Raw genomic sequence first — 57,671 nt, 5'->3', positions numbered from 1 at the left:
TGCAGAATTTAAAAATATGTTTAATAGTCATTGAATAACTTCTGTTTAGTTAACAAATATTGTTGGTGCTTTTGTTAAATTTGCACACAGGTTAAAGATAAATGTTTTTAAAGGCTTTTAAAGAAAAATCGAATCGAAAATACGTTAACAAATTGTTAGACGCTCCTAAGGTAGCAGTTAATAACAATAAGGTTAAGACGGTTGCTGTTTTGTTAAATGCTGAAGAATATGATGATTTTGAGATGTTTAGGCAGTATTTTAGGCAGTTAGAGTTAACATCTCCAAAGCATAAAATTATTGCTTTTACCAGTGATGATAAATATGAGTCTAGCCAATGGGAAACTTATTTTAGTCCAAAGGACTTTGGCTGGAAAGGTAAAATCAACAACATTGACTTGCAGGCTTTTATTGATGAGGATTATGACGTTTTGGTAAGTTATTATAAGAAGCAAAACTTATTTCTAAATTTAATTACAGCTGCATCCAAAGCAAATTTTAAAGTAGGTCTTTGTAGAGATGATGAACGTTTATATGATCTTATAATAGATGTAAAGCCAAAAGAAATTAAAACATTTAAAACTGAATTAAAAAAATATTTAAACATTCTAAATAAATTATAATGACCAAATTTATAGGCACAGGAGTTGCACTAATAACACCATTTACGGCAGATTTGAAGATTGATTTTGATGCGCTTCAGAAATTAGTGGAATACAATATTGAAAACGGCATCGAATATTTAGTAATAAGCGGTACAACTGGCGAAAGCGTAACTGTTACGGCAGAGGAGAAGAAGGAATTGGTGAAATTCATAGCTAAGGTCAATAATGGTAGATTGCCTTTGGTTTTAGGCATCGGAGGGAACAATACAGCTGCTGTAGTTAATGAAATAAAAACAACAGACTTCTCTGGTATTGATGCTATTTTGTCAGTATCACCATATTATAGTAAGCCAACACAAGAAGGCATTTATCAGCATTTCAAAGCAGTTTCAGAAGCTTCTCCAATACCAATTATATTATATAATGTACCAGGTAGAACATCATCTAACATGTTGCCTGAAACAACCTTAAGACTAGCTAAAGATTTTAAAAACATTATAGCAGTAAAGGAAGCTGGTAACAATGTGCATCAATATTTAGAATTATTGAGAACAAAGCCAAAGGATTTTCTGGTACTATCTGGTGATGATGACTTAGCTTTAGGAGTTGCATTAGCAGGTGGCTCAGGTGTAATTTCGGTAATAGGTCAGGCATTACCAAAAGAGTTTTCTGAAATGATTAGATTAGGTATTGCAGGTAAAGCAAAAGAAGCTTATGATTTACATTTTAAGTTAATGCCAATAACCGGATTGATTTTTTCTGAAAACAATCCAGCAGGTATAAAAGCAGTTTTAGAGGCTTTGGATATTTCCAAATCCCACGTGCGATTGCCTTTAGTTGAAGCAACGGATAAGCTTAAAGAAAACATCAAAAATGCTTTAACTGTTCTGGGTAAAAGTTAAATTTAAACTAAACTATATTCAACACTAAAAACAAGGTTTATTTTAGCATATAATTTTTGTTTTCAAAATCCGTTAAAAATGCGTACTTTTGCATCTTGTTTAAAATTTATGAAGCGAGGACTTTACATACTATTTACTGCTGTTTTATTGATTTCGTGTAGCGATTTTCAAAAAACATTAAAATCTGATGATGTTGGAGCGAAATTCAATATGGGTACAGAATTGTTTGAAGCTGGTAAATATAACAAAGCTAAGAGACTTTTCGATCAAATACTTCAACAGTATAGAGGAAAACCTCAAGCAGAGAAACTAACCTTCATGCATGCCATGTGTTCGTATAAAATGGGAGATTACTATATTTCTAGCTTTCATTTTGATAAATTCACAGATGTGTATCCACAAAGTGAAAAAGCAGAAGAAGCATCTTTTTTAGCTGCAAAAGGCTATTATTTCAACTCTCCGATTTATACAAAAGAGCAGAAGGAAACTGTAGAAGCTATTGAGAAATTGCAATTATTTGTTAATGCTTATCCAAATTCACAATACCTTTCTGAGGCTAATACACTAGTAAAGGAATTGGATTATAAGCTAGAAAAGAAAGCTTTTGAAATTGCCAAGCAATACAATTTAATTAGAGATTATAAAGCATCCGTTAAATCGTTCAGTAACTTTTTGTTGGAATTTCCGGGTACGACACTTAGAGATGAAGCAATGTACTACAGATTTGATTCAGCATATAATTTAGCGATGCTGAGTGTTGACTACTTAAAAGAACAACGTCTTAAAGATGCTATAGGCTATTATAATTCGTTAAAAAAAGCGTATCCAAATTCTGAGTTTTTGGATGATGCAACTATAATGAGTGAAGAATTACAAAAAGAATTAAATACATTTACTAAAAGTTAATCTAATGATGGATTTAAAAAAAACAGATGCACCTGTAACAACTGTTACTTATAACAGAAATGAAGTTGATGCTCCAACAGATAACATTTACGAAGCTATTTCTGTAATAGCAAAACGTGCAGAACAAATAAACACAGACATAAGACGTGAGTTAATTGACAAGCTTGAAGAGTTTGCAACCTACAACGACAGTCTTGAAGAGATTTTTGAAAACAAAGAACAAATTGAAGTTTCTAAGTTTTACGAAAAATTACCAAAACCACATGCTTTAGCAGTTAAAGAGTGGTTAGATGATAAGATCTATCACAGAAATACTGAGGATACTCAGGAATAAATTTTCATGTCTATTCTAAAGGACAAAAACATTTTATTGGGCATTACTGCTGGTATTGCCGCATATAAGTCTGCCAATTTAGTCAGATTATTCATTAAAGCAGGTGCTAACGTTAAAGTCGTTATGACACCTGCTTCTAAGGATTTTATAACTCCACTTACACTTTCCACATTATCTAAAAACCCTGTATATTCTTCTTTTGTAGACGAAGAAGATGATAACCAAGTTTGGAACAATCATGTTGACTTAGGCTTGTGGGCAGACTATTTTGTTATTGCGCCTGCAACAGCAAATACTATGGCAAAAATGGCTAATGGTGTTTGTGATAACATTTTATTGGCTACATATCTTTCTGCAAAATGTCCTGTGTATTTTGCTCCAGCTATGGATTTGGATATGTACAAGCATCAATCTACAAAAACCTCGTTTGAAAAGTTAACATCTTATGGTAACAAGATGATTCCTGCGGGAACAGGTGAACTTGCAAGTGGTCTAGTTGGTGAAGGTCGCATGGCAGAGCCAGAAGATATCGTGGATTTTATTGAAAAGGATGTTTTAAATCAATTGCCATTAAATGGGCGGCAGGTTTTGATTACTGCTGGTCCAACTTATGAAGCATTAGATCCTGTACGTTTTATAGGAAATCACTCAAGTGGAAAAATGGGGTTTGAAATCGCCAATGCAGCAGCCAATCTTGGTGCTCATGTAACTTTGGTTACAGGACCAACACATCAGAAAATAGTGCATAACTTAGTGCAGATAAAACCAGTAGTTAGTGCAGAAGAAATGTATAATGAGGTTCATAAGCATTTTAAAGCCTCAGACATAGCCATACTATCTGCAGCAGTAGCTGATTATAAACCAAAAACTGTAGCAGACAAGAAAATAAAAAAGAAGGATACGACGTTTAGTATTGAGTTAGAAAAAACAAAAGACATTCTAAAATCCTTAGGAGAGATTAAAGCTAAGCAATTTTTAGTTGGTTTTGCGTTAGAGACCAATAACGAACTAGAACACGCCAAAGGCAAACTAAAATCTAAGAATTTAGATTTGATAGTTCTTAATTCTTTGCAAGACAAAGGTGCTGGTTTTGGCGTGTCAACAAATAAAGTTACATTTATAACGTCGTCTAACGATATCATAGAACATAAACTTAAATCTAAGGCAGAAGTTGCTACAGATTTAATGCAACAGATATTAAAACAGTTACATGCGTAAGATATTAGTATTATTAGTATTAGCAGTTTCGGCCATTGGCTTTTCACAAGAGTTGAATTGTACAGTTGCGGTCATTGCACAACAAACAGGTAATGATAACAATGTTGTTTTTAAAACTTTGGAAAAGCAACTAAACGAATTTATTAATAATACCCAATGGACAGAAAAGTCCTTTGCTCCTCAAGAACGCATTAATTGTAATATGGTAATTAATATTAGGGAGTATGAGAATGACAGATTTAAGGCTTCATTGCAAGTATCGTCTTCTCGTCCAATATATAATTCTAGTTACAGTTCACCAGTGTACAACTATAATGATAAGGAATTTAACTTTCAGTACTTAGAATTTCAGAATTTAGTATATAATCCAGTTCAGTTTGAATCTAATTTAGTGTCCGTATTATCTTTTCATGTGTTTATGATTTTAGGTATGGATGCAGATACTTTTGCGCTCAATGGAGGATCTGATTATTTTGAACAAGCGCAAACCATAGCTAATTATTCACAACAACTTAATGGGCAAGGATGGAAATTAGAAGATGGCTTACAATCACGTTTTGCCTTAATCGATAATTTGGTTTCGCCTACATTTAAAGAAATTAGGTCAACCATGTACAGTTACCATATTGAAGGTTTAGACAAAATGGCTGAAGATGTTAAAGGAGGTAAGGCATTGATTATTTCAACCTTAACAGAATTAGATAAGATACATAGAAGACGACCAAACTCTTACCTGTTACGTGTTTTTTTCGATGCTAAATCAGATGAGCTAATGGATATACTTTCTGGTGGTCCAAGCGTTAATATTACAGATGCTGTTGATATCTTAAACAGAATTGCTCCTATGCATTCCCAAAAATGGAGGAATATTAAGTTCTAAATTTTCAAAATTATTCTGCTGTCATGCTTTGCAGAACCAAAGTGTGTTTAAGTTGAATATTTCAAGTTCAAACTATTAATTTGAAGTTGTAAATCTTTACTTTTGTAATAACAAATTACAAATTTTTGCTCACCTCGTTATACATAAAAAATTACGCTCTCATTGATGAGTTAAATGTTAAGTTTAACAATGGGTTGACGATCATCACTGGTGAAACTGGTGCTGGTAAGTCTATTCTATTGGGAGGTTTGTCTTTAGTTTTAGGTAAGCGTGCTGATTTAAGTCAAATTAAAAACACAGATGAAAAATGTATCATCGAAGCTGTTTTTGATGTGGCTAACTATAATTTAAAATCACTTTTTAAATCATTGGATTTAGATTATGATGTGCAAACCATTATAAGACGAGAAATTTTGCCTTCAGGAAAATCCAGAGCATTTATTAATGATACTCCAGCTACACTAGATAGTTTATCTACTTTAAGCAATTACCTTATAGACATACACTCGCAGCACCAAACGCAGCAATTAACTCAAGATGATTATCAGTTTAAGGTTATAGATGCCTTAGCCGACAATGCTTCAACTATAGATTTATATAAAATACAGTTACAGGAATTCAAATCACTTCAAAAAGCATTGGAAGCATTGAAATCTTCTAAAGCTGAAATGATTAAGGAGTATGATTATAATCTATTCTTAACCAAAGAGCTCAATGAAATTAATCTAGAGCATGTAAATCTTGAAGATTTAGAATCAAAATATGAAGAACTCAACAATGTTGAGGTCATAGGAGAGAAACTCAATAATACCAAAGCAATTTTAAGTACAGAAGATTTAGGCGCTATCGACCAATTACATAGTGCTAAACAAGAATTGTCTAAAATTATTGGGTTTGGACAAGCCTATGAAGCTTTATCTCAACGTATTGTTAGTGTAGGAATAGAGCTCGATGATATTTTAACCGAAGTAGATAATTTACAGGAAAACTTATCCGCAGATCCACAAGAGTTAGAGCGTGTTAATGCTAAGCTTCAAATACTTAACAATCTGTTTCAAAAGCATGCTGTATCAGATGTAGCAGAACTTATTGATATTAAGAACCAGTTAGAAGCTAAAATTTCTAATACCGAAGGTTTAGATGATGCTATTGCTAAAAAAGAACAAGAGATTGAAAGCCTGCTTAAAAATCTTAATAAAGAAGCTTTAGAAATACACAATAGAAGAAAAAAGGTAATTCCTATTTTAATTTCAAAATTAGAAGCAATATTGGCAGATTTAGGCATGCCAAATGCCAAATTTAAAATAGAACTAGAGCATAAAGAACAATATACGGCAAACGGAAAGGATAGCTTGCAGTTTTTGTTTACGGCAAATAAAGGTTCTAACTTTAGTGAATTAAAAAAAGCGGCATCAGGAGGAGAATTATCTCGTATCATGCTAGCAATAAAATCTGTTTTGGCAGAGTATATTCAATTACCATCTATTATGTTCGATGAAATTGATACAGGTGTTTCTGGAGAAATATCCAATAAAATGGGAAGCATCATGAAACAGATGAGTGCTAAGATGCAAGTATTTACAATAACTCATTTGCCACAAATTGCAGCAAAAGGGAACACACATTTTAAGGTTTATAAAACCGATAGTGAAGATGAAACGCACACACAATTGAAAAAATTAAATGAAGCTGATCGTATTGTGGAAATTGCCCAAATGCTTGGAGGACTCAATGTAACTGAATCGGCAATGGCACATGCAAAACAATTACTCAATTAATATTATATTTACATATTAAATAACTAACAAACAACATAACAACTATGGCATATAACTTACTTAAAGGAAAAAAAGGAATCATTTTTGGAGCATTAGACGAAAATTCAATCGCATGGAAAACTGCAGAACGTGTACACGAAGAAGGTGGAACATTTGTATTAACCAATGCACCTGTAGCAATGCGTATGGGACAAATTAACGCTTTAGCAGAGAAAACAGGATCACAGATTATTCCTGCAGATGCAACATCTGAAGAAGATTTACAAAATCTTATAGAGCAATCTATGGAAATATTAGGAGGAAAATTAGATTTTGTACTGCACTCCATAGGTATGTCTATAAATGTTAGAAAAGGAAGAGCTTACACTGACCAAAAATACGATTGGACCCAAAAAGGAACTGATGTTTCTGCAATGTCTTTCCATAAAGTTATGCAAACCTTATATAAAGCTGATGCCATGAATGAATGGGGAAGTATTGTAGCCTTAACTTATATGGCTGCACAACGTGTATTCCCAGACTACAACGATATGGCAGATAACAAAGCCTATTTAGAAAGTATAGCGCGCAGTTTTGGCTATTTCTTTGGAAGAGATAAAAACGTAAGGGTAAATACCATTTCACAATCACCAACACCAACGACTGCTGGTAGTGGAGTAAAAGGTTTTGATGGCTTTATTGCTTATGCCGAAAAAATGTCACCATTAGGTAATGCCACAGCAATGGATTGCGCCAACTATACCGTAACCTTATTCAGTGATTTAACTAAGCGCGTAACTTTGCAAAACCTCTATAACGATGGTGGTTTTAGCAATATGGGAGTTAGTGATGCTGTTATGGAAGCTTTTGTGGATAGTCAGTAAACTGCATAAAACATACACTTTACAGCCATTATACAATTAGTGTAATGGCTTTTTTTTATATTGCTTAAAAATATTAGTCATGAAATTAGTCTTTTCTATAACGTTGTTAAGCTTTATGTTGCAGATAAATGCTCAGATAGCTTTTCAAAATCAAGCTTCCATTAGAGGTATTAATGAAGATACTGGAATTGTAAGCATGGGTGGTGGTATCAGTTTTGCTGATTTTGATGGAGATGGATTAGATGATATATCTTTGGGTACTGGACCAGGAGAATCTATTCAATTTTATAAAAATTTTGATGGTTTTTTTGTTCAACAAGACCTTTTGCCAATTGATTTAAATTTTCAAAATAAATCCATAACATGGGTGGATTTTGACAATGATGGTGATAAGGATTTATTTGTGGCTAGCCAAACCAATGGCAATAAATTATTTGAACGACAAGATGATAATTCTTTAGTGGATATAACGAGTTCAGCTGGGTTTGTTACAGATAATATGTTCACTTATGGAGTTTCTTGGGGAGATGTAAATAATGATGGCTGTTTAGATGTTTATATATCTAATTATACGCTTCAAGTTATTACAAATTATTTTTATTTAAATAATTGTGATGGCACATTTTCCGAGGTGACAGATGCTGTAGGGCTCAGTAATTCACCAGCACTAACTTTTTGTTCAGGTTTTTTTGATTTTAATAATGATGGTTGGGTAGACCTATATATCGCTAATGATAAAACAAAACAAAACTTTTTGTACAAAAATAATGGTGACGGGACATTTATGGATGTTAGCACATCTTCAGGTACGGATTTAGTTGTAGATGCCATGTCTGTTACCATAGATGATTATAACAATGACGGCTACTTTGATATTTTTATGACCAATACTCCAAATAACGAAGCAACAACGATAGGCAGTACTATTTTATTAAAGAACAATGGCGATGAAACTTTTACTAATGTTTCTGCAAGTAGTGGGGCACAACTTAATAGTTGGTCTTGGGGAGCTAGTTTCTTTGATGCAGAAAATGATATGGATTTAGATCTTTACGTCAGTTGTTCCTACGATGGAAGTCAAGGTTATCCATCTTATGCATTTTACGAAAATAATGGAAACGAAACTTTTATGAACTCTACTACTGTAGGGTTAGATAATACTGGGGAAAGTTTTGCGTCCGCCATAGGAGATATAGATAATGATGGGTTAGAAGATATTATTGTAATTAACAATGATTCTTCACCATTTCTATGGAAAAACTTAACAATAACAGGTAATGATTATTTAAAGATAAAATTGATAGGTACTATTTCTAATGCAGATGGTATTGGTGCTAAAATCGAAGTATTGTCAAATGGAGTTACCCAATACCGCTATACAATGTGTGGTGAAGGTTATCTAAGTCAAAACTCGTCAATAGAAACTTTTGGTGTAGGAGATAATACAACTGTAGAAAATGTAAAAGTAACTTGGCCTAGTGGAGTAGTAGATGTATTTAATAATGTAACATCGAATCAATTATTTACAATAACAGAAGGTATTACTTTATCATCAAACGATTTTGAAAATGATAGTAAATTAAAGGTGTTAAATCCAGTTAACGACTTTGTTTACATAGGAACAGACAAGACCATTAGCAAGTTGATAATATACGATTTGCAAGGGAAAATTATTTTAGATACAGAAATACTTGGTAGCGATACCAAAATAAATGTTAGTAATCTTACTTCGGGTATATATATAGGTAAGTTGGAATTTATTGATGGGATACTTGAAGTTTTTAAATTTTTTAAAATTTAAAAACACTAAATAAAGCTCTTAATTTGCTTGGTCTAAGCCAAAACTTTCAGCTCTTCACCAAAACATTTAAGTTTCACTTTATCGATTAAAATTGCAGATTGTCGGTTTGTCTCTTTTCGTTGCTAATTTTGTATATAATTAACATATTTTTATAGTATTACTAACTTAAAACATATTTTTTATGAAGAAAATTACTTATTTAGTATTGTGCATGTTTATTGGTGGTTTAATGACTGCTAATGCTCAATACTCATTTCCTGCTGTTGCAGGTCCAGTGGTTGTTGCAGCGGGCTCACCAGTAACACTAAATATTAATGATGCGGCTAATGCGGCTGGCGTACCTGCAGGTATGTATTCTACATTTTCTGTCTCTGTAGATTGGGCAGAGGATGCAGGAAATCCTTTCAGCAGTGAAGCGGATTTAACAATGACCACTACTGCAGGTTCAGTTTTAATTGACCCAGCGACAACAGGTTCTGCTGGTAGTGCGAATCCTACCACGATGACTTTTGATGGTACTTTCACAGCAGATTACGATCCTACAACAGATGGATTTATGGACATTGTCCTTAACCAATCTTGGAGTGGGAGTTCTGCAAATTGGTCTAATATTGTTGTAACAATTGTTCCAGCATTAACATGTACTCCACCTGCTGGAACAGTTGTTCTTGGTGCAGTAGATTGTTCTGCTGGTACTTTTGAAGTTGATGTAGATATTACTGACTTGGGTGATGGAAGTCCTTCGTTGTTTGATGGAACAAACACTTTTCCAATTGCTGCTACTGGACCTTTTTCAGTCGCAGGATACCCAATAGGAACACCTATTACTTTTACTTTATTGCATGGTAGCGACGCTCTTTGTGATCAAGATTTAGGAACTATTGAAGATGGCTGTCCTATATTTAGTGCTGTGGATTGTGCTGCAGGTACACCTGTAAATACTACTTTTTGTTATGGTGATGACGCAGATATTCAATATAGTTTTACATCGTCAGATGGATCTCCTTTAAGAGTAGATTTTGTTGAAGGTTATTTTGAAGATTGTTGTGATGATATTATCATTTACGATGGATTAACAACGTCTGATCCGGTATTATTTCAAAGTGATACTAATGCAGGGGATGATGCAACAGGCATTTCGGCGATATCTACTGGAGATTCTGTTTTAGTTAGATTAGTTTCAGATGGTTCTGTGAGTTGCGATGCTGGTTCTGGTTCTGGTATATCTTTAAATTTTGATGTATCATGTAGTTCTTGTACTCCTGCAACGGCTACTGCAAGTGTCGTTGATGATTGCGATATCTCAGGTGGATTTAATATTGTTGTTGATATAACAGATTTAGGATCTGCTACAGATATTACCTTGTCTGATGACCAAGGTAGTGCTGATCAAAATGTAACGGTAATAGGTATGTATACTTTTGGGCCTTATGTTAACGGTACTGATGTTTCTATAACTTTAGCGGACGATGCTGATGCGCAATGTACTGAAACTTTTGCTAGTTTAACTCAAACTGTATGCCCTCCTGCAAATGATGACTGTGCAAATGCCATAGCGTTAACACCTGGAGGGGTTTTTACAGATAACCCTGTTACTGGACAAACAAATGCTGGTGCTACAGATTCTGGTGAGATGCCTTTACCAGGTTGTGCTACTTATGACCCTGCGGACGTCACTGGTAATGGAGGAGATGTTTGGTATGCTGTTACAGTACCTTCTGATGGTAACTTAACTATTGAAACTGATTCTGACCCAACAGGAAATGGAGGAGATGGCGGAATGGCAGTATACTCAGGTACATGTGGCTCGTTGGCTCTTTTTGAATGTAATGATGATGGTGGAAATGGACTTTATAGTCAAGTTGTTATCGAACCAGCCGATGGTTTAGCAGACCAAACTGTTTATATTAGAGTTTGGGAGTTAGGTGGTAATGCTGTAATTAATTTCCAAGTGTCTGCATTTAGTGCTACACTCGGTATTGATGATGTCGAAAACAGCTCGGCTTTTACATTCTATCCTAACCCAGTTAAAAATACATTAACATTAAATGCTCAAAACACTATTGAGAATGTTACCATGTATAATATGCTAGGTCAAGAAGTATTAAGAGCTACACCTAATAATGTAGATAGTGATTTAGATATGTCTGGCTTACAAAATGGTACTTACTTTATTAAAGTAACTATTGCCAATACTACTAAAACTATAAGAGTTATTAAGCAGTAAGCTTTAGAATTTAATAATTGCATTTAAAAGCCACCCATTGGGTGGCTTTTTTATTCCTTAATTATAAGTATGGTCTTCATAAGGAATCAATAGAGAAGCTATAGCTAACTTATTTTCAATGTTAGATTTATTGAGCTTATAAAGTAGTATGTTTATGTAAATCCTAATATGATAGTAGCACCAGAGGTATATGAGTTAGCGATTTAGTAAGAATGTTTTTAGTTATAATAATACATCCATAATAATTAACCAGATAAAAAAAGAGGTTTTTTACGAACATTTCTAATAGATAAACTACAATAAATTGCGATGATATTATGTGGTATTTGTTTGAAAAAAATCTTCTAATTAACAGTAAAATTGAAAAAATCATAAAAATTTAACCAATTAAGTATTAAGTTATTAGATAATGTAGGTTGCTTGTCGTCATTTTCTTGGTGTTTATCGAATTGTTAATATGTTGCTGTAGTTTTTTTCTTGATAAAGGTTTTATTATGAATAATTTACAAGTCTATTAATCAATTCATTAACTAAAACATTAAACATGAAGAAAATTACTTATTTCGTGTTGTGCTTATTTATTGGTGGTTTAATGACCGCTAACGCACAATACTCGTTTCCCGCAGAACCTGGACCGGTGGTTGTTGCCCAAGGTTCACCTGTGACGCTAAATATTAATGATGCTGTTAACACAGCTGGTGTACCAGCAGGTATGTATTCTACATTTTCTGTATCTGTAGATTGGGTGGCCAACAGCGGAAACCCATTCGCTAGTGAAGCGGATTTAACAATGATTACGGCAGCAGGATCCGTATTAATTGACCCTGCAACTACTGGTGGTAATTCTAGTGCAGCTCCTACCACGATGACTTTTGATGGTACATTTACTGCAGATTATGATCCTGCTACAGATGGTACTATGGATATAGTACTCAACCAATCTTGGTCTGGGTCAGTGGCAGACTGGTCTAATATTGTCGTTACACTTTATCCTGCTCTTGCATGTACAACAGCTAATGTAGAACCTGGTGATGTCTTTGATGATTGTGCTAATGATCAATTTTTTGTCGATTTTGCTTATATCGACATAGGAGATTCTATAGGTATTAGTGATGGTACTACTACATACCCTATTGTAGATATGGATGTGAATACAGGTCCTTATAGCCTAGGTACTTCAGTAACATTCACTGTTGTTCATTCTGACCCTGCATGTGATTTCTCAATAGGTACTTTTAGTGATACTTGTGTTTCAGCAAATGACGATTGTGCTAATGCTATGCCTGTTGCATGTTTAGATAATCTAACTTTTAATACAGGCGGAGATACAGATACAGATGGAAACGGTAGAGTAGATACTTGGTTTTCGTTCTTAGGAACAGTTGCCGGTGATGAAGTTACTTTAGCAACTTGTGGTTCTGATTTTGATACAACACTTACTGTTTATGATGCTTGTGCAGGAACTGAAGTAGCATTTAATGATGACTCTTGTGGTTTGCAATCTGAAGTGTCATTTACTTCTGATGCAGCGACTACATATTTAATTAGAGTAGAAGGGTATAATACGGCTACAGGAAATGCAGTTTTAGATGTATCGTGTGCATCTACAACACCACCCTCTAATGATACTTGTGATACTGCAATCGCTTTAGATTGTGATGATAATACCGATTCTGGAAATTCTGATTTAGCAACTGATGATGATTTAAATGGATATCCTGAAGTATGGTATTCATTTACAGGTGATGTAGTTGGTGATGAAGTAACTATTAGTTTATGTGGATCTAGTTTTGATACTTTTATGACAGTATATACGGCTTGTATCGATGGAGCTATAGTTACTGGTAATGATGATTCATGTGGCTTACAGTCTGAAGTTACATTTACTTCTGATGGTGTTTCAACATACCTTATAGCCGTAGAAGGCTTTAATGGTGCAACTGGTAATTATGAGATAAATGTTTCTTGTGCATCTTCCTCAATACCTGATAATGATGATTGTCTTTCTGCAGAGGCTATATTATGTAATGAAACAGTTTTAGGGAATTCAGATTCTGCAACTGATTCAGATGGCAATGGTAGTGCAGATGTATGGTACTCATACGTAGGTTCAGTTGTTGATGATACTGTTACTGCTAGCCTTTGTGGTTCTGGTTTCGATACGATTATCACAGTATTTGATGCTTGTGATGGAACGGAAGTTACTGCTAACGATGATTTTTGTGGTTTACAATCTGAAGTATCATGGTTATCTGATGGTGTAACTACCTATTTGATTAGAGTAGAGGGCTTTGATGGCGAAACAGGTGATTATGAGTTATCTTTCTTATGTGATTCTGAGACACCACCAGCTAATGACGAAGCAGCAGGAGCTATTGATTTACCAGTAGGTGATACAGTATGCGAAAGCCCAGTTTTAGCAAATAACCTTTATGCAACTACTTCTGTAGAAAATGTTAATACTGCAGATTGCACCTTTGCTGGAGGTATTCCTCAAGGTGATGTTTGGTATAAAGTAACAGTACCTTTTACAGGAGAGATTACAGTAGAAACAAGTACCACAGGTGAAATTACAGATACTGTAATGACAATTTATCGTGGAACATCTGGAAATTTAGTAGAAGTAGGTTGTAGTGATGATGAAGGAACTGGTGCGTTCTCTATTATTGAGTTAACGGCTGCAGATGGAATTTCTCCAGAAGACGTTCTTCTAGTAAGAGTTTGGGAGTATGGTGATAATGAAAAAGGAACATTTAATGTTTGTGCGTGGTCACCAACTACTTTAGGTATTGATGATAACACTTTTGAAGGATTTAGTTACTATCCAAATCCAGTTAAAAATACATTAACATTAAATGCTCAAAATACTATTGAGGATGTTACTATGTATAATATGCTTGGTCAAGTAGTATTAAAAGCTACTCCTAATGCAATTAATACAGATGTAGATATGTCTGCATTGTCTAATGGTGCATATTTTGTACAAGTGACTATTGCTAACACTACTAAAACTGTAAGAGTTATTAAACAGTAGGTTTGTTAACTTATAAATTTTTAAAAGCCGCTAGTAATAGCGGCTTTTTTTATTATATTGATGTATCTAATGTTTTTTATATGATTGCACGTTATCAAATAACATTGTTTTATGTGTTTTTAATATGCAATGGTTTGATGGCTCAGGTTACGTTTTCAAATGAAGCCTCAAATATTGGTATAGAAGCTATCTGTGGAAATTCACTTTACGGCAGTGGCATTACTTTTTTTGACTATGACAACGATGGTTGGGATGATATTACCATTGCTTCAGCTCAAGGTGATCCTGTACGTTTCTTTAAAAATATTAATGGCAATTTTGTAGAGCAAACCCTAAATATTGCAAATAATAACTGGCGTAACAAACAAGTAAATTGGGTAGATATTGATAATGATGGTGATAACGATTTGTTTATTACCAGTGATACCAGCGGCAATAAACTCTATAAAAATCTCGGCAATATGATAATGGAAGACATTACCGCGTCCTCTGGTATGTTAACAGAAGTATTGGTAAGTTATGGAGCATCTTGGGGAGATTATAACAATGATGGCTTTTTAGATGTATTTGTTAGTAATAGACACACAAACATACCCAACGTATTATATAAAAACAATGGAGACCTTACGTTTACTATAGTAAATACAGAAGCTGGTATTATTAATGAAGGCATGTTGTCATTCTGCTCAGCTTTTTTTGACTTTAATAATGATGGTTATCAAGACATCTATGTTTCAAATGATAAAATTGAAAACACCAATATACTTTACAAAAATAATGGAGATGGTACGTTTACAGATGTAAGCGATGTATCTGGAACTGGTATAGCCATTGATGCTATGTCTGTAACCATAGATGATTTTAATGCAGATGGTTGGATGGATATTTACGTTACCAATGATGTTGTCGGTAATGTGTTCTTAAAAAATAACGGTGATGGTACGTTTACAGATATTGCAGAGATAACAAATACCACATTTAATAGTGTGGGTTGGGGCGCTGTTTTTTTAGATGCCGATAATGATAGTGATTTAGACTTATACGTTAGCGGTGAGCATTATGGGTCAGTTCCTGGATATTTATCTTCTGCCTTTTATAAAAATAATAATAACGGTACATTTAGTATAAATAATGCCGCAGTACCTGGTGATTTGGCTATAAGCTACTCTAATGCTATAGGTGATACTGATAATGACGGTTACCCGGAAATTGTTGTAAACAATATTAACCATGATAATATTTTTCTTTGGAAGAATAACACAGCACCAACAAACAACTGGCTAAAAGTTAAGCTAGAAGGTACTCAAAGTAATAAAAACGGAATAGGTTCATTAATTGAAATATTTGCAAATGGAAATAAACAATACCGTTATACACTTTGCGGAGAAGGCTATTTGTCGCAGAATTCTGCTACTGAGATTTTTGGACTCGGTGCAACATCTAATATAGATTATATAAAGGTAAAGTGGTTAAGCGGCATAGAAGACATTATTTATGATATTAATGCCAATCAATATTTGCATATTGTGGAAGGAACTACACTTTCGGTAGATGATGCTGTATTGCACGCTTTTAAAGTCTACCCTAATCCGGTAAAAAACATACTTTATATCAATGGAAATAAAACCATTTCAGATGTCGCAATCTATAACATACTTGGGCAGAATATTTTAAGTAGTAATCCTAATACAACTGAAGTACAAGTTGATGTTTCATCTTTAGAAAAAGGAGTTTATTTTGTGAACATTTCTGATGCAACGTCGAGTGAAATTGTTAAAATAATCAAGCAGTAATGTTGTAATAATTTGTGTTTGGTTTACTTACCTTTGCTTTATATGAAGGATATTGCATTTTCATTTATTATTCCTGTGTATAATCGTCCTGAAGAGATTAAGGAACTGTTAGAAAGTTTTTTAAAATTTCAAGCTAATCTTGACTTTGAAATAGTCATAGTAGAAGATGGCTCCACACAAACTTCAGAAGCTATAGTCCATAGCTATAAAGAGCGATTAAACATTTCATATTATTACAAATCCAATTCCGGACCTGGAGATTCAAGAAACTTTGGAATGCAAAAAGCAAAAGGTAATTACTTTATCATATTAGATTCGGATGTTTTATTACCACCTAACTATTTGGTTGAAGTTAATAGCTTTTTAAGCAACACTTATTACGATTGTTTTGGCGGTCCTGATGCTGCTCATCATTCATTTTCTAATTTACAGAAGGCTATTAATTTTGCTATGACATCATTTATAACTACTGGTGGTATAAGGGGAGGAGATAAGCAGGTTGAGAATTTTCAGCCGAGAAGTTTTAATATGGGTTTATCTAAAAAAGCGTTCTTGGATTCTGGAGGATTTGGTAAAATCCATCCAGGTGAAGATCCAGATTTGTCTTTAAGATTACTTAATCTAGGTTACAAAACTACATTGATAAAGAAGGCTTACGTCTATCATAAACGTCGTATTTCTTGGTCTAAATTCTACAATCAGGTGCATAAATTTGGTTTGGTAAGACCTATTCTCAATCAATGGCATCCAAATTCTAAAAGTTTGGTGTATTGGTTTCCAACACTGTTCTGTGTGGGATTAATAGGTTCAGTTATACTGTTGGCATTCAATATAACATTGCCGTTTTATTTGTACTGTTTTTATTTTGCATTGGCTTTTATCTTAGCATTGTTTTCTACAAAAAGTATTATTGTGGCATTTCAATCTATTATAGCTATACTGGTGCAATTTTTTGGTTATGGTTATGGGTTTTTAAAATCTACATTCAGTTTATTGGTATTAAGGAAGCAGCCAAAGGAGGCGTTTCCAAATTTATTTTTTTGATAAAAGATGAATTCTAAGCGAAAATTAAATATAACAGAGTATCTAAAGAGACGTAACGTTAAGCGTTTTAGTTTGTTTATGGTTATAGCTTTTGTATTCTTAATTTTCTCAAAGTTGTCTAACGACTATAAGCAAAACATAAAACTAAATATCGCTATTGCAAATACCGAAGATGAAATAATGCTTCATCATGATTCTTTAAATAATATTGAGGTCTATATTGAAGCCAAAGGTTTTGCTTTGGTACCTTTTATTTTTAAGACATCAAAAACTATAGTTCTCGATGCCAAAACAGATGTTATAACAAGACCAAAGCATTACATTTTTGATGTACAAAAACATAGATTTCTTATTGAAGGTCAACTTGGTTCGTCGTACAAAGTGCTGTCAGTATTGCCAGATACTTTGTTTTTGCCATATTCTAAAAGAGCTTTAAAATACGTTCCTGTGGTTTTAAAAACAGATGTTAATTTTGCGTCAGGATATGATATTTTTAACGACTACACGTTAAGCATTGACAGTGTAAAAGTTGTTGGGTCTTCAGAAATCGTTAATGAAATACAGTCTGTTGAAACAAATACATTGCGCTTACAAGAGGTTAACACAGACATTGACAAAAATTTAAGCATTAATGTACCACAAGGTATAGAAGTGTATCCTAATAATGTAAATGTAAAAGCAGAAGTAAAACGTTTCACGGAAGGAAAAACTGAGGTTCCAATAACAATAAAAAATAAGCCAGCAAATATAGTGTTGAACTATTTCCCTAAGACAGTTACAGTATCGTATTACGTGGATTTAGATAATTATAACAAAATAGAAACTTCGGATTTTAGAGTAGAATGTGATTACGAAGCGATTGAAAATAATCAATCCTATTTTGTTCCTAAAATCGCAGCGCAACCAGAGTTTGTAAAGCGGGTAGGTATGAAGCAAAAACGTATTGATTTTATAAAACTATAATATGATAGTAGTTGGGCTTACTGGTGGAATAGGTAGTGGAAAAACCACAATTAGCAAGTGTTTTGCATCTTATGGAATTCCTGTTTATATAGCTGATGAAGAGGCTAAAGCACTTATGAACCGCTCTAAGGTCATTAAAAGAAAACTTGTTGAGTTATTTGGTGCATCTGCTTATAACGACAAAGGGTTGAACAGACCATACCTGGCATCAAAAATTTTTAACGATAAAGAATTATTGACTAAAATGAATGCCATTGTACACCCTAAAGTGGCATCACATTTTAAACGTTGGCTAAAAAAACAAGATGCTCCTTATGTCATTAAAGAAGCTGCAATAATTTTTGAAAACAATCTAGAAAGCCAATACAACTATATTATAACTGTTGTTGCCGATGAAAATTTAAGAATACAGCGTGTTATGAAGCGCGACGATGCTTCAAAACAAAAGATAGAATCTATAATTGCAAATCAGCTTAGTGACGAAGAAAAGATTAAAAAATCGGACTTTGTAATTGTAAATAATGACTTAAAAGTAGCCATGCAACAAGCAGAGGAAATTCATAAAAAAATACTTCAAAAATTAAAATAGGATTTACGCCTTTTGTTAAGGTAAGGTTAAACCTAATTTGTACTAAATGTTAAAATGTTAAATTTGACTGATGGGCAAGAAGCTATTCGTGTTATTGGTGGTGTTAATGAGTCTATCACTCATTGGTATAATCTTTGTGCAATCATTTTTTATAAACAATAGTTTAAAAAATGAGGAGAAGAATTTTACGTTAAGTGTTACACGTGCTCTTAGTTTTGTCTCAAGGGATATTGAGGAATTTGAGCTTAAAAAGTATTACAGTTTAATTCAACCTTACATTGCTGAAGACAGAATGCCTGATTCAACAATTATCAGGCAATTGTACATTACCACTGAAGATAATGTTAATGACGAAACCATAGTTCATAGAAATACGATTTTGGAGGAGCGTTTTAAAGTGCCCTCATTGTTCTTTGAAATTGATGCAGACAGTATAAATGTTAGTAGTTTTACTAATAAACGAGTTACAGACTACTATAACAGATCTAGGTTAGACGGAAATTTCTTAAGTATAAAGCCTGAGAGAAGTTTAGTAGAGTTTTCTAAAATGCCGGAGATTCAAAAGCAGAGTTATGAAGCCTCTTTTAAAACGTTATTAAAGGATGTGCCTATACATAAGAGGGTTGCCAACAAACTTGTAAAAAAATTATTAAAGCAAAAATTACATAATGAAGGCATAGATTTAAATTTTGAATTTGCTATATACGATGATGATTTAGCAACCAAAATACAGACTATAAATTTTAATAAAAGTCCAGAAACAACGGTAGGAATACCAGTTTTTTTAGATAATAATAACGAGAGTAATTATACACTTTATGTCGATTTTCCTGATAGAAAAAAATACCTTCTATCTTCGATATTATGGATGGTAGTATTATCAATAGTATTTACTGGTGTTATAATTTTAGCGTTTTCTAGTGCAATTTATCAATTGATAAGACAGCGTCAGATTTCGCAAATAAAAACGGATTTTATTAATAATATGACGCATGAGTTTAAAACACCTATTGCGACTATAAATTTAGCCCTAGATGCAATTAAAAACCCTAAAATAATTAACGACCAAGACAAGGTTAAACGTTATTTAGGAATGATTAAAGACGAGAATAAGCGTATGCATGCTCAAGTAGAAAATGTATTGCGAATTTCTAAATTAGAAAAAAATGAACTCAACATTAGTAAGGAGCGTATTAAATTACACGACTTAGTTGAAGATGCTATTACTCACGTAGAATTGATAGTAGAGGATAGAAAAGGGTATGTAAACACACATTTAAATGCTGATAAATCATCAGTTTTAGCAAACGAAACACATTTTACAAATGTGATTGTAAATATTTTAGACAATGCTATTAAATATTCAGACAATGCACCAAAAATTGATGTGTACACTGAAAATATTGGAAACAATGTTATATTAAAAATAGCTGACCAAGGTAACGGAATGTCAAAGCAAGTTGCCAAACGTGTGTTCGAGAAATTTTATAGAGAACACACAGGAAATGTACATAATGTAAAAGGGCATGGGCTTGGTTTAGCTTATGTAAAAAGAATAGTAGACGACCATCAAGGTCATATATCAGTAGAAAGTGAAAAAGGAAAAGGCAGTACTTTTATTATAAAGTTGCCGTTAATATCATAAAAACAAATCATGGAAGAGCAAAACAAGAAAATTCTTTTGGTAGAAGACGATCCAAATTTTGGAACCGTTTTGAAAGATTATTTAATGATGAACGATTACGAAGTGGTCCATGCCAAGAATGGAATGGAAGGTTTTGAAAAGTTCAAAAAAGATGATTACGATCTTTGTATTCTAGATGTAATGATGCCATATAAGGATGGATTTACATTAGCAAAAGAAATTCGCGAAAAAAATACCGATGTGCCAATTATCTTTTTAACTGCAAAAGCAATGAAAGAAGATGTGCTTAAAGGTTATAAAGTTGGTGCAGACGATTATCTTAATAAACCGTTTGATAGCGAAGTTTTATTGATGAAGATAAAAGCTATCATGCAACGTAAGGCAACAGATTCTGTAGCAGATAGTAAGCAGTTTGAATTTAAAATAGGACGTTTTGACCTTAATTCTAAACTCCGTTTCTTAAAATTTGATGATGGAGAGCCAACAAAATTATCTCCTAAAGAAAATGAGTTGTTACGTTTATTAGCGTTGCACGAAAACGATCTTATGCCTAGAGAGTTGGCACTGACAAAAATATGGCGAGATGATAATTATTTTACATCACGTAGTATGGATGTTTATATTGCCAAATTGCGTAAATATTTAAAGCCAGATCCAAATGTGGAGATTCTAAACATTCATGGCGAAGGTTTCCGTTTGGTAATTAATAATAAAGATGATTAGTACAAAAAAAATCCGATTTAAACGTCGGATTTTTTTATACCTGCTTTTCTAGGTAAGTTATGATGTTCTTTATATCTGTATTAAAATCAAACCATTTAATGGTGTCATCTTTTCTAAACCAAGTTAGCTGCCGTTTTGCAAAACGTCGTGTATTTTTCTTAATTTCTGAAATAGCAAATTCTAGAGTCCATTTACCTTCAAAATAATTAAATAGTTCTTTGTAGCCAACAGTATTAAGTGCATTTAGATCTTTATACGGAAATAGACGTTTAGCTTCTTCAATTAAACCGTCATTGACCATTATATCTACACGTTGGTTTATCCTGTCGTATATGATTGTTCTATCAGCATCCAATCCTATTGTAACAGTATTAAAGGAGCGTTTTTTTTCAGGATTAGTTAAAAACGATGAATAGGGTTTGTTTGTACCAATACATATTTCTAAGGCTCTAATTAGTCGTTGAGGGTTGTCAATAGCAATAGTACGGTATGCTATTGGGTCCATAAGCTTTAGCTGCTCTTGTAAAGTTTTTAATCCTTCTGTTTCTAACTTTTTATTGAGTTCAGTTCTAATGCTAGATTCAACCTCTGGGAAATTATCCAAGCCTTTAGTTACTGCCTTTACGTACAATCCAGAACCTCCAACCATTATAACTGTATTATGTGTTCTGTGTAACTCGGTTATTTTAGCAATAGCATCACGTTCAAAATCTCCAACATTATAATTTTCTTCAATAGATTTATGCTGAATAAAGTGATGAGGTGCAGCTTCTAACTCTTCAGTAGATGGCACAGCTGTACCAATATGCATTTCTTTATAGAATTGACGTGAATCGGCAGAAACAATTACTGTATTAAAATGCTTTGCTAGTTTTATGCTTAATGCGGTTTTACCAATCGCAGTTGGACCAACTATAGAAATTAGTGTTTTATTCATGGTGTAAAGGACATCCACATTTATGGCAAAATTCTGCACCATCTTGATGCTTCTGAGCCATACAGTTTGCACAACATTGTGTGTTAAGTCTTACTGATTTTAATTGCTCTTGCTCTTCATTAGATATTTTGGCTTTAGAATTAGAGCCTGTAGCTTTGGTGTATTCCGCTGAAACTATTCCTGTAGGTACTGCTATTATTCCATAACCCAAAATCATGATTAACGCAGCAATAAATTGTCCCAAAGGTGTCTGTGGAGCAATGTCACCAAAACCAACAGTAGTTAACGTAACGATACACCAGTAAACACTTTTTGGGATATTGGTAAACCCATGTTCTTCACCTTCTACGAGATACATGATAGTTCCGAAAATAACAGAAGCAATAAGTACGGCAAATAAGAAGACAGCAATTTTTGCTCTACTAGCTTTAATAGCATTGGCAAGCTGATTTGAAGCTCCTAAATACCGAACAAGCTTTAAAATTCTAAAAATTCTCAATAAACGCAAAGCTCTTAAGGCAACTAAGGCATGTGTACCAACAAAGATTAGAGAAAGGTATTTTGGTATGGTAGAAAGTAAATCTATTATACCATAAAAGCTTAAGATATACCTAATAGGTTTTTTTACGGTTATTATCCTTAAAATATATTCTATGGTAAAAAGGATGGTTATAACCCACTCTGATATATTTAAGAACAAATGGTACTTTTCGTCAAAACTTTTAATACTTTCTAGCATTACCAATACTATACTTGCTAGAATTGCAATAAGAAGAACGACATCAAATAACTTTCCTTCAGGAGTATCTGCTTCATAAATTATTTCATGAAGCTTACTTTTCCAGGTATGTTTTTGGTTCGTTTCCATAATTTAAAAATACGAAAAGAATAGTTATTGATTCTCTAGTACGATGACCGAATTTTTTTGGGTCTCTACTACCTTATTCATAAAGCGTTTAAGATGCTCATAGAATTCTGGTGCATATATGGCAAAATCAAAGCTAACTTTAAAATATACGGTTAGTATATTGTCTTTTTGTTCTACATTAAAAATAAATACACCAGATTTATTAGGAAGAGAATAGTTGATTGCGTTAGGTACTTCAACGACTTTTAGATTGTCATTTAATTCAATTAATAAAGCATAAGAGTAAGCGTCTTTGTAACCAAAATCTATTGGATATGTTCTCTCTTGTAGTTTAAAAGGATTTTCTTCAAAAAATTTAATTAGAAAAGGGTTTAAATAAATTTTATTACCAATATATTCAGGAGTTAAGGATATATCAATTTTCTCATTGAACTCAGAATTGGTTTTGTCAAAATCCAATACTTCATGATTGGTTATTTCAATGTCTGAATAAGTGTTAATCTTTGATTCCTTATAATCTTGTTTGTTTTCGTCATACCTTCGTTTAAGGTTATGGGCATGATATCTACTATACTTACTTTCTATAATACCAGAAAAGACTTCATCCTCAAATGAACTGAGTTTTACTCTATGTTGCCTAGAAGAATGATTTTCGACTTCGATATTTTGCCAATAACTGCCGTCTTCAAAATCAATAAGTCTTCCATATTGATTTAAGCATCTAAAAGGTAGTTCACCAAAAGATAAATATGGGTCTGTAGCATCTAGAAAATAGTCTTTATCGTTTATAGTGATTTTTAAAATCACGTAATTAAAATCGGTCAGTACCGGAAAAATTTTTGTTGCTAATCCATTGGCACGAGTGGACATTAAAACAGGAAACACCTTAAATCCTTCACTGCTTAACAGATTTTCTAATAATAAATTAATTTCAAAGGCGCTACCGACTTTTTCTTTGTTTAGATCTTTTATAGAAACATCATAACGTTCAAACTTTCCATTCCACTTATAATTATCTAGTACAAACTGATAAATCGTTTTAGCTTTCTCTAGCTCATCATCTATTGCAGCTATAGTTGATGGTAAAAGGTTTTTTACAAGGCTTTTTTTACTGATTTGTTTTCCGAAATCACTATCAGTTCTTAGTTCTTTGTCAACATTAGCCCACGTCTTAGATAGTTTATCAACCCTGCCATCAAACGTCTTAATTTCATTAAGTTCATACTCTATGCGAGCGGTATAATTAAGCGCGGTGGTTGTGAAGCCTTCAGGTTTATAGGCTGGGATATTCTTCATAACATATTTGCTAACTGTACAATCAGCTTTGCCACCATTACCAACAGTTAAACAATTACGTTCAAGTCTTCTGTCTTCAACCTCTAGTGGGATTCCACCAACTAATTTAATGTGATAATCGTAATTTGCAGGTATACTGGTGTTGTATTCACTGTAAAGAACTGGGTCTGGCCCTTGAAAATACCACGGCTGGTATTTTGCCATAAAGCGTGAATGCGTTTCGTAACTTACGGTAATAACACTTCCAACTTTTACATTTGGCAGAACAAATTTTACTAGGATGTACTTCTCATTATCCTCTTCAAAAATAGCGTCAGGAGTCATTTCTGTCTTAACCGTTTTGCCATTCTCTAAGTTATAGGTAGCACCTCTTATGTTTAGAATTTTTTCTTTTGAAGACTTCCCTTTGTACAATTTTACTTCAAATTCTCCTCTGTCAATACCTTCAGTTCTTAGTATTTTTATTTTTTGTTGAATCTGTACTCTAAGCCAAAACGTACTATTATCCACAAAACTATTACCATAATCATAAATGACCAAAGCATTTGCGGTGGAATCTTTTGCATACGAAGTTAGTTCTAAATCACTTTTAGAAACTGGCATTGCAGGATTATAGCTTTGGGAAAAACTTAAATAAGTAATAGTAACGGCAAATAGTAATAGCTTTAATTTCATAAGTTGTCCTGTAATTCAATAATTTTTAAGCGTTTATTTCTGCGCATATAACTTTGGATTATATGCTGTGTGTCTCTATTATTTTCCATTGGTGTTATTAGTGACTTTAAAATATCTTTATTGTTAATCTGATGATTGAGATCAAAAAAGCCTAGTCCTTTAAAGACGCCATTCTCAATTAAGAAAACGCTTTTTTCATCTATATCACGACCTTTGTCAATAAGCAGCATGTTTTTGTTTTCGTAACTGTGTTTTTGTATCAAGGCATTAACACGTTTGTTGTATTCTTCGGGTGATTCTTTAGCTATACAAGCACCAGCACATTCTTTTACATCATACTTAAAACAGCTTGTTTTTGTATTGTATAAACCAGTTAATTTTTGGCAGAGGTTATAGTCATCAACATTTTTAAACATAAAATGCTTACCGCTACTTCTGGTACTAAATGTGGTTATTGCAGCATCTTTACCATCAGCTTTATCAATTTTTAAATTTATATAGCCTTCATCATCGACAAAACTGTATAGCGCATGAGTGAAAATAGTTCTCCTAAGCGCTCTATTAAATATGGGCTTGTTTTTTTTAATCTCAGCACTTTCTTTTAATAGTGCCGCAAGTTCGCTACCAGTTTTTTCATAAGTAACAGCAGCAACAAGTGCTTGAATTTTTTTAGATTTTGAGCTTTTATTAGTAAAATGCTGTATAATCCGCTTTCTAATATTATTGCTTTTGCCGATGTAGATAATTTCTCCCTTTTCATTATGGATGTAATATACACCAGTTTCAGAGGGTAATTCCTCAATAATATCTTTTAGGTTTTTGGGAATGTTAGATTTCTTTTCAACCTTAACAGCATCTTTTATAATTACTTTATCTAAATCCTTATGGAGTAGCATTTTAAACAACTTTACAGTTGCCATAGCATCTCCATTTGCACGATGCCTATCACTCATAGGAATACCTAATGACCTTGCTAATTTTCCTAAACTATAGGATTCCATATCAGGAATTAATTGTTTAGACAATTCAACAGTACATAAAGTTTTGCGTTTAAAAGGAAAGCCTAATCGTTTAAATTCTGTTTTTAAAATTCTGTAGTCAAAGCTAGAGTTGTGGGCAACAACAATGCAGTCTTCTGTAATTTCCACAATACGCTTAGCGACCTCGTAAAACTTTGGTGCGTTTTTAAGCATGTTAGAATTAATACCAGTAAGGTTTACTACAAAAGGTTGAATTTCGCGTTCTGGATTGACTAAGGAAATAAACTGATCTGTTACTTTATGACCATCAAACTGATAGATTGCAATCTCTGTTATGCCTTCTTCATTATACTTACCGCCTGTGGTTTCTATGTCTAGTATTGCGTAAATATTCTTAATTTGTTTTTCTCGCAAAGACGCAAAGGCGCAAAGCTTTATATTAATTTTTTGTTTGTTCTTTCGAAAATTGCCATTCGAGACTGTAAACTATTTTCTCACTCCAAATATACTACTTCCAACTCTAATCATGTTACTCCCACAATCAATTGCTAATTGATAATCTCCGCTCATTCCCATAGAAAGCGTGTGAAAATAAGGATGGTCTAATTTAAACTCATCGTAACAAGATTTTAAATATTGAAATTCACTTTTTATAATTGATTGGTCTTCTGTAAACGTTGCCATTCCCATTAAACCTACGATGGACACGTTTCCACATTCGGCATAAGATTTAGATGCTAAGATCTTTTTAGCTTCTTCTTTAGACAATCCAAACTTACTATCTTCTTTTGCGATTTTTAATTGTAATAAGCAATGTATTAAGTTGTTATGCTTCATTGCTTGTTTATTGATTTCTTCAAGTAATTTGAGGCTATCCACTGCATGAACAAAACTCACAAATTTAGCCATGTATTTAACCTTGTTTCTCTGAACGTGTCCAATCATATGCCATTGTATATCTTTTGGCATTTGTTCATACTTCTCAACCATTTCTTGGATTTTGTTCTCGCCAAAAATGCGTTGTCCTGCATTGTAGGCTTCCATTAAATCGCTCACTGGTTTGGTTTTTGAAACTGCGACTAGAGTGACATGCTCAGGTAAGGTTGATTTTATATTATCTAGGTTTGTTTTTATGCTCATTTAATCATTTTCATTTAAAAGGTGAGATTCTGAAACAAATTCAGAATGACATTATATATCAGTACTCATAAATCGTTATTCCACTTCTTAATTTAGGTAAAATATACGTGCTTTTTGGTGGCATTTTTAAGCCTTCATCAGCTATTTGTTTCATCTGTTCTACGTTAGAAGGGCACATGCCAAACCCAACTGTAAATTCACCACTATCTACACTGGTTTTTATAGTAATCATTTCGTGTTGTCCATTAACGTATTCTATACGATTGTCATTGCGTAAATCGCTTATACCTAGAATAGGTTTTAAAATGGTTTTGTACAATAATTGCGCATCCAATTTGTCTAACGCATTATCAAAGCTGTAGGTGGCTTTCCTTAAGTAAAGCGAATAGAATTCACCATCTAAATACATGCTAAAATGATGTGGTTTTGAAGGATTGTAAGGTAATATTCCTCTATTTTCAATACGATAAAACTCGTCTAGTTTTATGAGAAATTCTTCTTTAGTAAGTCCGTTTAAATCTTTAATCAATCTATTGAACTCATGAATAACCAAATCAGATTCGGGTATTAAATACGACATAAAAAAGTTATAAGATTCATTACCATTATGGTTTGGATTCTTTTCTTTTTCATCTTTATATAATAAATATGAAGAAGCAGATCTATGGTGGCCATCAGCAATGTAAATGGTTTCCATTTGCTCAAATTCATTTTGAATTGTAGCAATAGTAGCTTCGTTATCTATTTTCCATAAATAGTGAGTGTCTCTGTAGGTCATTGTAAACTCAAATTCTGCATGTTCCTTTTGGGTTTGTTTTATTATGGCAGAAATAACATTGTTGTCTGGATAGGTGAGAAGTACTGGTTCGGCATTAAAACCAACCGTTTGTATGTAGGTTTTAAAGGTTTCTTCGCGTCTTGCAATAGTGTCTTCGTGTTTTTTTATAACGTCGCGCTCGTAATCTTCAGCACTTGTTGCGGCTATAATACCATTAAATTCTTGTCCATGTCTGTTTACAATTTTGTAAACATAAAACGAAGGCTTTTTGTCTTGTACAAAAACACCATCTTCTTTAAATTCCAAATAACGATTTCTTACTAACTTATAACGTTCTTCACCAGTTACTTCTTGGTCGTATTTGTAACCAGGATTTACAATATGCAAAAAACTATACGGATTGTAATCCATACGCGACTCGCGCTCATCTACCGTATAACTTTGGTAAGGACGTGCTGCAACAAGACCAACAATTGCTCTGGTTGGTTTAACAGCCTTAAATGGAATAACTTTTGCCATATTTTTAGTGAAAAGTGTCGAGTGTAAAGTTCAAAAGTATCTGGTTATTAGTATCTAGTAAAAAGTGCTTGTATAGTGGTTTTTTATAGTGTTTTCATTCTGATTTGCTTGAGCCAAATTTTTCAGGATTCAAAATCATATAATTTAATAATTTGGCGATTTCTATAGATTGTTCATAAAGCTCATTATACTCTTCTGATGTCATATAGTTACAAGCCAAAGAGAATTCTAACCAAGTCTGAGTTTCTCCATTTTCAGCATCACAATCAGTTAATTTACTAATAAAATGTTTTTGATATCTCCTTTTTCTATATGCTTCAGATAAATTAGCACAAACACTTCTTGAAGAACGTCTTACTTGGTCTGTTAGCGAGTAAGTTTCTTCTTTAGGAAATTTTTTTGAAAGATGGTAAATATCCATAGCCAATTTGAACCCTTTCTTATATGCGATTAAATCTTGAACTATCAATACTTTATTTTTTTACTATATACTGAACACTTTTTACTTAGAAAATTGCGAAGCAATTTTCTCTGCTTTTCTACTTTCTGAATAATCATAAAATCCTTCTCCTGATTTAACACCTAATTTACCAGCTCTTACCATATTTACCAACAATGGGCAAGGAGCGTATTTTGGGTTTTTGAATCCGTCATACATTACATTGAGAATAGACAAACAAACGTCTAAACCAATAAAATCAGCCAGTTGCAATGGTCCCATTGGGTGTGCCATTCCTAATTTCATAACTGTATCTATTTCTTCTACACCAGCTACACCGTTATACAACGTTTCAATAGATTCATTAAGCATCGGCATTAGTATTCTGTTAGCAACAAAACCTGGATAATCATTAACTTCTGTTGGAACTTTACCTAGAGTTTTAGACAATTCCATAATAGTTTTAGTCACTTCATCGCTTGTGCTATAACCACGAATGATTTCAACCAGTTTCATTATTGGTACAGGATTCATAAAGTGCATACCAATCACTTTTTCTGGTCTAGATGTTACAGCTGCAATTTGAGTGATTGAAATTGAAGACGTATTTGTAGCCAATATGGTGTTTTCGCCACAAACGTCATCTAATTGCTTGAAGATTTTCAGTTTTAAATCTACATTTTCAGTTGCTGCTTCAACAACCAAGTCAACATTTTTTATTCCAGATTCTGTATTGGTAAAAGTTGAAATGTTTCCAAGGGTTTCTGCTTTATCAGCTTCAGAAATTTTTTCTTTGGCAACCATTCTGTCTAAATTTTTAGAAATGGTTGCTATACCTCTTTCAAGTGATGATTCGCTAATATCAATAAGGTTGACTTGAAATCCTGATTGAGCAAAAGTGTGGGCAATTCCGTTTCCCATAGTTCCTGCTCCAATTACTGCTATGTTTTTCATTTATAATGTATTTGTCATTGCGAGACTTTTTAAAGTCGTGGCAATCTGTTTGCAATATATTTTATAGTATATTTTGAATAATAAAAGAAAGATTACTTCAGTCATTCTTCCTTCGTAATGACGTTTCAATTTTTAAAACTGATTAATGATCATATTAGCTACTCTAAGCGCTTCAGTACCATCATGCAACGTCACGATAGGTTTTGTGTTGTTGTTAATGGCATCTGCAAAAGTTTCGAGCTCGTCTAAAATGGCATTGTTATTGGCGATTTCTGGATTGTCAAAATAGATTTGCTTTTTAATACCTTCTGCATTTTGAAGAATCATATCAAAATCTCCAGGATTTTCTGGAGCATCCTTCATTTTTACAACTTCACATTTCTTTTCAAGAAAATCTACGGAGATGTAAGCATCCTTTTGAAAGAAACGTGTTTTACGCATATTTTTAAGAGAAATACGACTAGCTGTTAAGTTAGCAACACAACCGTTTTTAAATTCTATACGTGCATTTGCAATATCAGGTGTTTCACTTACAACAGAAACTCCACTGGCTGATACATGTTTTACGGGCGATTGTACTACGCTAAGAATAATATCTATATCATGAATCATTAAATCTAAAACCACAGGAACATCAGTGCCACGAGGATTAAACTCTGCTAAACGATGGGTTTCTATAAACATTGGATTGTCAATTTTATCCTTAACACCAATAAAAGCAGGATTAAAACGCTCTACATGACCTACTTGGCCTTTAACTCCATGTTCTGCAACTAAAGTTCTAATGGTTTCAGCTTCTTCAACCGTGTTGGTAATTGGTTTCTCTATAAAAATATGTTTTCCTTTTTTTATAGCTTGTTTTGCACAATCGTAATGCGAAAGGGTAGGAGTTACAATGTCCACCACATCAACAGCATCGATAAGTTTATCAATAGTGTCGAAATAAGTATATCCAAATTCTTGTACAACACGTTTAGCATTTTCAGGATCGGCATCATAGAATCCTACGAGCTCATATTTGGAAGATTGATTAAGTAATCTAAGATGAATTTTACCAAGGTGACCAGCACCAAGAACACCAGCTTTTAGCATGTTTTTCAGTTTTTAACAAAAATAGTCGTTTTGAATCAGAAATTTAAAAAAGAAAATAGAAAATACTGTGAAATCAATAATTGAATTTTGGAGATAAAGTTTGAAGTTTCTCGCAGAGGCGAGAGGACGCAAAGTTAGAAGATGAATTTACATAAAAATTAATTTAAGCGTCTTTTGGGTTCTGCAAACTGAAGACTAGTTACAGGAAACTAAGGGTTGTAATGTCTTTACGTCTTAGCTGCTTAGCGAGGGAATCAAGGGACGATTGGATTTTGGTATTTAGTTATTGGATTTTGAATTGCTTTCAATTAATTTAGCATAAACTAAACTACGCTTTGAAAGATACATTTAAGCATCAAGGGATGCGCCAACAACTTGTTGAAACTCTTATTAATAAAGGTATAAAAGACGATAGTGTTTTAAAGGCTATTGGAAAAATTCCAAGACATCTCTTTATGGATTCTGGCTTTATAGACCATGCTTATCAGGATAAAGCGTTTCCTATTGCGGCAGACCAAACCATTTCCCAACCTTATACTGTAGCTTTTCAATCGGAATTATTACAAGTTAAACCTGGTGATAAAATTTTAGAAATCGGTACAGGTAGCGGTTACCAATGTGCTGTTTTGATAGAGCTTGGTGCTAAAGTATTTAGTATAGAACGTCAACAAGAACTTTTTAAAAAGACATCAAAGTTTCTACCTAAAATAGGTTACAGAGCTAAGAAATTAATTTTTGGTGATGGCTATAAAGGATTGCCAGAAGAAGCACCTTTTGATAGTGTAATTGTAACCGCTGGAGCGCCTTTTGTTCCCAATCCTTTATTGAGTCAATTAAAAGTTGGTGGACGTTTGGTAATTCCTGTTGGTGATGATGTGCAAATAATGACAATGTTTATACGAAAAGGACCAAAAGAGTTTGAAAAACATGAGTTTGGCGAATTTCGATTTGTACCACTTCTAGAGGATAAGAATTAAGAGTATCTAAATTTTATTTTGAAACTCATTTAGCCTCTGTTTTATTCTTCAGGTAAATATTCCTTTGGAATAGGATTTTCCTCAGATTCTTGCATCCAATAGATATTGATAATCCACCAACGCTCTCCATCATTTAATAATTGGATACTGTTAATACCTCTCATAAAAGGTGTTTCGTCAGTTTTTGTTCTAAAGGATTCATAAGTGCTGAATACTTGAGTAATATTACCAAAGGTTTGTACGGTTCGGTGAATTTCCTTTTCATGAAAACCGTTTTGTACCAGCCATGCTCCAGAGGTTTTTATATAATCATCTGGTGACATATAACGCGCTACAGTTTTTTCGTCCTTGTTTTTACCAGTTGGTATGAGCTTTGCGTTTTTGTGAAACAAATGTTTAAACAAATCCCAATCGCGCTCAAAGCCTTTGTCACCTGAAATTACTGAATATAAGGTTTCAATAGTACTATCTAAAGTAGCGACGTTTTTGGTGTAGTCTTTTTTTTCTTCTTGGGCGTTTATGCTAAATGAAATAAGGATAAATAATATGATGATTTTCTTCATAATGCAAAATTTTATTAGTCTTATGGATTCCTAATTACTCAGGGTTATCAAACTATAAAGTTAAAAGAATTTCAACCCAAACAAAATAGCATCACTTTGAAATCCGCTTTGGTATGAGCGAATATAATCTACGCGCAAAAACCTCCATTTTCCCCAGCCAATATTATCAACACCTACAGAGTATTCTTGGTAAGGTTTAAAATCTGGTGTAGCCAATAAATGCGCACCTATTACCAGATTAAAATTCAGTTTATTTAATAAAGGTACTTTTCCTAAAAGAAAACCATTAAAATCGTGTTCGGTATGAGCTTCAAAGTATGCGTCGTTAGTACTTGCAGCGTAATAAGGTAAGTTATTAAAGACATTGGTGTAATTACCTTCTGTGCTCACATGCGTTTGGTTACCGTTAAAATGTTGGTAATCCATAAAAGCGATATCGTCTGCATTAAAAAACTTTCCTGCTCTAAGGTTGTATCTAAACGTTCCTTTGTCTGCGACGTTAAAGGACTGATATAACCTAGCTTTAACTTGGTCAAAATTATAATCGCTATTGGTTGCTCCAAATCCTTTTTCGTAGCTCAATGCTAAGGTTGGGTATTTGTCATTACCTATATTAAATTTACTGTCAGGATAACTTAAATACTCTTGCCCAAAGTTAAATTGTGCGGTAATATTGGCCTTAATAATATTATGTGTTTCAAAAGGCGCGACACCATAAGCGGTTTCGTCTAACGGATTGTTGCTAGTATATGCATCATCTTTGTCGTTATAAAAAACCTGATCCGTTGTATTGAACAAGGCTTTCCTTCTTTCGTAGTTTAAACCAGTGTAAACCCTAAAGCCATTAAACAATTCTTCACTGTAATTGAGTTGAATAAAGCTTCTGTCATAAAGTTTCATGTAGTTGTCTTCAAAAAACAAGCTGCTTACACTATTTATCAATGGAGTTATAGGGTTTGCAGCATTAAATTGCTGAGTACTTACACCACCTGAAAGCGATAAAAATGCACGACTTGTATTATTAAATTTATACGTTAGCGCTCCTGTAGCTCTTAATCGTTTGTCTGAAAAACCATATTCTAAAGTTCCACTTGCGCTAAAAAAACGTTTAAAATCATCATAGTTTTTAGTGTAAAACAGGTTTGCCTTTGCTGTATAACCTTGAACCGTATTAAACTGTAGAGCCATTGGAATATTGTATCCAAGACGGTAGTCTTTATGCGAGTTTTGATAGGTATAACCTAAAATACTTCCTAGCTTAAATTTGTTCTTTACGGCATCAATAGAATCGAGATAGGGTTTAGATTCTCTAACAATTTGTATGCTGTCTTTTTTTACATAATCCGTACGTTCTTCTGTAGTTAATGGTACAGGTCTAATTTTGTTCCAGAATAAGGAGTCTTTTTTGTTGGCTTCGGGTTCAAAAGCCACAATTTCTCTGCTAAAATCCTTTTTTGTTAAACCAGTATTAAATTCATAATTGCTATAAACTGCAGTAAAACGACCATCTCCCTTAATACCCAGGAACTTATATTTAAAATCTATACTCTGGGAAATTACAGCCCATAGATTATCATTTTCCGAATATGAGAAACTTTGCTTAAGTGTTATAATATCTACTACAGGTATTCGTGCTTGTACACCAGTAATATCGAGTTCTAGACCATAGATAGTCCATTGGTCTTCAACAATGTAAATAATACCAGCAAAAACAGGATCGTTTTCGCGTTTAGGAATGACATTAATTTTATTAATAAGATTCCCTCTTTCGTCATAAAAAACACCTTCTAATTTATAACGATAGTAGCTAAAAGCATTATTTGCTATTGGTGAAATAATTTCGTTACCAAACTTTACTGTATTGTTGTAAAAATTATAATCTACATCTAAGGCTGTATTAAAACTAAAGCCATTATCGTCTCCACTAACTTTTGAAGCTGTAATTTTTTCTTTCAGTTTGTCGGGTTTTAAAAACTGAATTTTAGAAATAGTTTCAGATAAATAAATAATTCCACTACGCGTAGAGTCCAAACCACCACCAAGATCACCAACTTCTTCGCCTAATATTTTTTCTGGTGCATCTTTAATTTTTATTAAACCTCTGGAATAAAAATCGGCTTTAAAAGAATTTATTTTTTCGAGATTTTCTTTTCGCTTAGCTATAGCCTGTTGCATAATAGCAATGGCAGGATTTTCTTCAGAATTTACAACCACCTCACCAAGGGATACCGACTCTTCTTGTAGAGCAACATCAATTTTGTATGGAAACTGGTCGATTACAACAGTTTTCTTTACAGTTTTGTAACCAATGAAAGAATAAATTACGGTATAAGTATTTGGTTCTGTAATGTTAAGTTCGTAGTAGCCATCGTCATTACTTGTTGTGCCTTTGTAGGTGTTTTCTATAAGAATGTTTACAAAAGGAAGTGGTTCGTTTTTTGTGTCTGTTATGGTTCCTACAATTTGTGCTGATGCTAAGGTGCTAAATGCTATAAAAAATAAGCCAAGTAATTTTTTTGTCATTGAGATTGATTGATTGATGGTTATACATTTATATAGACGCAATATTACAACGAATGGTTGTCTAATATGTTTCAAACATAGATTAAAAAAGCACTGTTAGAAGTTATAACTATCTTAAAGTTATCGAAAACTTTTCTTAATACGGTCTAAATTACGCTTGTTGTCGCGATCTTTAATGGTCTCGCGTTTGTCATAGAGTTTTTTTCCTTTAGCGAGTGCAATTTCTAACTTAGCGAAGCCTTTTTCGTTGATGAATAAACGTGTTGGGATAATAGCATTCCCTTTTACGTCCATTTCTTTTTTAAGCTTTTTAAGTTCTTTTCTATTGAGCAAAAGTTTGCGTACAGCTTTTGGTTTATGGTTGTAGTAATTGCCAAAAGCATATTCTTCAACTGTCATGTTTACCACAAACAGTTCTTCTCTGTCATTAAATTCGCAAAAACTTTCGGCAATAGAAGCCTTGCCAGATCTGATGGATTTTATTTCAGTTCCGGTAAGTACAATTCCAGCCGTATATTTATCTAATATCTCGTACTGAAATTTTGCCTTTTTGTTAAGTATGTTAACCGTTTTTTGCATGGAAGGCAAAGGTAGTTTTTAAAGTTAAAAATAGAAAGTTATAAGTTAAAAGTTTAAAAAATAGAGCACAAGCAATGTAAACAAATACTTAGCTTTACGACTTTATAATCTAAACATTTAACATGAAGTATTTATCTATAGTTTTATTTGCAATAATCGCTTTTGGCTGTAAAAATGAACCTAAAATTGAAATTTTATCCGCTAATGACATTATCGATAAATCTATTGAGGTTTCTGGTGGTGAACTTTTCCGAAAATCTAAAGTAAAGTTTAATTTTCGTGATAAATTTTATTATGGTCAAAGAATCGATGATAATTTTGTGCTTATGAGAGTTGCTGTAAATGAAAAGAACGATTCAGTAATTGATATTTTAACTAATGAAGGATTTGAGCGGAAAATTAATGAAGGGAAAAATATTGTTGTTGAAGATTCCATGATTCCAAAATATACTGCCTCAGTAAACTCAGTACACTATTTTTCGGTTTTACCTTATGGATTAAATGATAAAGCTGTCAATAAAAAACTGCTAGGAGAAGAACAAATTAAAGATAAAAATTATTACAAAATCAAAGTCACTTTTAACCAAGAAGGTGGAGGAGAAGATTATGAAGATGTTTTTGTGTATTGGGTTGATAAAAAGGATTTTAAGGCAGATTATTTAGCATATTCATATAACGAAGATGATGGTGTAGGAATGCGTTTTAGAGAAGCCTACAACGAACGCTATGTTAATGGCATACGCTTCGTTGATTATAATAACTATAAAGCCGAAGATGCATCACTAAAACTTTTAGATTTAGGAAAAGCTTTTGAAAATAATCAGTTAAAACTTCTATCTAAAATAGAACTAAAAAATGTTGAGGTTGCTTTAATCAACAACTAACACGGTTGATGTTTTAGTGTCACCAGTAACTGTAACAATGTAGAGATTTGCATTGTTGTTATCGTCAATCATATCATATTTCTTTTCTCCCAATAAGCCGTTGGCAAACATTGGAGTTGTGTTGCTATGACCAACGATTAAAACCGTTTTTCCTTTAGTGGTTTCGGTAAATTCTTTTAGTTTCATATCTCTTGGGTCGTAGAAATTCACTTCGAGATTATTAGCTTTTGCAGTTGGTGCAGCAGTTTCTTTGGTTCTATTGTAATTGGTAGAATACACCATATCAAACTCCACATCCTTTAAAGTTTTCGCCCAATTTTCTGCACGTTTTAAACCCGCTTCTGTTAAGTGAGGATCTCTATTGTTTTTGTCTGAACGGTCTTTTTCTGCGTGTCTTATGAGATAATAAGTGGTTGTTGCAGATTCCGTTTCTTTCTCTAGAGGACCTTCCCAAATCACTTGTTCTATCATCCATTTACCTTCTTCTTTAGAGAGTAGTATATAATCAACTCCCCAATATGCCATAACTTTTGCAGATGCGATATGGTTACCAATGTCATAAATTTCAACTTCACGGAAAGTATCTTCACTCTTTTTATTGTTACCTTCTGAAACCCTTAGCGCAAATGCCAAAGCTTTGTCATAGGTCATTTGGCTAGAATATTCATACTTGCCAGAGTCTTTATTTTTCCAATATCCAAACTTATATAATCTAGGTTTTAGAGCAGCTTTTAGTTTAAGCGTGTCTCCTTCATAAAAGCCATCAATGTAATTGTTTAAGGTTGTTTCAATTTGTGCTTTATCTGACTGCTCTTGTGCAACTGCAGTAAAAGACAAAGCCAAAAATAAGGCTAGAATAAAAGATTTCATAATAAGAGAGGTTGATTAATACTCTCAAATATACCTTAGAAGTGTAAAAAGTTTTTTTAAAAGTATGTTAAATAAATTCTAAGCCAATTCAAGGGCAATTCTAATCATATTTTTAAAAGTGGTTTCGCGTTCTTTGCTTGTAGTTCTTTCTCCTGTAACTAAAGAGTCAGATATTGTGAGTATAGCTAAAGCATTGACATTGTGTTTTGCCGCTACTGTGTATAGACCAGCTGCTTCCATCTCAACACACAGAACACCAAATTTGGACCATTTTTTATAGGATTCAATATTATCTTCATAAAATTCATCAGAAGATAACACATTACCAGCTTTAATAGGAATGTTTTTAGCTTTTGCGGCTTCAACAGCTTTAATAAATAAATTAAAATCTGCAGTCGGAGCATAATCTGCTCCACCAAAACGCAATTCGTTTACTCCAGACGTGGATGATGCTGCCATAGCTAAAACGACATCTCTTATTTCAATGTGTTTTTGATATGAGCCAGCACTGCCAACCCTTATTAGATTCTTAACACCAAACTCTTTGATTAGCTCATTGGCGTAGATTGAAATGCTTGGAATACCCATTCCAGTACCCATAGTAGAAACACGTTTACCATTGTATGTGCCTGTGTAGCCATACATGCCTCTAACTTCGTTAAAGCATATAGGGTTTTCAAAAAATGTTTCTGCTATCCATTTGGCTCTTAATGGATCTCCAGGTAGCAAAATGGTTTCTGCTATATCTCCTTTTTTTGCTCCGATGTGTACACTCATGCTGTAAAATTAAGCATTGTGTTTTAATTAATAAGAAGAATGTGCAATTTGATTGGTCATCATAGCAACACCTGAAGATGTACCAATTCTATGAACGCCAACTTCAATATATTTTTGTGCTGTCTCTGCATCTCTTATACCTCCTGAAGCTTTTATTTTTAAATGGTCTCTAACACTTTTCTTCATGATTTTAACCGCAGTTAGTGTTGCTCCGCTTTTTGAGAAACCAGTAGAAGTTTTTACAAAATCTGCTTTTGCATCGATACAGATTTCGCAGGCTTTTACGATTTCGTTTTTTGAAAGCTCACTAATTTCTAAAATAACTTTTAGAGGTGTAAGACCAATTGAGCGTTTTACATCGCTTATGTCTTTTAAAACAGCAACATGGTTTTTGCTTTTAAGGCGACCTATATTCATAACCATATCAATCTCCGAAGCTCCTTGCTCAATGGCTTTTTTGGCTTCAAAAATTTTGGCTTCGGTGGACATTGCTCCTAAAGGAAAGCCTACAACGGTACAAATCTTTACGTTAGATCTTCCTAAAGCTTGTTTTGCTATTGGCACATAGCAACTATTAATACAAACTGAATAGAAATTGTGTTTTAGGGCTTCGTCGCATAGGTTTAGAATGTCTGCTTCTGTTGCAGAAGGACTCAATAAAGTGTGGTCTATGTATTTATTTAATTCCATTTATATATAAGTAGGGTTTTGACAAAATAATACTATAGTAATCCCTTGTTTTTTGAGGGAAAACTAGACAAGTTTAATAACGTCTTTAAGTAAAATTGGAATTAAATAGCTCGATAAAATTAATGATTTATCCGTTAAAAAGAACTTAAAATTTTAAATTTTATTATGCATTTCGTCGAATAATTGTTAATAACTTTCGAAACTACTTCAATGCTAGACACATAGTAAAAGTTGAGTAAACTCAAGAAAAATGAAAAATTTAAACCTTCTTTTTTATGGTCATTATACGTTCTTCAAATGAGCTTTCTGGTATTGGATTATTGATGTTGTTGAATAAACTCATAATGTCTTCAGAATGTGTTTCTCGTTTTTGGGTAAGAAGATTGTAATGTGTAAATCCACACCAAATGATTGACTTTAGCTGCGTTTTATCTTCGTTATACATTCGCATTTCTGCTTTTATGTTACTGTCATCAAAATATATTAATTGAGATTCTAGTATCACGGTTTCCATTAACAAAGCTGGTCTTAAGTATGCTATTTGATTACTGTTAGATACCCAACTCTTACCTTGAAGTTTTGCCATTTTGTATATGTCAACATTGTAATTTTTTATTAATTCGTCTTCACGATGATTCATAAAATAATCAATATACTTTCCGTTGTTTAGGTGGTTGAACGGGTCGCAATCCTGGAATCTTATTTTTGCTTTGCTTTCTACGACTTTAGGTAAATTCATTTTTGTTTTGATTTTATAATATACCAATTGGTATATTTTTAGTTAAAAAAAATATTATGCTTTAATTTCGTTAGTAATCATGTTATCGATTTGGTTCATGGCATCACGCATATAAAATTCATCATCCATTGTGTAAGTCATAAAAATTGCGCCTTGTATCATAGAGTCAATGCGTTTGGCATATTGCATGGCATTAATTTCTGTCGAAATTTCACCAGCTTCAATACCATTCTCTATAATTGTAGCCACTTGGTCTTGTATGCGTTCTATAACTTGCCTTACTTTTTCTAATAATTCAGAATTTTGGTTATTAGCATCAACACCAATGTTTAAAACCGGACAGCCTCCATAAGTTTTACTTAACGAATAGTAATTTTTATAGAAATCTGAAATTAAATACAGCTTTTGCAATGGCGAATCACTTTGCTCAATATGTGCTGCAATTAGAGCCATTATCTTTTTTATAGTAAACTTAAAAGCGGCAATCGCTAATTCTTCTTTGTTTGTAAAGTTGCCATAAATAGCACCTTTTGTAAGACCTGTAGCAGTGGTTAGATCGCTCATGCTAGTTGCAGCATAACCATTTTTATTGAAAATTGGCGCTACAGTTTCTAAAATATACTGTTTGGTAAGCTCTGATTTTGTTAGCATAATAACAAATGTAGTAAAAATATACCAATCGGTATATTTTTATTTACTTTTTAAAAAATCAGATAATTTTGAAGTGTAGCAAGTTCGTTTAATACTCTAATTAAATTTGAATAGAGTAATAGGTTTATAAAAGGTAAGCAACACATCCCAAAAATCGATAGCTTTTCGATTTTAGTTCAGTGTTGCTTATACCAACCAATCAATATAAAGACTGTTTTAAAACTATTTTGTTACGCTTTGTTTCAAAATTTGTTTATAATTCCTCGGCAACCAAATCTCCTTGATTTCTAAAGACAAGCTTGTCATCAAACTCATCAAGTAGAATAATACTGTCTGTAGTTACACGTCCAGCTAAAATCTCTTTACTGAGTTGATTTAAGACTTCTTTTTGAATCACACGTTTTACAGGTCTGGCACCATACTCTGGATTATAACCTTTATCAGCCAAATACGCTTTAGCTTCTGGTGTGGCATCAAAAGTAATGCCTTGCTTTGCAATCATTTTTGTAATGTGCTTTAACTGAAGCCCAACAATATCTACAATGTTTTCTTTAGATAAAGGTGTAAACATAATAGTGTCATCTATTCGGTTTAAAAACTCTGGTCTAACACTTTGTTTTAGTAAGCCAAGTACATCAATTTTAGCACCTTCAATAGCTGTTTTAATGTCTTTTGTGGCCTCAAAACGCTCTTGTATAATTTGACTTCCCATGTTAGACGTCATAATTATAATCGTGTTCTTAAAATCTGCAACACGACCTTTATTGTCCGTTAAGCGACCTTCGTCCAAAACTTGCAACAGGATATTAAAGGTATCTGGATGCGCTTTTTCAATTTCATCCAACAACACCACAGAATAAGGTTTGCGTCTTACAGCTTCGGTTAGCTGACCACCTTCGTCATAACCCACATATCCTGGAGGCGCACCAACCAATCTGCTCACAGCATGACGTTCTTGATACTCGCTCATATCTATACGTGTCAAAGCATTTTCATCATCAAACAGATATTCTGCGAGTGCTTTTGCCAATTCTGTTTTTCCAACACCAGTTGTACCTAAAAATAGGAATGTACCTATTGGCTTTTGTGGGTTTTGTAATCCAGCTCTAGAGCGTCTTACAGCATCACTTACCGCTTCAATAGCTTCTTCCTGGCCAACCACACGTTTGTGTAATTCGTCTTCAAGTTTTAACAACTTTTCGCGTTCGCTCTGAATCATTTTAGTTACAGGAATTCCTGTCCATTTCGCCACAACATCAGCAATGTCCTCGTAAGTCACTTCCTCTTTAATTAAGGCGGTTTCTTGTTGTTCTGCTAATTGTTTTTGAAATGCTTCAAGCTGCTCTGTAGCTTCTTTAATCTTACCGTAGCGTATTTCGGCTACTTTACCATAATCTCCTTCGCGCTCAGCACGTTCAGCTTCAAGCTTATAGTTTTCAATCTCTTGTTTTATATTCTGAACGTTTTCAACCGTTTCTTTTTCAGATTTCCATTTGGCATTAAGCTCGTTGCGTTCTTCCTTAAGATTTGCCAAATCTGCTTTTAAAGACTTAAGTTTAGTCTCATCTTTTTCTCTTTTAATTGCTTCATGCTCAATCTCTAATTGCATGATTTTACGGTCAAGTACATCTAACTCTTCAGGTTTAGAGTTGATTTCCATACGTAATTTTGAAGCCGCCTCATCCATAAGGTCAATCGCCTTATCCGGAAGAAAACGATTAGTAATATAGCGATTAGAAAGCTCTACAGCACCAATAATTGCTTCATCCTTTATACGCACCTTGTGATGCGTTTCGTATTTCTCCTTAATACCACGAAGAATTGAAATAGCGCTTTCTGTATCTGGTTCATCGACGCTTACTTTTTGAAAACGACGCTCTAGCGCTTTATCCTGTTCAAAATATTTTTGATATTCATCTAAGGTTGTTGCACCAATAGCTCTAAGCTCTCCACGAGCCAATGCAGGTTTTAAAATGTTTGCGGCATCCATAGCACCTTGGCCACCACCAGCACCAACAAGTGTGTGGATTTCGTCTATAAACAACACTATGTCACCATCGCTAGTGGTTACTTCTTTTATAACGGCTTTTAAACGCTCCTCAAATTCACCTTTAAATTTTGCACCAGCAATAAGTGCACCCATATCTAGGGCAAAAATTTGCTTGTCTTTAAGGTTTTCTGGAATATCACCATCTATAATTCGGTGTGCTAAACCTTCTGCAATTGCTGTTTTACCAGTACCAGGTTCACCAACTAAAATAGGGTTGTTTTTAGTTCTACGCGATAAGATTTGAAGGATTCTTCTAATTTCCTCATCACGACCAATCACTGGATCTAACTTACCATCTCTGGCCAACTGGTTTAAGTTTTTTGCATACTTATTCAAAGAATTATAGGTTTCTTCCTGACTTTGGGAAGTTACTCTATCTCCTTTGCGCAGTTCTTCTATAGCGGCATTTAAACCTTTTTCTGTAATGCCTTGATCTTTTAGTATCTGCGCAATCTTACTTTTTGATTTAAAAATGGCTAAGACCAAATGCTCAATAGACACAAAGTCGTCATTCATCTTTTTAGCAATGATAGACGCTTCGTTTAGTGTTTTTCCTGCTTCGCGAGAGAGCATAATGTCTCCGCCAGAAACTTTAGGAAAACTTTCTAGTTCTTTGTTTAAAATTTGTTGTAGCATGGCTACATTAACATTCAACTTCTTAAGAAGGAATGGTAATACGTTTTCATCAACCTCAAAGAGCGCTTTAAACAAATGCTCATTTTCAATTTGCTGATGACCAAAACCTTGAGCAAGCTGTTGTGCCTGCTGTATGGCTTCTTGTGATTTAATTGTATAATTATTAAAGTTCATATTTATGTTATTTTTTGTCATTGCGAGGACCTAGGACGTGGCAATCTTAAAGTTGCTTTGCTTGCGCTCTGAATGACAATATTGTTTTATAATTTTATTGTTATATTTCAATAACCTTACCAATACAAAACGGTGAGGAAAAAACGACAAAATGACTGTTTTTGCTAATAATAACGTGACGTTTCGTCAGTTTGTAAGATTTAAAAATGTTAACGACTCACTACATATAATCGTATAAAGTTATGGGAATTTTTAATAAAATGTTTGGTAGTTCGTCTGAACCATCATCTTCTGTAAAAGCTTCAAAGAACAAAGAGGAAGAAAAAGTATTACCGTGGATTGCTCTAAACACTATTGAACAACTCGATGCTATAGAAGAAGCTTCTAAAACCAAATCCCAACTTATTTTTAAGCATTCTACACGCTGTGGTATTAGCCGTATGGTAATGAATGCATTTGTGTCTGATTACGATTTAGATGCTAATGCTGATTTATACTATCTCGATTTATTAAATTATAGAGACGTCTCTAACGAAGTGGGGTATAAATTCCAAGTGATGCACGAATCTCCGCAACTTCTTATCCTAAAAAATGGAGTAGTGGTGGCACACGCCTCTCATGGTGGTATTAATGATTTGGATTTGAGTGCATACCTTTAAAATTACGTAGTTCTACGTATTGATTTTGTGGATTTTATGTTTTAGTTTAGTGGTTGGTATAATGTGGATATAGTTATTGATTATATTCTGTTGTTGGCGGTAATTAAACGAAATGAATAAAACTACAATAGACGAAATAATAGCTTGGATAGACAAACGACCTGAGTGGCTAGTTTCTTCTATTAATTTGTTGTTCAAAAACAATCGACCTTTCTCGCAAATTGAAATTAATGATTTAGGAGATAAATGTATCCAAGAAGCTAAATCAAAGAAAGGAAAAGCAAAAATTGATAAGAAAGCTTTTAGCACTTATTTCGGCACTAATACGAATAAAGGTACTGTTCAGTTAAAGAGTTTATCAAACATAAAAGGCATAAACAATTTAAACCCAAAAGAACCTCTCGAACTTTCATCTGATAATATTACAATCGTTTACGGGAGAAATGGTTCTGGTAAATCTGGGTATGTTAGAATTTTAAAAAAAGCTTGTGGTGCTCGAAAAAGTGAAGATTTATTATGTGATGTATTCAAAGGGAAAGAAAACCAAGAATGTGACTTTGAGATAATCAAAAATGGTAAAACAGAAAAGATAAAATGGAAACCTGAAAATCAAATTGAAAATGACTTAAAAACTATTGATATTTTCGATACATCTTCTGGAATTAGTTATGTAATGGAAAATAATGAAGTTACTTATGAACCACCTGTTCTAAAGTTTCTAACTTATTTATCTGATACTTCTGATAAAGTCAACAATATTGTAATTGAAAAAATCAATAAACTTTCCCCTACTCTTCCTAGTTTTCCTTCAAACCTTCAAAACACATCAATCTTCAAAAAATATAATTCATTATCAAATACTAAAGACTTCAATAATGATTTAAAAAAAACTGCTTGGAATAAAACGAAAGAGAAACAGCAAACAAGTCTTGAAGTGCAACTTGTTAATAGCAAGAATTCTGATTTATTTCTCTCTTTAAAAAATCAATCTGATAGTATAGAAAAGATTATTAATAAGAACCAATTATTAGTTAATCAATTAAGTCTAAAAGAGTTTAGAGAAATTAATAAAATCAACAAGGATATTGCTTCAAAACAAAAGCAGATAAAGAATAGTGAAAAGCTACTAAAAGGCAATAAAATTGATGGAATTACAACGAGCTTGTGGAAAGTACTTTGGGAAGCTGCAAGAGAATTTTCGAATAAAGAGGTCTATCCTACTAAATCATTTCCTAATACAGAAAACAATGCAAGGTGTGTATTATGTCAACAAGAAATATCTAAAGATGCAATAACACGATTCGATTCTCTCGAAACATTTATAAAAAATAAGTTCAACACAGAGTTAAATCTTTTGAAAGAAAACCTCGAAGAAAAAATTGAGAATCTACCAAGTTTTTGGGAAAAAGAATTACAAGAAGCCATATTATCCAAATCCTCTCTTTCTTCAGACTTAAAAACAAAAATTCAAAAATCATTTGAAAATTTAGAATTACGCAAAGAATCTTTCTTAAAAGCAAAAAAAGAAACAGAACTTGTAAAAGTAGCTGATTACAAAATTCAGAAACTACTTAAAAAGGAATTAACATCTATTAAAAAGAAACTTAAAGGACTTGAAACTGCCAAAACTTCTAAAGGCACAAAGCTGAATGAAGAGAAAATTTTGGAGCTAAAAGCCGAGAAATGGATTGTTGACAACAAAAAAGCAATAAGTAAAGCTCTTTCAGATAAAGAAAGTCTTGTTGACTTAAATAAGGCTAAATCTTTATGCAGTACAAATGCCTTATCAACAAAGAAATCCGAACTAGCAGAAAATTTAGTAACTAAGGAATTTATTCAAAATTTCGAAAATGAATTAAAAGCACTTGGTGCTGATAATTTGAACGTAACAATAGTAAAATCCAAAACAGCAAAAGGGAAAGTTTATTATGCGATTAAACTTAAGAACTCAATTCTAACAGAGAAAATTGAAAATGTATTAAGTGAGGGCGAATTTAGGATTGTATCATTAGCGGCATTTTTAGCTGACGTATCTAATAAAACTTATAATTCACCTTTCGTATTCGATGACCCTATTTCTTCATTGGACGTTGATTATGAAGAAAATACAGTAAAAAGAATAGTTGAATTAAGTAAAACAAGACAAGTAATTATTTTCACTCATAGATTATCCTTTTTAAGTCTACTTAATGATGAAGTTAAGAGTCAAAAGGTTAAAGCGAATAATGTTACTATTTTATCTGAAGATTGGGGCAATGGTCAACCATCAAGTCCATTTATTGATTCGCAAAGACCTTCTAAGGCTTTGAACACTTTAATAAATGAGCGTTTACCTAAAGCAGTAAAGGTTAAAAAAACAATCGGAACTGCTGAATACTTACCAATCGCGAAATCAATTTGTAGCGATTTCCGAATCATTTTAGAAAGAATCGTAGAAGTTGATTTATTAAATTCAGTTGTTCTAAGGTATAGAAGAAGTATTATGACCAAAGATAAACTTGAACCTCTAGTAAAAATCAATCTGACGGATATTAAATTAATTGAGGATATGATGACTAAATACTCAATATATGAACATTCGCAATCTGCTTCTATACCAACAAAGCCAATTGACCCAGATGATTTAAAAAATGATATGGAAAAAGTAAGTGATTGGTTAACGAAATTTAAGGCAAGAAAATAACTACCGCCAACAACGTATATAAAAAATAGCGGTTTTAATGCTTAAACGAAAGATAAATAATAAAATAACGGTCAGTTATAATCCGAAAAGTTAATGCGTAAAATCCGCTACTTTTCATATACAAGACCGTTAGCAAAAATATTCCAAAAAGCATATGTACAATGAACATTACGTTTTCCAAACAAGAAACTCTTTCGATAAACCGATTTGGAGATATATGGATTTTTGGAAATTCTTGAATCTTTTAGAAACAAAATCACTTTTCTTTTCAAATTCTGATAATCTTGGAGACAATAATGAAGGGAGAATACCTCATTTCATATTAGAACGAATGATTGAACAGGATAATGAAAGAGGTAATAGAAATAATCAAGACTTGAACGATTATCTTGAAAGTACTTTAAGAAAAAATCATTTAATCTCATCCTGGAGTTATGCTGAAAGAGAATCTTTTGCTATGTGGAAAATGTATGCTAAAGACAAAACTGGAATTGCTATAGAAACTGACTTGAAATTACTTCAAGAATCGTTTAATAAAACGGACAGAATTGTATATATCGGAGAAGTTAATTACATAAATGAAGATAATTATCATTTTTCGACTTCTAATATGTTTTATCCATTCGTTACTAAATTAGATTTCTACCGATTTGAAAATGAAATTAGATGTGTAACTATAACCAAAGATGACGAAGAACCCGAAAGTAAATTAGTTGAAATAGATTTAAGCACATTAATCAAAAAAGTACATATTTCGCCGAATTCAAAACCTGAATTTCGAAAGTTAATAGAACTACTAAAAAAAGAATATCAACTTGAATTTGAAATATGTTATTCGAAAGTTAGTGATAGTTGGTTGTAAAAATACTTTTGCTAACAACGTATATAATCCATTGCTAGTGAGAGCCTACTTACGAAAATCCTCGCGGATTTTCTATTCGGTTTTTATTTGCTAAATTATGTGCTAAACCACGCAACGTATCATATACAAAACCGTTGGCAAACACCTAAAAAAAACGAACTTGAAATACTCTGATTACATTAACGAAATAACATCAAATGAAATTTATGATGGACTTATTGGATGTGGAATGTTCGCTGAAAAAATCCCAAATTTCTTGACAAGTTCTGATTTTCTTGATTATACCAAAACTCTTTCTTTACCGATAACTAATGTAAAAGACAAAGATTATGTTCGATACTCAAGTATGCGGAATATTAATATTCCAAGACCTATGGCTATTCCCGAACCATTTGCATATACGAACCTTTGCAATTCAATATCGCAAGATTGGAATCGGATTCAAAAATTCTTTGAATTTGAAACTAGAAATCAAGAATATAAAGTAAGCAGAATTCATTTAAGAAAAATGGACAATACGTGTGCACTTTTTGAAATGAATTATAAAAATTACGAAAAGGATGATTCGCCAGAGGAAGAACTTTTAATTAAAAGTAAATATTTAGTAAATGCTGATATTTCGAATTTTTTTCCTAGCATATACAGCCATTCAATTCCTTGGGCTTTGAAAGGAAAGCAATTTTGCAAATTAAGAGCTAATAGAGGTTCTCATTTATGGTTTAATCAATTAGATTTTTACACCAGAAATGTAAAGTACGGAGAAACTAATGGCGTTTTGATTGGTCCGCACGTCTCTAATCTGATTTCGGAAATTATTTTAGCCAAAGTAGACAAATCATTAATTCAGAAAGGATACAGCTTCTTACGATTCATAGATGATTATACTTGTTATGTTGAGTCATACGAACAAGCAGAAAACTTTCTAATTGACCTATCCGAAGAACTTAAAAAGTATGAACTTAAACTAAACGACAAAAAGTCAGAAATAGTTCCATTACCTCAAGCAAGTGTTAAAAATTGGGTAAATAAGTTAAACAACTACATTTTCACAAACACTTATCAACATCAAGGAAAGGAATCATTGAGACTAAAAGAGCTAAAAGCTTTTCTTGATTTTACAATTCAATTGTTTCTCGATGAGAAAAAAGATAGTGCAATACTTAACTATGCAATAAAAATCATTTCAAAAAAACATATAGGAGTAAATGCAAGAAAGTATTTTATAAATCAAATTCATCATTTGGTTTTATTGTTTCCTTATTTAATTCACTTACTTGACGAATACGTTTTTGAACCACAAAACTTAACGAGTAACGAAATCAAGAATATTTCCCAAAACATCTATGAATACGGCTTGAAAAAGCGATTCTATGAAGCAAACTCTTACGCTTTATTTTGGTCATTGAAATATAATTTTCAATTAGATGGAATACTAACGGATTTAAAAAAGAATTCAGAAAAATCAGAAGATACTGTTTATCTACTTCTTGCATATTTGTATGAAAAAAGACTTGGCAATTCTCTAACAGATTATAGAAAAATAGCTCGAAAACTAAAACCAGATTTTGACAGATTTTGGCTGTTTATTTATGAGGTTCTTGCTTGGACTGAATTATCAAGCGAATTCAGAGCAATGAAGCAAAATTCAGGAATATCATTTGTAAAACAAGCTTATAGATAAAAAAGGCGAATGGCTAACAATGTGTATAAGTAATAGCGGCTTAAGTGATAAAACGAAAGTATAAAAATAAAATAAAGGTCAGTGCAAGATCGAAAGGTTTGTGAGTAGAAATCCGCTACTACTCATACACGAGACCGTTAGTAGCAAGTTAAACTGACATTGCGTTCATCAACACTTAATAATAGAATTCGAATGTTAACACTCGATGAGCTTATAGAATTAAGAGACAAACTCATAAATAATGAGATTGGGATAGAACTTGCAAAAGAGCAATGCTGGAAAGATTTCAAAGAAGGACAAAGGTCTTGGCATACAAAAGATTGGAAAGAAAGAAGGATAAAATTCATTAAAGAAAAATGCCAAATTTGTAGTAGTACAGAAACTTTAACGATACAGCATCTTTCTCATCCAAAGAAATACAACGAGTATTTAAGAGAGATAACAAGAACCTATACAAATCATTATATAGATAACAATTCAGAAATTGACAAATCCGTATTTAGAAATCACGTACTAAATAATTATGAATATGTAGCGATTCCATTATGTCCGAATTGTATGAATAAGAATCCAAATGAAAGGGTAAGAAAAATTCCAAAATATCGATGTTCTGATTGTAAGCACGAATTTGAAGAAGCGAATTATAGGTCAGCAATTGAACTGATTTCTATTTTTTTCGAAGATAAGGATGCTTATGAAGTGCGAGATAAATGCTTTGTTTCTAAAGATAAATGGAGAAATCAACATAACATTTCAAACATTAAGTATTGGTTTCAAAGAGATATAGCAAAAAATAATGACGCTGAATCTATAGAAAAAAATGCGTTTATACTTTATCTAAACGACAACATCAAATACCTTTCCTTTGAGAACACAATAACAGCTTGTAGAAAATGTGCTTCGAATTATGACTTATACAGAATGGAATTATGCCCAAAATGTAAGGAGTACTACAAGGGAATTCAATATCCAACTTGTATTCAATGTTTACCAAAAGAAAAACGAAAAGCAGTAGAAGAACAAATTGAATTCGGTAAGCAATGGAGAGATAAGGAAAAAAAACTTGGAATTGATTGACAAAATAAAAATAATAAAACCAGCTGCTAACACCGTGTATAATTCATTGCTAGCACTCGCCTACTTACGAAAATCCTCGCAAATTTTCTATTCGGTTTGTGTTTCCTAAATTAGGTGCTTAAACCACGCAACTAATATTATACAAACACGTTACCTGCAAGCAAAGTGAACTTTAAAAATAATGAAATCATTCGACAATAAATTTGAAGGCAAATATCTCGGGAATCTAGGACAATTCATTGGACAATTCTCAAAAATAAAAATTGACGAAATCGATTGTTGGTGGAATCAAAGTAGAAATATTACTTTAATCATAAATGATGGAGAAAAAACAATAAATTGTAGTCAGAAATTATCTGATATAATTAGAGAATTTAATTTAGATGATAATACTGATGAGTTGAAAAAATATTCAGTATATGAATTTGTAGATGGAGGGAAATATGTCACTCATTTAATAGAAAATAAAGCTATATAAAACAATCCTGTTTTTGATTTAAAAAAGGAAAGTTTTGAATATAAAATTAAGGAATTGACAAAAAACAATGAACTCTATATTACTGAGCAAAATAGAAAAGGTAGAGCTTTATATTTAACAATTTCCGAATCAAGAGTACACGAAGTAATTAATGAAATAATAAAACAAGTTTCCCAATCTGAAAAAAAAATTGAATTTAGCAAAGAGGAACTTTTATCTGCATTCAAATCTTTACCAAGAAATCATAATACAAGTTCGGAATTAAGAAGTAATTATTATTTAGGTAAACAAGCTTCTATTTTTAACAATTTGTCGGAAGCAAGATTTTCAATTTTTGGAAATGGAAAAAGATTAGCTTTAGTGAAAGTAATATGCGATATGAGATATTTAGAATCTTTGAATATCCCTAATTTAGAGATTAATAAAAAAAATAATACTAAGGCTAATGAAATTAAGAAGAAGAAAGATTTCATTATTGCTAAAAAGAAAAAGAAAGATAAAATCATCTATTTAAGTTTTTCTGATGATAAACTAAATACACTTATTGATGAACTAATCGAAGATATCGAAAAATTTGGAGAGAAAAGTCAGTTTAGTAAAGAAGAATTATTAAACGCAATCAAGTCTTTGCCAAGTGAAGAAAACACAAGCGTTTACATTAAACGAGGATATTACATAGGTAAACAAGCATTTTTATTCCGAAATATTGCTGAAATACGTTTTTCTATTTTTGGTGTTAAACGTTTAGCTCTTGTGGGAATAGTTGCAAATATTCGTACAAGAATTATTCGCAAAAATAAAACTAAATAATTATAGACTGCTGGGAACAGCCGGTTTGCGAGTTTAGGTGGGAAAGTTAAATTATCGTTTTTATTACTTTATTCGTTTCGATAGTCAATATTACAATGACTGAAGAACAAAAATTAGAATAGGAAAAAAAAAGCCAGCAGGTAATACCGTATAAAATTAATTGCTAGTTCTATCTTACTTACTAAAGTCCTCATGGACTTTCTATTCAGTTTGTATTTGCTAAAATAGGAGTTTAAATACGAAATTAACTATTTAAAAATCCGTAAAGCACAAAAAAAGCCTCAAGTAATTTATACTAAAGGCTTTTTTTATTAGTGTCTTTTATACCGTTAGATCAACTAATATTTAACAATAAGCTTTTTGTTTATAAAACCTTTGTCGGTTTTTACTTTTAGAATGTAACTGCCTTCAGAAACCTTTTCAACTGGGATTTTAAACGTATTGGTTGTTGGTAGGTCATTGCTATTCCAAGTAACAACGGTTTGCCCAAGGATATTAATTAAGGTCATTTGCTCTATTTGTATAGACTGCGGAAGGCTAACATAAATCTCATTGGTGTTTTGTAGATAATGTACTATGACTTGGTCAAGCGTTTCTTTTACTGTTGAAAGTGCGCTGTCTTCCTGAAACACTAAATAGAATCTATTGCTATAGTTTCCGGCTTCGAGATTTATTTGGAAATTATAGTCGTTTATTCTTGTATAGCTGCCGTTTAGAGCATCAAAAATCATTACGTCTATAGTGTCTTCAAAGTTTTCTAGCGTACGTAATGCTATTTCTATTGGTCCTGCAGTTGCTAAATCAATGTCTAAAGGATAGGTTTTTGTGTCGTCAAAAGTGTTTACACCTTGTATTACAAATTTTTCACCTTCAATATTAAAGGACATATCATTTGGAAACGCATCTTGGTTTAAGGCATCATAACCATAGTCAATACCTTCTGTAGCATTATCATCGTTGGTAAAACCAATAGCTAAATGGCGCACGGCATTTTCAGGACTAATAAAATCGAGCCTAATTAACTGAACGGTTTCATTACCTTCCTCTGAAATGGTTTCGTCTGTTGAAGCCGCATTAGGTCTTAAAAATACCGAGTTAGAGCCTTGTTCTTTTACAAATGCCCTTTGGCTATTTCTAAATACTATGTTTCCACCAGTAGCATTACCTGTTACAAAGAACCCTTGCGCTACAGGAACATACCTGCCAGGAATTTTGTTAGCATTTCCGGTGCCGTTAACTTGAGGAGGGGAAACGGCTGGCAAACCTGTTAGTATGTTTCTCACCGCATAACCACCTTCGTAAGCGCTTAGATTGTGCGAGTTGTTAGATGCAGCATGTTCCCAGAAATATAAACTACCATCCGAAAGTACAGTGTTGTTATCATTAATAAAAGCATTAGCATCTATGGCAGAAGGGTAGGGATTACCCACAAGGGCTTGGTAACCACCAGTTACAGGTGATGTAATTGTGCCATTATTGGGTTGTCCAATAAAGGTGTAATTTTGGTCTGCTGTTCCGCTACCACTACCTTTCATTGAATAGCCTAAACCTACTGGAATGTTTTGGTTTTCGTCAATTTCATTCCAATCTGCAAAGGAATTTTCAGGATAATTTTCATAAAGAAACAACCATCTTCTACTAATAGTTATAGGATTTGTTAGCGCATTAGCGTTGTAAGAGCTTGTCCAGTTTACAGGCTGAGGATTTGAGGCTGTTGTGCCATCATATAATACTCCAGCTACAGTAAATGATGCTCCATCTGTACTTACAGGTGCGCTCCAATAATTGTAGTTGAATAGGTTAGAGGTACCTTGTTGGTCGCGTTCTAGGTTACCACCTCCGGAATAATCGACAATACTTCCCATAGGTTGTAGCAGTTGCGATTGATCTACTAGGTCTAGTGTGCCATCAATTTTTAAATACGTATCTACCGTTAATAATTGGTCATTGGTAATAGACAGTTTGTTGGAATCAACCAGTAAGCCAGCGACGCGTGTTGGCCTATTTGAAGATACATTGTGTTGCGAAATGACGATATTCCATGTTTGGGCTGTACCGTTAATACTATTTACTGTTGAGTTAGGTAATTGTTGTAAACTGCCATTTAACCATGTGGTTGCTGTGTCCCAAGCACCATTAGTGTTTGTAATGTATGGTATAGGTGCGGTTTCGATTTGTTCGGCTGTCATTTTACTGAGTTTACCAATAACAGGCGAAACGGTAGAAATATCATAAAGATTTCCATCGGCAACAGTGGTTTGAGAACCAGTAAGCATTTGGTAATAACCGATTAAGCTATTCCATTGTAAACCTCCTGTAATGTCAATAGGAACAACTACACCTCTTACATTTGCACCATTAGCTTCAATTTCTTGATTCATCATAGCACGTATTTGATCGATGGATAATTCGGTATTCCAAAAACGAACTTCATCAATAACACCATCAAAATAATTAATTGCTAAATCATTGGTAGTGTCCATTGCGCCAATTAAAGCTTTGTTAGTGTTTGAATTTGGTGAAGAACCACTACTATTGGTTTGCATTGCAAAGCCATCAATGTAAAGTTTATAGGTGTTAGTTCCGTTAAAGGTTACAGCGACATGATACCACTTTGTGTTGTTCATGGTTTGCGTTGAGAACATACTTTGGTTGTTCCAACGGAAATAAAGTCTGTTGTTGACCAGGCTTAAATCGTAACCAGAATTAAGGTTATTACTATTTCTTTTAGAGATAATCGTTTGAGTGCCAGTTATAATATCAGGTTTTACCCAAGCTTCAATACTAAAAGCACCACTGTCTAAACCGTAATTATCACCAAAAGAGATACTGTCATCAAACCCATCAAAAATTAATCGGTCTCTACAATCTGGTATTTCAAGAGTCATTGTATCAACATCATTTGCACAAGCACCTGAGTTAGTGGCTTCCCACTGTAAAATATAAATTTCACCACTTTCACCAGTGAAATCCGTATTGTACATTGTTGCATCAGCAAAGTAATAACTGTTGGCAGGTTGCCCAGAAATGACACTCCATTGTCCAGCAACATTATTTGCAGCAAGTGACGTTGTTGTTTTAGAGCAATTAGAACGTGTGATATCGATTCCAGCATTGGCAGTGATATATGTAGAAATATCCATGCTTAGTGTTTCAACCGTTGGGTCACAAGGACCACTAGGATCGTTTGAAGTAAACGTAAATGTTACAGGTCCCGTAGTTGCAATAGTATAAGTAGCAGTAGCTATATTTCCAACCGTCGTTGTAGTTATTGGTGTGCCACCAATACTCCATGTACCATCTATTGCACTACCGCCTAGAGTGGCTTCTAAATTTATTGTTCCATCTGCCTCACATACAGTTAATGAAGCTGGTTGTGTTATACTTACCGTTGGTGCTTCATTGACTACGATTGTTCCTGATGCCGTTTTTGGAGTTCCACAGGCACTGCTTGTAGAAATGGTATAAGTATAGGTGCCAAATTGTGTTGGTGTACCAGAAATACGGTAGATTTCTCCATTAAAATTTGTTTGAATGCCAGTCGGTAACGTATTGTTTGGATATGGTCCTGTACCAACAGGTGTACCATCTAACCACCATTGAATATCAGCACCATTACTTGCACCACCAACAGCGTAGGTGATATCTTCAAATGCTGTATCCTGACAGATTATTTGCTCGTCGTCAGTATAATCAGGTGATGTTAATATAATGAATGGATCTAGTGTACTGAATGAAATATCGTCGAGACCAAAATCAACACCAACGCTAGAACTGTTTAAATTTCTTATTTCAATATTTACGTTTTGTGGTCCAGGTAGATTAGGTGATGTCCAAGTACCATAAATACGTGTCCAGTTATCTGAGCCAGGATTATTATCGTTAGGATGTGTGGGTAAACTTACAGGAGTGCCTACATTGGTTCCATCAATATTAAAAGTTAATTGAGCCGTTTGGCTATTGTCATTTAAGCTCATTCCCCAAACCGAAAAATAATATTCGGTATTTGGTTCAATGGTTACTTGTTGTCTCCATACTACAAGTGTATTGCCATGACCATTGACTACCATAAAATTACTTGCAGCATCTCCAGTATGGTCATTGCCCCAAAAAGAAGGATTTACATCATTACCATTGGTTGAAATAGAATAACCATTTGTGCCTGAATCGTTAACTAGTTCAGTGTTACCAGCAATATCAGGATGGTAGGTATAATCTGAAGTAAAACCAATATTGCCTTGCGAAAAGTTGCCATTAACAACAAGCTCAGTAGCAATATTAATAGTTGCAGACGACGTACAGCCACTTGGTGATGTGGCAATAACTTGATATGTTCCTGCAGTATCAACGTAAGCTGTGTCTGATGTGTTATCATGACCACCATGTGTGTAATCAGGATCACCAATATTTGGATAGGTGATAACCCATTGAAAGGTCGTTCCAGGTATTGAAGATATAGCAGTAATCTCTACTTCATTATTATGTGGAACATTTGGACAATAATTGGTGGAAAATGATATTTCTGGTGTGGGATTTACGTTAACCGTTACTGTATCGGTTGCAGGACAGCCTTCAAGACTGGTTACGGTTACTTCGTATTCAGTAGTAACATTAGGTGTAACTGTGATTTGAGGACTGTTTGTAAAAGCAGGTAAACTCCCTGTATCACCAGATACTACAGACCAATTATATGTATAACCTGGACCAGCTACTGAAGCTTTTACTTGAAAGTTATCCAATAGAACATGTGGATTCGTTTCATTGCTATAAATACCAATACCAGAAAGGTATGTAGAACCATCATCGATACTTAATCTTATTTGTAAATTATTAGGATTAGTAACACCAGGTAATGGTTGCGTAAACCTTTTGTATGATGTTGTTCCTGCTCGTAAGCTTCGTGTACCAGCCGAAGACCAAGTCGCACCATTATCTGTACTAAATTCTACAACTATTGTTTTGTCCAATCCAGCTGCGTCTTGACGTTTAGCATCAAAATAAACTTCAAAATTTTGATAATTAGACAGTGATCCACCACCTAAGGTAAAAGTCCAATCTCCATCGTCTGGCATACCACCTGGATCATTATTAGGGTCAACATAGCCATCTTGCCAATCATCAATTTGTCTTAATGCTTGTCCTAATAGGTTAGGAGCAAAGGCAGGAGGATTGTTTGCTGTTCTACCACTTTGAGAACGATCAAAAGGGATATTTGAACTGGTTAAGGAGCTTGTAATGCCAATGGCTTCTTGTCCATTTAAACTGCTATAATCACTACCAGAATTAAAATTATAGTTTACAAGAACGATATCTGTTGAACCTACTCCTGCTCCAGCAATTGTAGCTGTTAAAATGCTGTCGTCACCAGCACAAAGGGTATCTGGTGAAGCTGTTATATTAGTAATTTCTGGTATTTCCAGTACTTCAATAAAAGGAGATGTTCTACTACATCCAGTTGTTGCATTAGTAAAAGTGAAATTAACATAACCATCACTGATACCAGTAATAACACCAGAGTTGGTAATAGTTGCAATTCCAGTATCACTACTTGACCACGTACCACCTGTGGTAGGTGATAATGTGTGTGTTTCATTTACGCATAGTTCATTGTCTGTAGGAAGATTAGAAATTACAGGTAAAGCATTTATAGTCACATTATTTGTTGTGCTACTACAACCGGTTGTACTATCTGTATAGGTAAATGTAACACTTCCAGTTGCTACGGAAGTTACTAATCCTGTATTGTCAACCGTTGCGATTGACGTGTTATTACTTATCCAAGTTCCTCCGCTGTTTGGTAATAAATTTCCAGTATCTCCAATACAAATTTGAGTAGGAGAGGTTACGTTTGGTAAGGATTGAACAGTTACCGTAATAGTATTACTTTGTTTTGGGTTGATGCAAGCAGATAAACTCGATTGCATTCTTACATATATATCATGTGTGCCAACACTTAAAGGAGTTATTGGTGTAAACGTAGGACTGTTTGTTCCGTATGAAATATTATCTATAAACCATTCATATATAGGAGATGCTCCGCCATCTGTAGGAGTTGCTGTAAAGGTTAGATTGTCGCCATCACAGATTAGATTATCACTGTCATCAGATACAATACTAACGGTAGCACTTGCTGCAGGATCTGTAACCGTAACATTTGCCGTACAAGTTGTTAAATTATTTGAAGTATCTCTCACAAATAATGTAACGGTATTAACTCCAAGATCTGAACAATTGAATGTAGTTTCATCTAATGTTATTGAAGATATTCCACAATTGTCATAGGATCCATTATCAATATCCGCAGCAACAATTGAAGCATTACCAAAGG

Annotated in this window: 46 protein-coding genes (2 of these 46 running past the window's edge); 26 read left to right on the top strand and 20 right to left on the bottom strand. The window is 33.3% G+C overall.

Annotation, left to right across the window (positions count from 1 at the left end; all coding sequences use genetic code 11):
- Positions 1–31, bottom strand: partial view of a 5'-nucleotidase C-terminal domain-containing protein gene (locus ACFFGA_RS08205; RefSeq protein WP_386062315.1) — the beginning only. The gene continues 731 nt to the left of window position 1, outside the view; 31 of the gene's 762 nt are visible here — the first part of the coding sequence; its start codon is at positions 29–31; its stop codon lies off the left edge, out of view.
- A 70-nt stretch (positions 32–101) separates the two neighbouring features.
- Here ACFFGA_RS08205 and ACFFGA_RS08200 point away from each other — a divergent pair, with 70 nt between their 5' ends.
- The 17 genes from ACFFGA_RS08200 to ACFFGA_RS08120 all read left to right on the top strand — a co-directional run bounded on the left by ACFFGA_RS08200 (position 102) and on the right by ACFFGA_RS08120 (position 21,302).
- Positions 102–620 (top strand): DUF6913 domain-containing protein, encoded by a 519-nt coding sequence (locus ACFFGA_RS08200; RefSeq protein WP_386062313.1) that lies wholly within the window; start codon positions 102–104, stop codon positions 618–620.
- Positions 620–1,504 carry a 4-hydroxy-tetrahydrodipicolinate synthase gene (dapA, locus tag ACFFGA_RS08195; RefSeq protein ID WP_386062310.1) on the top strand — a complete coding sequence of 295 codons (885 nt, stop codon included), beginning with the start codon at positions 620–622 and terminating at the stop codon, positions 1,502–1,504. Before ACFFGA_RS08200 ends, dapA begins: the two co-directional genes overlap by 1 nt.
- A 108-nt stretch (positions 1,505–1,612) precedes the next feature.
- The gene (locus tag ACFFGA_RS08190; protein ID WP_386062308.1) at positions 1,613–2,410 is read left to right on the top strand and encodes an outer membrane protein assembly factor BamD; all 798 of its coding nucleotides are present in this window, start codon (positions 1,613–1,615) and stop codon (positions 2,408–2,410) included.
- 7 nt (positions 2,411–2,417) lie between these two features.
- A complete protein-coding gene (locus tag ACFFGA_RS08185; protein WP_155087189.1) occupies positions 2,418–2,744 on the top strand; it encodes a DNA-directed RNA polymerase subunit omega in 327 nt (108 codons plus the stop codon).
- Between the two features lie 6 nt (positions 2,745–2,750).
- Entirely contained in the window at positions 2,751–3,962 is a 1,212-nt protein-coding gene (gene coaBC, locus ACFFGA_RS08180) for a bifunctional phosphopantothenoylcysteine decarboxylase/phosphopantothenate--cysteine ligase CoaBC (RefSeq protein ID WP_386062305.1), read from the top strand.
- Positions 3,955–4,842, top strand: coding sequence for a type IX secretion system protein PorD (porD, locus tag ACFFGA_RS08175; RefSeq protein WP_386062302.1), 888 nt, complete (start codon positions 3,955–3,957; stop codon positions 4,840–4,842). The genes coaBC and porD overlap by 8 nt, the downstream gene beginning before the upstream one ends.
- A gap of 125 nt (positions 4,843–4,967) precedes the next feature.
- Positions 4,968–6,620: a DNA repair protein RecN gene (recN, locus tag ACFFGA_RS08170; RefSeq protein WP_386062300.1), complete on the top strand. Its 1,653-nt coding sequence runs from the start codon at positions 4,968–4,970 to the stop codon at positions 6,618–6,620.
- A gap of 44 nt (positions 6,621–6,664) precedes the next feature.
- Complete coding sequence (locus ACFFGA_RS08165; RefSeq protein ID WP_386062297.1) at positions 6,665–7,483, top strand: enoyl-ACP reductase FabI; 819 nt, start codon at positions 6,665–6,667, stop codon at positions 7,481–7,483.
- Between the two features lie 79 nt (positions 7,484–7,562).
- Positions 7,563–9,284, top strand: a complete 1,722-nt coding sequence (locus tag ACFFGA_RS08160; RefSeq protein WP_386062294.1) for an FG-GAP-like repeat-containing protein — start codon at positions 7,563–7,565, stop codon at positions 9,282–9,284.
- A gap of 181 nt (positions 9,285–9,465) precedes the next feature.
- Positions 9,466–11,511 carry a T9SS type A sorting domain-containing protein gene (locus ACFFGA_RS08155; RefSeq protein WP_386062291.1) on the top strand — a complete coding sequence of 682 codons (2,046 nt, stop codon included), beginning with the start codon at positions 9,466–9,468 and terminating at the stop codon, positions 11,509–11,511.
- Between the two features lie 544 nt (positions 11,512–12,055).
- Positions 12,056–14,545, top strand: coding sequence for a T9SS type A sorting domain-containing protein (locus ACFFGA_RS08150; RefSeq protein ID WP_386062288.1), 2,490 nt, complete (start codon positions 12,056–12,058; stop codon positions 14,543–14,545).
- A gap of 80 nt (positions 14,546–14,625) precedes the next feature.
- A complete protein-coding gene (locus ACFFGA_RS08145) occupies positions 14,626–16,338 on the top strand; it encodes a T9SS type A sorting domain-containing protein (protein ID WP_386062285.1) in 1,713 nt (570 codons plus the stop codon).
- Positions 16,339–16,380: 42 nt separating this feature from the next.
- Positions 16,381–17,382 carry a glycosyltransferase family 2 protein gene (locus ACFFGA_RS08140; protein ID WP_386062282.1) on the top strand — a complete coding sequence of 334 codons (1,002 nt, stop codon included), beginning with the start codon at positions 16,381–16,383 and terminating at the stop codon, positions 17,380–17,382.
- 6 nt (positions 17,383–17,388) lie between these two features.
- The gene (locus tag ACFFGA_RS08135; RefSeq protein WP_386062279.1) at positions 17,389–18,345 is read left to right on the top strand and encodes a CdaR family protein; all 957 of its coding nucleotides are present in this window, start codon (positions 17,389–17,391) and stop codon (positions 18,343–18,345) included.
- A 1-nt stretch (position 18,346) separates the two neighbouring features.
- Complete coding sequence (coaE, locus tag ACFFGA_RS08130) at positions 18,347–18,934, top strand: dephospho-CoA kinase (RefSeq protein ID WP_386062277.1); 588 nt, start codon at positions 18,347–18,349, stop codon at positions 18,932–18,934.
- Positions 18,935–19,004: 70 nt separating this feature from the next.
- Positions 19,005–20,579, top strand: a complete 1,575-nt coding sequence (locus tag ACFFGA_RS08125) for a sensor histidine kinase (protein WP_386062274.1) — start codon at positions 19,005–19,007, stop codon at positions 20,577–20,579.
- A 9-nt stretch (positions 20,580–20,588) separates the two neighbouring features.
- Entirely contained in the window at positions 20,589–21,302 is a 714-nt protein-coding gene (locus ACFFGA_RS08120) for a response regulator transcription factor (protein WP_386062271.1), read from the top strand.
- 34 nt (positions 21,303–21,336) lie between these two features.
- Here the strand turns inward: ACFFGA_RS08120 and miaA are convergent, their stop codons facing one another.
- The 9 genes from miaA to ACFFGA_RS08075 form a co-directional block, all read right to left on the bottom strand.
- Complete coding sequence (miaA, locus tag ACFFGA_RS08115) at positions 21,337–22,239, bottom strand: tRNA (adenosine(37)-N6)-dimethylallyltransferase MiaA (RefSeq protein WP_386062268.1); 903 nt, start codon at positions 22,237–22,239, stop codon at positions 21,337–21,339.
- A complete protein-coding gene (locus ACFFGA_RS08110) occupies positions 22,232–23,107 on the bottom strand; it encodes an ion transporter (protein ID WP_386062265.1) in 876 nt (291 codons plus the stop codon). Before ACFFGA_RS08110 ends, miaA begins: the two co-directional genes overlap by 8 nt.
- A gap of 24 nt (positions 23,108–23,131) precedes the next feature.
- Positions 23,132–25,078, bottom strand: a complete 1,947-nt coding sequence (locus ACFFGA_RS08105) for a DUF3858 domain-containing protein (protein WP_386062263.1) — start codon at positions 25,076–25,078, stop codon at positions 23,132–23,134.
- Positions 25,075–26,448 carry an exonuclease domain-containing protein gene (locus ACFFGA_RS08100; protein ID WP_386062420.1) on the bottom strand — a complete coding sequence of 458 codons (1,374 nt, stop codon included), beginning with the start codon at positions 26,446–26,448 and terminating at the stop codon, positions 25,075–25,077. The genes ACFFGA_RS08105 and ACFFGA_RS08100 overlap by 4 nt, the downstream gene beginning before the upstream one ends.
- Positions 26,449–26,544: 96 nt before the next feature.
- A complete protein-coding gene (locus tag ACFFGA_RS08095) occupies positions 26,545–27,198 on the bottom strand; it encodes a YggS family pyridoxal phosphate-dependent enzyme (protein ID WP_386062260.1) in 654 nt (217 codons plus the stop codon).
- Between the two features lie 58 nt (positions 27,199–27,256).
- Complete coding sequence (locus ACFFGA_RS08090) at positions 27,257–28,495, bottom strand: DUF1015 domain-containing protein (RefSeq protein WP_386062257.1); 1,239 nt, start codon at positions 28,493–28,495, stop codon at positions 27,257–27,259.
- Positions 28,496–28,589: 94 nt separating this feature from the next.
- Positions 28,590–28,964 carry a four helix bundle protein gene (locus ACFFGA_RS08085; protein ID WP_386062254.1) on the bottom strand — a complete coding sequence of 125 codons (375 nt, stop codon included), beginning with the start codon at positions 28,962–28,964 and terminating at the stop codon, positions 28,590–28,592.
- Between the two features lie 33 nt (positions 28,965–28,997).
- Positions 28,998–29,888, bottom strand: a complete 891-nt coding sequence (locus ACFFGA_RS08080; RefSeq protein WP_386062251.1) for a 3-hydroxybutyryl-CoA dehydrogenase — start codon at positions 29,886–29,888, stop codon at positions 28,998–29,000.
- Positions 29,889–30,020: 132 nt separating this feature from the next.
- On the bottom strand, positions 30,021–30,980 hold the full coding sequence (locus ACFFGA_RS08075) for a Gfo/Idh/MocA family protein (RefSeq protein ID WP_386062248.1): 960 nt from the start codon (positions 30,978–30,980) through the stop codon (positions 30,021–30,023).
- A 335-nt stretch (positions 30,981–31,315) separates the two neighbouring features.
- On the opposite strand from ACFFGA_RS08075, the gene ACFFGA_RS08070 reads away from it, so the two are divergent.
- Positions 31,316–31,957 (top strand): protein-L-isoaspartate(D-aspartate) O-methyltransferase, encoded by a 642-nt coding sequence (locus tag ACFFGA_RS08070; RefSeq protein ID WP_386062245.1) that lies wholly within the window; start codon positions 31,316–31,318, stop codon positions 31,955–31,957.
- A 41-nt stretch (positions 31,958–31,998) separates the two neighbouring features.
- On the opposite strand, the gene ACFFGA_RS08065 is transcribed toward ACFFGA_RS08070, so the two are convergent.
- The 3 genes from ACFFGA_RS08065 to smpB form a co-directional block, all read right to left on the bottom strand.
- Positions 31,999–32,520 (bottom strand): hypothetical protein, encoded by a 522-nt coding sequence (locus ACFFGA_RS08065; RefSeq protein ID WP_386062242.1) that lies wholly within the window; start codon positions 32,518–32,520, stop codon positions 31,999–32,001.
- A 60-nt stretch (positions 32,521–32,580) separates the two neighbouring features.
- On the bottom strand, positions 32,581–35,043 hold the full coding sequence (locus tag ACFFGA_RS08060) for a DUF5686 and carboxypeptidase regulatory-like domain-containing protein (protein ID WP_386062239.1): 2,463 nt from the start codon (positions 35,041–35,043) through the stop codon (positions 32,581–32,583).
- Between the two features lie 120 nt (positions 35,044–35,163).
- The gene (smpB, locus tag ACFFGA_RS08055; RefSeq protein WP_386062236.1) at positions 35,164–35,622 is read right to left on the bottom strand and encodes an SsrA-binding protein SmpB; all 459 of its coding nucleotides are present in this window, start codon (positions 35,620–35,622) and stop codon (positions 35,164–35,166) included.
- 122 nt (positions 35,623–35,744) lie between these two features.
- Here smpB and ACFFGA_RS08050 point away from each other — a divergent pair, with 122 nt between their 5' ends.
- Complete coding sequence (locus ACFFGA_RS08050) at positions 35,745–36,506, top strand: DUF6503 family protein (RefSeq protein ID WP_386062233.1); 762 nt, start codon at positions 35,745–35,747, stop codon at positions 36,504–36,506.
- Here the strand turns inward: ACFFGA_RS08050 and ACFFGA_RS08045 are convergent.
- The 6 genes from ACFFGA_RS08045 to clpB form a co-directional block, all read right to left on the bottom strand.
- Complete coding sequence (locus ACFFGA_RS08045) at positions 36,492–37,376, bottom strand: histidine phosphatase family protein (protein ID WP_386062231.1); 885 nt, start codon at positions 37,374–37,376, stop codon at positions 36,492–36,494. The genes ACFFGA_RS08050 and ACFFGA_RS08045 overlap by 15 nt on opposite strands.
- A gap of 78 nt (positions 37,377–37,454) precedes the next feature.
- The gene (deoD, locus tag ACFFGA_RS08040) at positions 37,455–38,153 is read right to left on the bottom strand and encodes a purine-nucleoside phosphorylase (RefSeq protein ID WP_386062228.1); all 699 of its coding nucleotides are present in this window, start codon (positions 38,151–38,153) and stop codon (positions 37,455–37,457) included.
- Between the two features lie 27 nt (positions 38,154–38,180).
- On the bottom strand, positions 38,181–38,843 hold the full coding sequence (gene deoC / locus ACFFGA_RS08035) for a deoxyribose-phosphate aldolase (protein ID WP_386062226.1): 663 nt from the start codon (positions 38,841–38,843) through the stop codon (positions 38,181–38,183).
- Between the two features lie 259 nt (positions 38,844–39,102).
- Positions 39,103–39,582 carry an acyl-CoA thioesterase gene (locus tag ACFFGA_RS08030; protein WP_386062223.1) on the bottom strand — a complete coding sequence of 160 codons (480 nt, stop codon included), beginning with the start codon at positions 39,580–39,582 and terminating at the stop codon, positions 39,103–39,105.
- A 54-nt stretch (positions 39,583–39,636) separates the two neighbouring features.
- A complete protein-coding gene (locus ACFFGA_RS08025; RefSeq protein WP_386062221.1) occupies positions 39,637–40,233 on the bottom strand; it encodes a TetR/AcrR family transcriptional regulator in 597 nt (198 codons plus the stop codon).
- 253 nt (positions 40,234–40,486) lie between these two features.
- Positions 40,487–43,093, bottom strand: a complete 2,607-nt coding sequence (gene clpB / locus ACFFGA_RS08020) for an ATP-dependent chaperone ClpB (protein ID WP_386062218.1) — start codon at positions 43,091–43,093, stop codon at positions 40,487–40,489.
- A gap of 242 nt (positions 43,094–43,335) precedes the next feature.
- Here clpB and ytxJ point away from each other — a divergent pair, with 242 nt between their 5' ends.
- From ytxJ to ACFFGA_RS07985, 7 genes are all read left to right on the top strand, one after another.
- A complete protein-coding gene (gene ytxJ / locus ACFFGA_RS08015) occupies positions 43,336–43,752 on the top strand; it encodes a bacillithiol system redox-active protein YtxJ (protein ID WP_386062216.1) in 417 nt (138 codons plus the stop codon).
- A gap of 112 nt (positions 43,753–43,864) precedes the next feature.
- On the top strand, positions 43,865–46,435 hold the full coding sequence (locus ACFFGA_RS08010; RefSeq protein ID WP_386062213.1) for an AAA family ATPase: 2,571 nt from the start codon (positions 43,865–43,867) through the stop codon (positions 46,433–46,435).
- Between the two features lie 217 nt (positions 46,436–46,652).
- The gene (locus ACFFGA_RS08005; RefSeq protein ID WP_386062210.1) at positions 46,653–47,297 is read left to right on the top strand and encodes a DUF2971 domain-containing protein; all 645 of its coding nucleotides are present in this window, start codon (positions 46,653–46,655) and stop codon (positions 47,295–47,297) included.
- A gap of 160 nt (positions 47,298–47,457) precedes the next feature.
- The gene (locus ACFFGA_RS08000; protein ID WP_386062207.1) at positions 47,458–48,978 is read left to right on the top strand and encodes an RNA-directed DNA polymerase; all 1,521 of its coding nucleotides are present in this window, start codon (positions 47,458–47,460) and stop codon (positions 48,976–48,978) included.
- 192 nt (positions 48,979–49,170) lie between these two features.
- On the top strand, positions 49,171–50,055 hold the full coding sequence (locus ACFFGA_RS07995; RefSeq protein WP_386062204.1) for a hypothetical protein: 885 nt from the start codon (positions 49,171–49,173) through the stop codon (positions 50,053–50,055).
- Positions 50,056–50,236: 181 nt separating this feature from the next.
- Positions 50,237–50,533 carry a hypothetical protein gene (locus tag ACFFGA_RS07990; RefSeq protein WP_386062201.1) on the top strand — a complete coding sequence of 99 codons (297 nt, stop codon included), beginning with the start codon at positions 50,237–50,239 and terminating at the stop codon, positions 50,531–50,533.
- A 54-nt stretch (positions 50,534–50,587) separates the two neighbouring features.
- Entirely contained in the window at positions 50,588–51,343 is a 756-nt protein-coding gene (locus tag ACFFGA_RS07985) for a hypothetical protein (protein ID WP_386062198.1), read from the top strand.
- A gap of 338 nt (positions 51,344–51,681) precedes the next feature.
- Here the strand turns inward: ACFFGA_RS07985 and ACFFGA_RS07980 are convergent, their stop codons facing one another.
- Positions 51,682–57,671 carry the 3' portion of a DUF8693 domain-containing protein gene (locus ACFFGA_RS07980; RefSeq protein ID WP_386062196.1) on the bottom strand. It continues 2,539 nt past the right edge of the window, so only the last 5,990 of its 8,529 coding nucleotides appear in the window; its start codon lies off the right edge, out of view; it ends in the stop codon at positions 51,682–51,684.

This window comes from Winogradskyella pulchriflava (genome assembly GCF_042434315.1).
In the GTDB taxonomy this organism is placed as follows: domain Bacteria; phylum Bacteroidota; class Bacteroidia; order Flavobacteriales; family Flavobacteriaceae; genus Winogradskyella; species Winogradskyella pulchriflava.
The sequence above is the reverse complement of the archived record's forward strand: the minus strand, read 5'-3'. Positions and strand labels throughout refer to the sequence as shown.

Excerpts from the sequence above, each read along its gene's own strand:
- ACFFGA_RS08200 (WP_386062313.1), top strand. The coding sequence starts at position 102 with ATGTTTTTAAAGGCTTTTAAAGAAAAATCGAATCGAAAATACGTTAAC.
- dapA (WP_386062310.1), top strand. The coding sequence starts at position 620 with ATGACCAAATTTATAGGCACAGGAGTTGCACTAATAACACCATTTACG.
- ACFFGA_RS08190 (WP_386062308.1), top strand. The coding sequence starts at position 1,613 with ATGAAGCGAGGACTTTACATACTATTTACTGCTGTTTTATTGATTTCG.
- ACFFGA_RS08185 (WP_155087189.1), top strand. The coding sequence starts at position 2,418 with ATGGATTTAAAAAAAACAGATGCACCTGTAACAACTGTTACTTATAAC.
- coaBC (WP_386062305.1), top strand. The coding sequence starts at position 2,751 with ATGTCTATTCTAAAGGACAAAAACATTTTATTGGGCATTACTGCTGGT.
- porD (WP_386062302.1), top strand. The coding sequence starts at position 3,955 with ATGCGTAAGATATTAGTATTATTAGTATTAGCAGTTTCGGCCATTGGC.
- ACFFGA_RS08165 (WP_386062297.1), top strand. The coding sequence starts at position 6,665 with ATGGCATATAACTTACTTAAAGGAAAAAAAGGAATCATTTTTGGAGCA.
- ACFFGA_RS08160 (WP_386062294.1), top strand. The coding sequence starts at position 7,563 with ATGAAATTAGTCTTTTCTATAACGTTGTTAAGCTTTATGTTGCAGATA.
- ACFFGA_RS08155 (WP_386062291.1), top strand. The coding sequence starts at position 9,466 with ATGAAGAAAATTACTTATTTAGTATTGTGCATGTTTATTGGTGGTTTA.
- ACFFGA_RS08150 (WP_386062288.1), top strand. The coding sequence starts at position 12,056 with ATGAAGAAAATTACTTATTTCGTGTTGTGCTTATTTATTGGTGGTTTA.
- ACFFGA_RS08145 (WP_386062285.1), top strand. The coding sequence starts at position 14,626 with ATGATTGCACGTTATCAAATAACATTGTTTTATGTGTTTTTAATATGC.
- ACFFGA_RS08140 (WP_386062282.1), top strand. The coding sequence starts at position 16,381 with ATGAAGGATATTGCATTTTCATTTATTATTCCTGTGTATAATCGTCCT.
- ACFFGA_RS08135 (WP_386062279.1), top strand. The coding sequence starts at position 17,389 with ATGAATTCTAAGCGAAAATTAAATATAACAGAGTATCTAAAGAGACGT.
- coaE (WP_386062277.1), top strand. The coding sequence starts at position 18,347 with ATGATAGTAGTTGGGCTTACTGGTGGAATAGGTAGTGGAAAAACCACA.
- ACFFGA_RS08125 (WP_386062274.1), top strand. The coding sequence starts at position 19,005 with ATGGGCAAGAAGCTATTCGTGTTATTGGTGGTGTTAATGAGTCTATCA.
- ACFFGA_RS08120 (WP_386062271.1), top strand. The coding sequence starts at position 20,589 with ATGGAAGAGCAAAACAAGAAAATTCTTTTGGTAGAAGACGATCCAAAT.
- miaA (WP_386062268.1), bottom strand. The coding sequence starts at position 22,239 with ATGAATAAAACACTAATTTCTATAGTTGGTCCAACTGCGATTGGTAAA.
- ACFFGA_RS08110 (WP_386062265.1), bottom strand. The coding sequence starts at position 23,107 with ATGGAAACGAACCAAAAACATACCTGGAAAAGTAAGCTTCATGAAATA.
- ACFFGA_RS08105 (WP_386062263.1), bottom strand. The coding sequence starts at position 25,078 with ATGAAATTAAAGCTATTACTATTTGCCGTTACTATTACTTATTTAAGT.
- ACFFGA_RS08095 (WP_386062260.1), bottom strand. The coding sequence starts at position 27,198 with ATGAGCATAAAAACAAACCTAGATAATATAAAATCAACCTTACCTGAG.
- ACFFGA_RS08090 (WP_386062257.1), bottom strand. The coding sequence starts at position 28,495 with ATGGCAAAAGTTATTCCATTTAAGGCTGTTAAACCAACCAGAGCAATT.
- ACFFGA_RS08080 (WP_386062251.1), bottom strand. The coding sequence starts at position 29,888 with ATGAAAAACATAGCAGTAATTGGAGCAGGAACTATGGGAAACGGAATT.
- ACFFGA_RS08075 (WP_386062248.1), bottom strand. The coding sequence starts at position 30,980 with ATGCTAAAAGCTGGTGTTCTTGGTGCTGGTCACCTTGGTAAAATTCAT.
- ACFFGA_RS08065 (WP_386062242.1), bottom strand. The coding sequence starts at position 32,520 with ATGAAGAAAATCATCATATTATTTATCCTTATTTCATTTAGCATAAAC.
- ACFFGA_RS08060 (WP_386062239.1), bottom strand. The coding sequence starts at position 35,043 with ATGACAAAAAAATTACTTGGCTTATTTTTTATAGCATTTAGCACCTTA.
- smpB (WP_386062236.1), bottom strand. The coding sequence starts at position 35,622 with ATGCAAAAAACGGTTAACATACTTAACAAAAAGGCAAAATTTCAGTAC.
- ACFFGA_RS08050 (WP_386062233.1), top strand. The coding sequence starts at position 35,745 with ATGAAGTATTTATCTATAGTTTTATTTGCAATAATCGCTTTTGGCTGT.
- ACFFGA_RS08045 (WP_386062231.1), bottom strand. The coding sequence starts at position 37,376 with ATGAAATCTTTTATTCTAGCCTTATTTTTGGCTTTGTCTTTTACTGCA.
- deoD (WP_386062228.1), bottom strand. The coding sequence starts at position 38,153 with ATGAGTGTACACATCGGAGCAAAAAAAGGAGATATAGCAGAAACCATT.
- deoC (WP_386062226.1), bottom strand. The coding sequence starts at position 38,843 with ATGGAATTAAATAAATACATAGACCACACTTTATTGAGTCCTTCTGCA.
- ACFFGA_RS08030 (WP_386062223.1), bottom strand. The coding sequence starts at position 39,582 with ATGAATTTACCTAAAGTCGTAGAAAGCAAAGCAAAAATAAGATTCCAG.
- ACFFGA_RS08025 (WP_386062221.1), bottom strand. The coding sequence starts at position 40,233 with ATGCTAACAAAATCAGAGCTTACCAAACAGTATATTTTAGAAACTGTA.
- clpB (WP_386062218.1), bottom strand. The coding sequence starts at position 43,093 with ATGAACTTTAATAATTATACAATTAAATCACAAGAAGCCATACAGCAG.
- ytxJ (WP_386062216.1), top strand. The coding sequence starts at position 43,336 with ATGGGAATTTTTAATAAAATGTTTGGTAGTTCGTCTGAACCATCATCT.
- ACFFGA_RS08010 (WP_386062213.1), top strand. The coding sequence starts at position 43,865 with ATGAATAAAACTACAATAGACGAAATAATAGCTTGGATAGACAAACGA.
- ACFFGA_RS08005 (WP_386062210.1), top strand. The coding sequence starts at position 46,653 with ATGGATTTTTGGAAATTCTTGAATCTTTTAGAAACAAAATCACTTTTC.
- ACFFGA_RS07995 (WP_386062204.1), top strand. The coding sequence starts at position 49,171 with ATGTTAACACTCGATGAGCTTATAGAATTAAGAGACAAACTCATAAAT.
- ACFFGA_RS07990 (WP_386062201.1), top strand. The coding sequence starts at position 50,237 with ATGAAATCATTCGACAATAAATTTGAAGGCAAATATCTCGGGAATCTA.